The organism is Vibrio sp. 661, assembly GCF_033339315.1.
GTDB classification, from domain to species: domain Bacteria; phylum Pseudomonadota; class Gammaproteobacteria; order Enterobacterales; family Vibrionaceae; genus Vibrio; species Vibrio alginolyticus.
Window position 1 is genome coordinate 57,672 of the sequence record NZ_JAWOUJ010000006.1, and the last position, 57,671, is coordinate 115,342.

General features: G+C 44.2%; 57 protein-coding genes (2 of these 57 cut by a window edge). 27 read left to right on the forward strand and 30 right to left on the reverse strand.

The window, feature by feature from the left end:
• From ccoN to uspE, 10 genes are all read left to right on the forward strand, one after another.
• A protein-coding gene (gene ccoN, locus R7P69_RS13130) for a cytochrome-c oxidase, cbb3-type subunit I (protein WP_005396488.1) crosses the window boundary here: on the forward strand, positions 1–11 show its end. Its footprint begins 1,417 nt before the window's first position; only the last 11 of its 1,428 coding nucleotides appear in the window; its start codon lies beyond the left edge, outside the window; its stop codon occupies positions 9–11.
• A 12-nt stretch (positions 12–23) separates the two neighbouring features.
• On the forward strand, positions 24–644 hold the full coding sequence (gene ccoO / locus R7P69_RS13135) for a cytochrome-c oxidase, cbb3-type subunit II (RefSeq protein WP_005377475.1): 621 nt from the start codon (positions 24–26) through the stop codon (positions 642–644).
• Between the two features lie 9 nt (positions 645–653).
• Positions 654–827 carry a cbb3-type cytochrome oxidase subunit 3 gene (locus R7P69_RS13140; RefSeq protein ID WP_005377485.1) on the forward strand — a complete coding sequence of 58 codons (174 nt, stop codon included), beginning with the start codon at positions 654–656 and terminating at the stop codon, positions 825–827.
• The gene (gene ccoP / locus R7P69_RS13145; protein ID WP_005377487.1) at positions 827–1,801 is read left to right on the forward strand and encodes a cytochrome-c oxidase, cbb3-type subunit III; all 975 of its coding nucleotides are present in this window, start codon (positions 827–829) and stop codon (positions 1,799–1,801) included. Before R7P69_RS13140 ends, ccoP begins: the two co-directional genes overlap by 1 nt.
• Before the next feature lie 105 nt (positions 1,802–1,906).
• A complete protein-coding gene (locus R7P69_RS13150; RefSeq protein WP_005377489.1) occupies positions 1,907–2,383 on the forward strand; it encodes a FixH family protein in 477 nt (158 codons plus the stop codon).
• A gap of 4 nt (positions 2,384–2,387) precedes the next feature.
• Complete coding sequence (locus R7P69_RS13155) at positions 2,388–4,751, forward strand: heavy metal translocating P-type ATPase (RefSeq protein WP_064353934.1); 2,364 nt, start codon at positions 2,388–2,390, stop codon at positions 4,749–4,751.
• Positions 4,752–4,766: 15 nt separating this feature from the next.
• On the forward strand, positions 4,767–4,931 hold the full coding sequence (gene ccoS, locus R7P69_RS13160; RefSeq protein ID WP_005377493.1) for a cbb3-type cytochrome oxidase assembly protein CcoS: 165 nt from the start codon (positions 4,767–4,769) through the stop codon (positions 4,929–4,931).
• An 8-nt stretch (positions 4,932–4,939) separates the two neighbouring features.
• Entirely contained in the window at positions 4,940–5,620 is a 681-nt protein-coding gene (locus tag R7P69_RS13165) for a sulfite exporter TauE/SafE family protein (protein WP_064353933.1), read from the forward strand.
• A 90-nt stretch (positions 5,621–5,710) separates the two neighbouring features.
• The gene (locus R7P69_RS13170; RefSeq protein ID WP_005377497.1) at positions 5,711–6,457 is read left to right on the forward strand and encodes an FNR family transcription factor; all 747 of its coding nucleotides are present in this window, start codon (positions 5,711–5,713) and stop codon (positions 6,455–6,457) included.
• A 180-nt stretch (positions 6,458–6,637) separates the two neighbouring features.
• Positions 6,638–7,585, forward strand: a complete 948-nt coding sequence (uspE, locus tag R7P69_RS13175; protein WP_005377500.1) for a universal stress protein UspE — start codon at positions 6,638–6,640, stop codon at positions 7,583–7,585.
• Positions 7,586–7,726: 141 nt separating this feature from the next.
• On the opposite strand, the gene ttcA is transcribed toward uspE, so the two are convergent.
• From ttcA to R7P69_RS13195, 4 genes are all read right to left on the reverse strand, one after another.
• Positions 7,727–8,620, reverse strand: coding sequence for a tRNA 2-thiocytidine(32) synthetase TtcA (gene ttcA, locus R7P69_RS13180; RefSeq protein ID WP_005377502.1), 894 nt, complete (start codon positions 8,618–8,620; stop codon positions 7,727–7,729).
• A 199-nt stretch (positions 8,621–8,819) separates the two neighbouring features.
• The gene (locus R7P69_RS13185) at positions 8,820–9,482 is read right to left on the reverse strand and encodes a DUF2987 domain-containing protein (protein ID WP_149191782.1); all 663 of its coding nucleotides are present in this window, start codon (positions 9,480–9,482) and stop codon (positions 8,820–8,822) included.
• Between the two features lie 13 nt (positions 9,483–9,495).
• Complete coding sequence (locus R7P69_RS13190; protein ID WP_017634900.1) at positions 9,496–10,332, reverse strand: glucosaminidase domain-containing protein; 837 nt, start codon at positions 10,330–10,332, stop codon at positions 9,496–9,498.
• Positions 10,325–11,122, reverse strand: a complete 798-nt coding sequence (locus R7P69_RS13195; protein WP_238952342.1) for a hypothetical protein — start codon at positions 11,120–11,122, stop codon at positions 10,325–10,327. Before R7P69_RS13195 ends, R7P69_RS13190 begins: the two co-directional genes overlap by 8 nt.
• Positions 11,123–11,522: 400 nt before the next feature.
• Here R7P69_RS13195 and potA point away from each other — a divergent pair, with 400 nt between their 5' ends.
• The 5 genes from potA (at position 11,523) to R7P69_RS13220 (ending at position 16,670) form a co-directional block, all read left to right on the forward strand.
• Complete coding sequence (potA, locus tag R7P69_RS13200) at positions 11,523–12,638, forward strand: spermidine/putrescine ABC transporter ATP-binding protein PotA (RefSeq protein ID WP_017634901.1); 1,116 nt, start codon at positions 11,523–11,525, stop codon at positions 12,636–12,638.
• Positions 12,619–13,479 (forward strand): spermidine/putrescine ABC transporter permease PotB, encoded by an 861-nt coding sequence (gene potB, locus R7P69_RS13205; RefSeq protein ID WP_005377512.1) that lies wholly within the window; start codon positions 12,619–12,621, stop codon positions 13,477–13,479. Before potA ends, potB begins: the two co-directional genes overlap by 20 nt.
• A complete protein-coding gene (gene potC, locus R7P69_RS13210; protein ID WP_005389180.1) occupies positions 13,479–14,249 on the forward strand; it encodes a spermidine/putrescine ABC transporter permease PotC in 771 nt (256 codons plus the stop codon). Before potB ends, potC begins: the two co-directional genes overlap by 1 nt.
• Positions 14,250–14,351: 102 nt before the next feature.
• A complete protein-coding gene (locus tag R7P69_RS13215) occupies positions 14,352–15,383 on the forward strand; it encodes an extracellular solute-binding protein (RefSeq protein ID WP_161444099.1) in 1,032 nt (343 codons plus the stop codon).
• 249 nt (positions 15,384–15,632) lie between these two features.
• A complete protein-coding gene (locus tag R7P69_RS13220; protein WP_005377521.1) occupies positions 15,633–16,670 on the forward strand; it encodes an extracellular solute-binding protein in 1,038 nt (345 codons plus the stop codon).
• An 88-nt stretch (positions 16,671–16,758) separates the two neighbouring features.
• Here the strand turns inward: R7P69_RS13220 and cobB are convergent, their stop codons facing one another.
• The gene (gene cobB, locus R7P69_RS13225) at positions 16,759–17,490 is read right to left on the reverse strand and encodes a Sir2 family NAD+-dependent deacetylase (protein ID WP_005377522.1); all 732 of its coding nucleotides are present in this window, start codon (positions 17,488–17,490) and stop codon (positions 16,759–16,761) included.
• Positions 17,491–17,608: 118 nt separating this feature from the next.
• Here cobB and R7P69_RS13230 point away from each other — a divergent pair, with 118 nt between their 5' ends.
• Entirely contained in the window at positions 17,609–17,782 is a 174-nt protein-coding gene (locus R7P69_RS13230) for a hypothetical protein (RefSeq protein ID WP_165401620.1), read from the forward strand.
• A gap of 32 nt (positions 17,783–17,814) precedes the next feature.
• On the opposite strand, the gene R7P69_RS13235 is transcribed toward R7P69_RS13230, so the two are convergent.
• The 12 genes from R7P69_RS13235 to R7P69_RS13290 form a co-directional block, all read right to left on the reverse strand.
• Positions 17,815–19,035, reverse strand: coding sequence for an ammonium transporter (locus tag R7P69_RS13235; protein WP_213968827.1), 1,221 nt, complete (start codon positions 19,033–19,035; stop codon positions 17,815–17,817).
• A 342-nt stretch (positions 19,036–19,377) separates the two neighbouring features.
• Positions 19,378–20,280, reverse strand: a complete 903-nt coding sequence (locus R7P69_RS13240) for an immunity 49 family protein (RefSeq protein ID WP_213968826.1) — start codon at positions 20,278–20,280, stop codon at positions 19,378–19,380.
• 2 nt (positions 20,281–20,282) lie between these two features.
• Positions 20,283–24,668 (reverse strand): RHS repeat-associated core domain-containing protein, encoded by a 4,386-nt coding sequence (locus R7P69_RS13245; RefSeq protein ID WP_238952340.1) that lies wholly within the window; start codon positions 24,666–24,668, stop codon positions 20,283–20,285.
• A gap of 423 nt (positions 24,669–25,091) precedes the next feature.
• Positions 25,092–25,508, reverse strand: coding sequence for a membrane protein (locus R7P69_RS13250; RefSeq protein WP_012841836.1), 417 nt, complete (start codon positions 25,506–25,508; stop codon positions 25,092–25,094).
• Positions 25,492–26,544, reverse strand: coding sequence for a formate dehydrogenase subunit gamma (locus R7P69_RS13255; RefSeq protein ID WP_064353916.1), 1,053 nt, complete (start codon positions 26,542–26,544; stop codon positions 25,492–25,494). The genes R7P69_RS13250 and R7P69_RS13255 overlap by 17 nt, the downstream gene beginning before the upstream one ends.
• 14 nt (positions 26,545–26,558) lie before the next feature.
• Complete coding sequence (gene fdh3B, locus R7P69_RS13260) at positions 26,559–27,167, reverse strand: formate dehydrogenase FDH3 subunit beta (protein WP_005377536.1); 609 nt, start codon at positions 27,165–27,167, stop codon at positions 26,559–26,561.
• 11 nt (positions 27,168–27,178) lie between these two features.
• A complete protein-coding gene (locus R7P69_RS13265; protein ID WP_238952339.1) occupies positions 27,179–30,034 on the reverse strand; it encodes a formate dehydrogenase subunit alpha in 2,856 nt (951 codons plus the stop codon).
• A gap of 10 nt (positions 30,035–30,044) precedes the next feature.
• On the reverse strand, positions 30,045–30,245 hold the full coding sequence (locus R7P69_RS13270; RefSeq protein ID WP_005396171.1) for a twin-arginine translocation signal domain-containing protein: 201 nt from the start codon (positions 30,243–30,245) through the stop codon (positions 30,045–30,047).
• A 73-nt stretch (positions 30,246–30,318) separates the two neighbouring features.
• Positions 30,319–30,945 (reverse strand): molecular chaperone, encoded by a 627-nt coding sequence (locus tag R7P69_RS13275; RefSeq protein WP_053307094.1) that lies wholly within the window; start codon positions 30,943–30,945, stop codon positions 30,319–30,321.
• A gap of 9 nt (positions 30,946–30,954) precedes the next feature.
• Positions 30,955–32,616, reverse strand: a complete 1,662-nt coding sequence (locus R7P69_RS13280; protein WP_238952338.1) for a 4Fe-4S dicluster domain-containing protein — start codon at positions 32,614–32,616, stop codon at positions 30,955–30,957.
• 308 nt (positions 32,617–32,924) lie between these two features.
• Positions 32,925–33,554 carry a DUF3306 domain-containing protein gene (locus tag R7P69_RS13285; RefSeq protein WP_238952337.1) on the reverse strand — a complete coding sequence of 210 codons (630 nt, stop codon included), beginning with the start codon at positions 33,552–33,554 and terminating at the stop codon, positions 32,925–32,927.
• Positions 33,544–34,008: a DUF3305 domain-containing protein gene (locus R7P69_RS13290; protein WP_005377550.1), complete on the reverse strand. Its 465-nt coding sequence runs from the start codon at positions 34,006–34,008 to the stop codon at positions 33,544–33,546. The genes R7P69_RS13285 and R7P69_RS13290 overlap by 11 nt, the downstream gene beginning before the upstream one ends.
• A gap of 322 nt (positions 34,009–34,330) precedes the next feature.
• Between R7P69_RS13290 and R7P69_RS13295 the strand changes: the two genes are divergently transcribed.
• Positions 34,331–35,155, forward strand: coding sequence for a formate dehydrogenase accessory sulfurtransferase FdhD (locus tag R7P69_RS13295; RefSeq protein WP_005377552.1), 825 nt, complete (start codon positions 34,331–34,333; stop codon positions 35,153–35,155).
• A gap of 240 nt (positions 35,156–35,395) precedes the next feature.
• Here R7P69_RS13295 and R7P69_RS13300 read toward each other — a convergent pair whose 3' ends face one another.
• The 3 genes from R7P69_RS13300 to R7P69_RS13310 form a co-directional block, all read right to left on the reverse strand.
• Positions 35,396–36,988: an ABC-F family ATPase gene (locus tag R7P69_RS13300; RefSeq protein WP_238952336.1), complete on the reverse strand. Its 1,593-nt coding sequence runs from the start codon at positions 36,986–36,988 to the stop codon at positions 35,396–35,398.
• Positions 36,989–37,204: 216 nt separating this feature from the next.
• Positions 37,205–39,244 carry a cache domain-containing protein gene (locus R7P69_RS13305; RefSeq protein WP_005377562.1) on the reverse strand — a complete coding sequence of 680 codons (2,040 nt, stop codon included), beginning with the start codon at positions 39,242–39,244 and terminating at the stop codon, positions 37,205–37,207.
• The gene (locus R7P69_RS13310) at positions 39,234–40,685 is read right to left on the reverse strand and encodes a sigma-54-dependent transcriptional regulator (protein ID WP_025766656.1); all 1,452 of its coding nucleotides are present in this window, start codon (positions 40,683–40,685) and stop codon (positions 39,234–39,236) included. The genes R7P69_RS13305 and R7P69_RS13310 overlap by 11 nt, the downstream gene beginning before the upstream one ends.
• A 334-nt stretch (positions 40,686–41,019) precedes the next feature.
• On the opposite strand from R7P69_RS13310, the gene R7P69_RS13315 reads away from it, so the two are divergent.
• From R7P69_RS13315 to R7P69_RS13340, 6 genes are all read left to right on the forward strand, one after another.
• The gene (locus R7P69_RS13315; protein ID WP_005389522.1) at positions 41,020–41,838 is read left to right on the forward strand and encodes a substrate-binding domain-containing protein; all 819 of its coding nucleotides are present in this window, start codon (positions 41,020–41,022) and stop codon (positions 41,836–41,838) included.
• 6 nt (positions 41,839–41,844) lie between these two features.
• Positions 41,845–42,543 carry an ABC transporter permease gene (locus R7P69_RS13320; protein ID WP_005389524.1) on the forward strand — a complete coding sequence of 233 codons (699 nt, stop codon included), beginning with the start codon at positions 41,845–41,847 and terminating at the stop codon, positions 42,541–42,543.
• 50 nt (positions 42,544–42,593) lie between these two features.
• Entirely contained in the window at positions 42,594–43,313 is a 720-nt protein-coding gene (locus R7P69_RS13325; protein WP_025766658.1) for an energy-coupling factor ABC transporter ATP-binding protein, read from the forward strand.
• On the forward strand, positions 43,291–43,878 hold the full coding sequence (mobA, locus tag R7P69_RS13330; RefSeq protein ID WP_005389527.1) for a molybdenum cofactor guanylyltransferase MobA: 588 nt from the start codon (positions 43,291–43,293) through the stop codon (positions 43,876–43,878). The genes R7P69_RS13325 and mobA overlap by 23 nt, the downstream gene beginning before the upstream one ends.
• Positions 43,875–45,653 (forward strand): bifunctional molybdopterin-guanine dinucleotide biosynthesis adaptor protein MobB/molybdopterin molybdotransferase MoeA, encoded by a 1,779-nt coding sequence (locus tag R7P69_RS13335; protein WP_238952335.1) that lies wholly within the window; start codon positions 43,875–43,877, stop codon positions 45,651–45,653. The genes mobA and R7P69_RS13335 overlap by 4 nt, the downstream gene beginning before the upstream one ends.
• Before the next feature lie 74 nt (positions 45,654–45,727).
• Entirely contained in the window at positions 45,728–45,994 is a 267-nt protein-coding gene (locus R7P69_RS13340; protein WP_005377584.1) for a DUF2960 domain-containing protein, read from the forward strand.
• 215 nt (positions 45,995–46,209) lie between these two features.
• Here the strand turns inward: R7P69_RS13340 and nagK are convergent, their stop codons facing one another.
• Entirely contained in the window at positions 46,210–47,118 is a 909-nt protein-coding gene (gene nagK / locus R7P69_RS13345; RefSeq protein ID WP_005377586.1) for an N-acetylglucosamine kinase, read from the reverse strand.
• A gap of 175 nt (positions 47,119–47,293) precedes the next feature.
• Entirely contained in the window at positions 47,294–48,043 is a 750-nt protein-coding gene (locus R7P69_RS13350; RefSeq protein WP_054574144.1) for a tRNA-uridine aminocarboxypropyltransferase, read from the reverse strand.
• A gap of 140 nt (positions 48,044–48,183) precedes the next feature.
• Here R7P69_RS13350 and R7P69_RS13355 point away from each other — a divergent pair, with 140 nt between their 5' ends.
• Positions 48,184–48,999 (forward strand): sterol desaturase family protein, encoded by an 816-nt coding sequence (locus R7P69_RS13355; protein WP_031777247.1) that lies wholly within the window; start codon positions 48,184–48,186, stop codon positions 48,997–48,999.
• A gap of 103 nt (positions 49,000–49,102) precedes the next feature.
• Here R7P69_RS13355 and R7P69_RS13360 read toward each other — a convergent pair whose 3' ends face one another.
• The 5 genes from R7P69_RS13360 to R7P69_RS13380 form a co-directional block, all read right to left on the reverse strand.
• Complete coding sequence (locus R7P69_RS13360) at positions 49,103–49,321, reverse strand: hypothetical protein (protein ID WP_005389537.1); 219 nt, start codon at positions 49,319–49,321, stop codon at positions 49,103–49,105.
• 48 nt (positions 49,322–49,369) lie between these two features.
• Positions 49,370–49,750, reverse strand: a complete 381-nt coding sequence (locus R7P69_RS13365; RefSeq protein ID WP_053307088.1) for a hypothetical protein — start codon at positions 49,748–49,750, stop codon at positions 49,370–49,372.
• A gap of 198 nt (positions 49,751–49,948) precedes the next feature.
• A complete protein-coding gene (locus R7P69_RS13370; RefSeq protein ID WP_053307087.1) occupies positions 49,949–50,362 on the reverse strand; it encodes an NUDIX hydrolase in 414 nt (137 codons plus the stop codon).
• A complete protein-coding gene (locus R7P69_RS13375) occupies positions 50,352–50,771 on the reverse strand; it encodes an NUDIX domain-containing protein (protein WP_238952334.1) in 420 nt (139 codons plus the stop codon). The genes R7P69_RS13370 and R7P69_RS13375 overlap by 11 nt, the downstream gene beginning before the upstream one ends.
• A gap of 207 nt (positions 50,772–50,978) precedes the next feature.
• A complete protein-coding gene (locus tag R7P69_RS13380; RefSeq protein WP_025766664.1) occupies positions 50,979–52,997 on the reverse strand; it encodes a methyl-accepting chemotaxis protein in 2,019 nt (672 codons plus the stop codon).
• 134 nt (positions 52,998–53,131) lie between these two features.
• Between R7P69_RS13380 and R7P69_RS13385 the strand changes: the two genes are divergently transcribed.
• Positions 53,132–53,626, forward strand: coding sequence for an NlpC/P60 family protein (locus R7P69_RS13385; protein ID WP_025766665.1), 495 nt, complete (start codon positions 53,132–53,134; stop codon positions 53,624–53,626).
• A gap of 45 nt (positions 53,627–53,671) precedes the next feature.
• Here the strand turns inward: R7P69_RS13385 and R7P69_RS13390 are convergent, their stop codons facing one another.
• The 3 genes from R7P69_RS13390 to R7P69_RS13400 form a co-directional block, all read right to left on the reverse strand.
• Positions 53,672–54,016, reverse strand: a complete 345-nt coding sequence (locus R7P69_RS13390) for a DUF3802 family protein (protein WP_005377620.1) — start codon at positions 54,014–54,016, stop codon at positions 53,672–53,674.
• A gap of 190 nt (positions 54,017–54,206) precedes the next feature.
• The gene (locus tag R7P69_RS13395; protein WP_025766666.1) at positions 54,207–55,169 is read right to left on the reverse strand and encodes a GGDEF domain-containing protein; all 963 of its coding nucleotides are present in this window, start codon (positions 55,167–55,169) and stop codon (positions 54,207–54,209) included.
• Complete coding sequence (locus R7P69_RS13400; RefSeq protein ID WP_238952351.1) at positions 55,169–56,143, reverse strand: response regulator; 975 nt, start codon at positions 56,141–56,143, stop codon at positions 55,169–55,171. The genes R7P69_RS13395 and R7P69_RS13400 overlap by 1 nt, the downstream gene beginning before the upstream one ends.
• Positions 56,144–56,367: 224 nt before the next feature.
• Between R7P69_RS13400 and R7P69_RS13405 the strand changes: the two genes are divergently transcribed.
• Positions 56,368–57,234 (forward strand): fructosamine kinase family protein, encoded by an 867-nt coding sequence (locus tag R7P69_RS13405; protein WP_005377623.1) that lies wholly within the window; start codon positions 56,368–56,370, stop codon positions 57,232–57,234.
• Between the two features lie 253 nt (positions 57,235–57,487).
• Positions 57,488–57,671, forward strand: partial view of a CPXCG motif-containing cysteine-rich protein gene (locus R7P69_RS13410; protein ID WP_017634925.1) — the 5' portion only. It continues 11 nt past the right edge of the window; only the first 184 of its 195 coding nucleotides appear in the window; it begins with the start codon at positions 57,488–57,490; the stop codon falls past the right edge of the window.

Genomic DNA, 57,671 nt, shown 5'->3' on the forward strand with positions numbered 1-57,671 from the left:
ATCCGGCATAAGGAGATTTAAGAATGAGTAATAATTCTAATAATCGCCATGAAATCTTAGAACGTAATGTCGGTTTGTTGGCTATTTTTATCGTGTTTGCTATCAGTTGGGGCGCTCTTGTAGAGATCACTCCTCTGATTTTCCAAAAGCAAACGACTGAACCTGTAGAAAATCTGCGCGCTTACACTCCTTTGGAGATGGAAGGCCGTGATATCTACATCCGTGAAGGTTGTAACGTCTGTCACAGCCAGATGGTTCGTCCTTTCCGCTCAGAGACTGAACGTTACGGTCACTACTCTGTTGCTGGTGAGAGTGTTTGGGAACACCCATTCCTTTGGGGCTCTAAGCGTACAGGCCCGGATTTAGCTCGTGTTGGTGGTCGTTATTCTGACGAATGGCACCGTGTTCACCTGTTAGATCCTCGTGAGCTTGTACCTGAGTCAAACATGCCAGGTTTCCCGTGGCTAGCTGAAAACGTTTTAGACGGTAAGCTAACTCAGAAGAAACTTGAGCTATTTCGTGATCAGTTCGGCGTTCCATACACTGATGAAGAGATCGCGAATTCGGCTAAAGAAGTAGAAGGTAAAACAGAGATGGATGCAATCATCGCTTACCTTCAGTCTCTTGGTCATGCAATGAAGTAAGGGGATCATATGGATTTCGGTACAATTCATAGTATTTATACCGTTGTACTCTTCGCTAGTTTTATTGGCATCGTATGGTGGGCATTTAGTAAAAAGCGTAAAGCACGCTTTGAAGAAGATGCCAACTTGGTGTTTGCTGACGAAGAACAAAAGACCCCTAATAACCAAGGAGTGAAGAAGTAATGACTACATTCTGGAGTCTCTGGATTATCGTGATTACTGTCGGTACGCTAGTAGGCTGTGCGATTCTCCTGACTTGGTGCGCTAAAGATAAAATGGGCGTCGAGGAAGGGGAAGACATGGGCCACGAGTACGATGGTATTCGCGAGCTAAACAACCCTCTACCAAAGTGGTGGACTTACCTGTTTGTAAGCACATTTGTGTTCGCAGCAGTTTACCTTGCCCTATTCCCAGGTCTAGGTAGCTTCAAGGGCTTTTTAAACTGGCAGAGTTCGGCTCAAACCGTTCGCTCACTAGAAGAGTCAAAAGAAGCCATCGCTGCAGCACAAGAGAACAAGCAACTAAACCAATATGCAAAAGAACTGGATGATGCCGACGCTTACTTCGGCGAAGCATTCCGTAAACTTGCGCACAATGACAGTGGTCTACGCCCAATTCCTGAAATTGCGCAAGATCCTGAAGCATTAAAAGTTGGTCAGCGTTTGTTTTTGCAAAACTGTTCTCAATGCCATGGCTCTGATGCACGTGGTCAGAAAGGCTTCCCTAACCTGACTGATGATGCATGGCTATATGGTGGCGAGCCAGCAGCGATCGTTACAACCATCATGCACGGCCGTATTGGTCAAATGCCAGCATGGAAAGATGCCCTTGGTGAGCAAGGTGTTCAAGAAGTTGTAAGTTACACACTTAGTCTATCTGGTCGTAAAGTAAATGCTCGTGAAGCCGCGGCAGGTAAAGCACGCTTCGTAGTGTGTGCTGCTTGTCATGGTACCGATGGTAAGGGTAACCCTGCAGTCGGTGCGCCTGACCTTACAGACCAAGACTGGTTATTTGGTGACTCTCGTGCAGCTGTAACAGAAACCGTAATGAACGGACGCTCAGGCGTAATGCCTGCGTGGAAAGACATTTTGGGTGAAGATAAAGTTCAGCTCGTTGCCTCATATGTCTGGAGTTTAAGTAACTCAGAGAGTAAGTAACTGAGATATTACGTAACATAGCAATAACAGCCCCTTTCATAGGGGCTGTCTTTCCTTTAAATTTAACGCCTTACATTTTTTCATTTAGCTGTTGAGAACTTTTTTATGGTAAAGCCTTGGTATAAACAATTTTGGCCGTGGTTCCTAATCATCCTTCCTCTTACTGTCGTAGTTTGGACTGTGATTACTGTGGTCGTTTTCTCGAACAACTCTGTTTCTTTAGTCGCTGAGGATTACTATAAAAAAGGCAAAGGCATTAATATCGATATTAGTAAAATGAATGTCGCTCGTGACCTAGGTCTTAACGCTGAGATTTCCTCTGAAAATAACAATGTTGTGATTGTTTTCGCTAAAGGGAAGCTACCTCATTACCCTGCTCTAACGGCCACTTTCACTCATCGTACTCTTCCTGATCGTGACTTCACAAAGCTTGTAACAGCGGATGCATCTGGTAATTACCGACTAAAAGCTGAGGAATCTATTCAAGGGCCATGGTTTGTTGAACTACAACCACACGACAAGCAATGGATGATCCAAGGTAAAGTTGAGTTTCCTGCCTCTTCAACACCGTTAATGAAGTAAGCATATGTGTAAATCCTGTTATCACTGCGGTGAAGATGTACCAGCCAACACGGATTTCAAAGTAGAAATATTGGGTGAAATTCGCGACATGTGTTGTCCGGGCTGCGAAACTGTGGCGCAGACTATTGTCGATAGTGGTCTTGTCTCATATTACCAATACCGCACTGCGCCTGCAGAAAAGGCAGATCTAGTACCAGAGCAACTCCAAGCTTTAATTCATTATGACAATGCGGATGTACAATCTGAATTCGTACGAAATCGCGAAAATGTTTCTGAAGTAACCCTTTCTTTGGAAGGCGTTTCATGTGCCGCTTGTGCGTGGTTAATCGAAAAGCAAGTTTCTAATACGGCCGGGTTGGTATCTATCCGTGTTAATACAACCACCAATCGAGCGTTACTAGCCTGGGATAAAACTCAGGTACGGTTAAGCGAGCTCCTTTCCGTTATACATAAACTTGGTTACAAAGCTGCACCTTTTGAAGCAGATAAGCAAGAAGCCTCTTACCATCGAATGATGAAGCAATATCTATATCGGCTAGGTATTGCAGGTTTAGCAACCATGCAGGTCATGATGCTCGCCGTTGCACTGTATCTCGAAGTCTTTGGTGATTTAGAGCCGGAGTTTAAAAGTTACTTTCGTTGGGTAAGTTTGATTTTTGCTACTCCTGTTTTGCTTTATTCCGCTCTTCCATTTTACTTAAACGCATGGCGCAGTATCAAAGGCCGAACCCTTGGTATGGATGTCCCGGTTTCTATCGCGTTGATCTTTGCCTATGTTGCAAGTTTAGTTGCAACAGTAACTGAACAAGGCGAAGTCTTCTTTGAATCTATCTCGATGTTTACCTTCTTTTTGTTAGTAGGTCGATTCTTAGAGATGCGCGCTCGTCGCAAAGCTGCTGCAGCGAGTGGTAACCTTCTTAAGTTGATTCCTGCAATTGCTACAACGCTGGACGGTGATCAGATACCCGTGAAGACGCTAAAAGTTGGCGATCGTATTCGCGTTCTACCTGGTGAACATATCCCCGCTGACGGTAAAGTTATTTCAGGCCGTATTCATATTGATGAATCCATGCTAACGGGCGAGTCAGTGCACGTTGTGAAACGAGAAGGCGATATTGTTTATGCAGGAACGCTAAACGGAGACGAATCATTTGAACTTGAGGTAGTAAGCTCAAAGGCCGATTCAATGATTTCTAACATCGTGCGTTTACAAGATGAAGCTCAACACTCCAAACCTAAAATTGCGGAAATTGCAGACATTGTCGCCCGTTACTTTGTTGGTGTGATTCTTATCATCTCTGCTGGTACTTGGTTTTACTGGCATCAAACAAAACCAGATGATGCGTTTTGGATCATGCTGTCTGTGTTAGTCGCTACATGCCCATGTGCGCTATCTCTGGCCACTCCGACCGCTCTCACTTGTGCTACCTCTAGAATGGGTAATTTTGGCATTTTGCTTCGTAAAGGCCATGTGTTTGAGACACTATGTAAGATCAACCACTTAGTTGTAGATAAAACAGGCACTCTAACGAAAGGTGATATTGAGATCTGTGAAACAAAGGTACTTAGTGATCTCCCACAGAAAGATTGTCTATCACTAGCTGCAGCTTTAGAGGCTCATGCAAACCACCCTATCGCTCGTTCTTTTGCAACTTTCACCAATGATGACTTTATCGTGTCTGATGTGCAAAACGTGATTGGGTCAGGGATTGAAGGGATATGGAATGGCAAAATCGTTAAGATAGGCAGTGCGGCTTTTGTTCAAGGCAAAGAAAGTGGTGAAAGCCAGGCGGTCTATCTGTCGGTTGATGGCAAGCATGTCGCTAGCTTTTACTACCGCGACCCTATCCGAAAAGAAAGCAAAGCCTTTATTCAACGTTTTGCTGACGCTGGAATTAAGACAACCCTGCTAACTGGTGATTCTCTCTCAAACGCCCAACCGGTGGCGAATGAAATTGGTATCGATCACATCGTCGCGTCAGCAAAGCCAGAAGATAAGCTTGCATACCTTAAGAGCTTGGACGAAAACAGTATCACTATGATGGTTGGTGATGGAATCAATGACGCGCCGACTCTCGCCGGAGCTCACCTTTCTGTCGCAATGGGCGGTGGTACAGATGTCGCTAAAGCTTCTGCAGATATGACGTTACTTGGGGATAATCTCGAAAAGCTACTAGAGGCACGTTTGCTTGCACTGCGTACAAGAAAGATTATTCGAGAAAACTTGGCTTGGTCTTTGGGTTACAACCTGTTAATTTTGCCTTTGGCGGTCGCAGGTTTAGTGGCTCCCTACATTGCAGTAGTTGGCATGTCTGCAAGCTCAATTATCGTTGTATCTAACTCTTTGCGCCTGCTCAAAGAGAAATAAGTAGAGAAAGCAAACATGGAAAGTCTTTATATATTGATTCCCATCGCTATCGTTCTCGTTTGTGTTGCTGTCGCCGTTTTTCTTTGGGCGGTAAGAAGCGATCAGTTTGAAGATCTTGAACGGCAAGGGCACAACATTCTTCTCGACGAAGAAGACCAATCTAATAGTGATAAAAAGTAGCGACCTTTATGACTCCTGATTTTATCGGTGCGTTGATGATCGGCTTAGTAGGAGCCGGTCATTGTATGGGTATGTGTGGTGGTATCGCGTCTCTACTTACCATGGGCTCTTCTGCTAAAAATAAAACCACCCCTCTTATCCCCCTCTTCTACAACCTCGGACGATTGTTCAGTTATACCTTAATAGGTGCATTAGTGGGTGGTGCTATATCAGGTTTATCTGAGCTTAGTGGGTTAACGCACTCTCTTGCTTGGTTAAGGCTGATTGCTGCGTTATTCATGATCCTGGTCGCGCTGTATATTGCTAAATGGTGGCAAGGCTTACTTTTAATAGAAAAGCTAGGGCAGTATCTCTGGCGCTTTATCTCGCCGGCAGGGAAGAGTTTGTTACCATTAAAGCATCCTCTTCACGCGTTGCCATTTGGCTTTATTTGGGGTTGGTTACCATGTGGCTTAGTTTATTCAGCGCTTACTTGGTCGGCGGTTTCTGGTAGTGCGATGAACGGCGGCCTAATTATGCTTGCGTTTGGGCTCGGAACGCTACCTGCAATGCTTATTATTGGATACGGTGCCAATCATTTTCAGAAATTACAAAAATCATTAATATTTAGAAATATTTCAGCATTAATCCTTATTGGCTATGGTACGTATACCGCTGTAGGAGCCTTAGCGTTACTCGGTTTCATATAACGTTAAACTCTATTGAGGTGACATTTTTGCTACCCTTTAGGATTAAGCGATGCTAAAATATTGATGTATATCAAATAGTGAAAGGTTGTTATGATTTCTGAAAAACCTGCAACAAAGCGTATCCAATCAGGCGGTTGCGCCATTCATTGCCAAGATTGTAGCATTAGTCAACTGTGTATCCCGTTCACTCTAAATGAGGCAGAACTTGACCAGCTTGACCAAATCATCGAACGTAAGAAGCCTATTCAAAAAGGACAAGAGCTTTTTAAGGCCGGTGATGAGCTAAAATCGCTATACGCTATCCGCTCTGGTACCATCAAGAGCTATACGATCACAGAGCAAGGTGATGAGCAAATCACAGCGTTTCACTTAGCTGGAGACTTAGTCGGTTTCGATGCTATCACTGGTGACTCCCACCCTAGCTTTGCTCAAGCACTCGAAACGTCGATGGTATGTGAAATCCCATACGAAATTCTAGACGATCTATCGGGTAAGATGCCTAAGCTTCGCCAGCAAATCATGCGTTTGATGAGTAACGAAATTAAAGGTGATCAGGAAATGATTTTGCTTCTTTCTAAAAAGAATGCAGAAGAGCGACTAGCTGCTTTCCTTTACAACCTATCAACGCGTTTTTCTCAGCGTGGCTTCAGCCCTAGAGAGTTTCGTTTAACTATGACTCGTGGTGATATTGGCAACTACCTTGGTCTTACAGTTGAAACGATCAGTCGTTTGTTAGGTCGTTTCCAGAAATCTGAGATCCTAAGCGTAAAAGGTAAATATATCACTATCTTAGACCACGATGCATTGATGGAACTTGCTGGTGTAACTAAAGAATAATACACCCTAATTATTGATGTAGCTCGAAAATGAGCTACATCATATTTCTCATAAATTCCTTTCGAAAGTCCTCAAAAAGTTCTCCAAACTAAGCTACAGTAAAAATGTACGGTGAGTACTCCAAAATACTGATTTAATTTACATTCAGTATCTGGTTTTGCAATAGAAGTGGGCTTAGTTATGAGTATATACAGTAAGATCCTTGTTGTAGCTGACATCAATAATGATGAGCAGCCCGCACTTGCAAGAGCTGTTCAATTAGCTCAGAAAAGTGTATCTAGAAGCCGAATCACTTTCTTTTTATCCATTTACGATTTCTCGTATGACATGACGTCAATGCTATCAGTGGATGAAAGAGATGCTATGCGTCGAGGTGTCATTCATCAGCGTGAGCAGTGGATGCGTAAAATTGCTCAACCATACCTAAACGATGGCTTCGACTTTGATGTTTGTGTTGTCTGGCACAACCGCCCTTATGAGGCGATTATTGCTGAAGTCTATGCAGGCAATCATGACCTAGTCATCAAAGGCACACGTAAGCATGATGTTTTAGAGTCTGTCATTTTCACACCGACAGATTGGCACTTGTTGCGAAAATGCCCTATTCCAGTGCTTCTTATCAAGAATGCTGCTTGGCCGGAACAAGCAAGTATCCTTGCCTCAGTACATGTGGGCTCAGAAAACCCGACTCATATTGATCTCAACGATACGATGGTCGAGCGATTAAAAGAAATCACCACTCGGCTTGAGGCCAAGCCATATCTTGTTAACGCCTACCCCGTTACACCGGCGAACATTACGATTGAACTTCCTGAATTTGACCCAACGACTTATACCGATGCAGTGCGAGGTCATCATTTAACGGCTATGAAAGCACTACGCCAAAAACATGGTCTTGATGAAGAACAAACGATAGTTGAGCAAGGTTTACCTGAAGATGTCATTCCGGCAGCTGCAGAGCGCTTGAATGCTGCAATGGTTATTTTAGGTACTACAGGGCGAACTGGGCTTTCTGCTGTCTTTATTGGTAATACAGCGGAGCACGTAATTGATAAAATAAATTGCGATGTGTTGGCTCTAAAACCAAAAGGCTACATTAGTCCTCTCGATCCAAATACAGCAACCTAATCTCTCCTTAGTATTGCTATGTATTGAGCGCTTTCAAATAAACGCTAATAAATCCCCCGAATACAGGGGGGATTTTTGTTTGGGAACAGTTAAAGCGTTGGGTACAAAAAAGGAGGTCTAATTGACCTCCTTTTTTACGAGTTAGATGTTCGTAACATCGATGAACATTGATTCATCAATATTCGTCGAAGAAACGACAGCCTCATTAAATTCATACTCTTCGCGGTTACCTTCACGATCTAGCGGTAAGTTAACAAAGTCGAACAATTCGCGGTCTGCTAGTTGGCTTGGGCTTACGTTTTGAATTGATTTAAAAATTGCTTCCACACGCCCTGGCGTCTTCTTATCCCATTCAATCAACATTGCTTTTATAGATTGACGCTGAAGGTTCTCTTGAGAGCCACAAAGGTTACACGGAATTATTGGGAAATCCTTGTGCTCAGCGTATTTGATCAGATCTTTTTCACGACAGTAAGTCAATGGACGAATGACCACGTTACGGCCATCATCAGAGCGTAGCTTTGGTGGCATCGCTTTAAGGCGAGAGCCGTGGAACATGTTCAAGAACATTGTTTCGACGATGTCATCCATGTGATGACCTAGCGCAAGCTTAGTTGCACCAATCTTCTCTGCAAATGAATACAGCGTACCACGTCGCAGGCGTGAACACAGACCACAAGTGGTTTTGCCTTCTGGTACCTTCTCTTTTACGACGGAATACGTGTCCTTATCGACAATATAGTAAGGGATATTCAGTGTTTCGAAATACTCTGGCAGAATGTGCTCAGGGAAGCCCGGTTGTTTTTGGTCTAGGTTTACTGCAACCACTTCAAATTTGATTGGCGCAGCTTTTTGAAGATTCAGCAGGATATCAAGCATCGCGAATGAATCTTTACCACCGCTAATACATGCCATCACAACATCGCCTTCTTCGATCATGTTGTAATCAGTAATGGCATTTCCAACATGTCTTCTTAGGCGTTTCTGAAGCTTGTTGAATTCTAGGGTTTCTTTTCTTGTATCTATTTGGTTCATTGCGGGCTCTCACATCGCCGATAAATCGACTAGGACTTCCTAACATGGGTTTCTTTGGGGCGTGGATTATACGAGCTTTTTACGCAGGATTAAATGCTTGTCTTATTGAGTCTTTAAGAAAAGAGTGTGAAAGATACTTTAGTTACGGTCACAAATGAAAAAAGAGCTGCGATTGCAGCCCTTTCTAAACGTTCAGTGTTCATTTCTTTGCGTTAGGTAGATAAGGTAACACTCGCATCGTCGGTTCTGGTAGTGTCATTGTGCCACCTTGCCCTATTTCACTTAGTGCGACTTGTATCTTGCCATTGACAATTGGCTTTTCGGTTCCGTTTGAGAAAATCACTTTATCATTCAGTTGATTTGCAAACTCCATCGTCACACCTTGAACTTCAGGTGTAAACCAACCCGCAAACATACCGCCTAAATCTTCCAGCATCGTCTGCATTTGAGGTAGAAGAGGCTTAAGTTGGTCGTAAGAAACGTTACCCTGTAATGGTTCTTTGGTCATCACGACAAGTGAGTAATCGCAACGTGTATCTTTTGGGGTATCGACAAAAACCAACGGATTCGCTGACTTTAAGTTTTTATCAACTGGTAAAGGCAACTCTTGTGAAGCAGGGATAACAAACTCTTCATAGTGCTCTTCTTTTTCCATCCAAGCTTTTTCTATCGTACAAATTTGCTTAGTTTTTGCGTCCACAAAAAAGACACCAACTTTCACATCGTCATGCCCTTCTTTGTTGTTGTTTTTTAGTTGAGTGTATAACTTTGAGTACGTGAACATGTACTCTTGAGCTTGGGTTATCGGCGATGCAAGAATTAGCGCCGCACTTCCCAACAGACTTAGGCTTAACTTTTTCATTTTATCCGTTATTTTATTGCGTCCAGTAGGCGTTGTTATGACGAATCATAGCGCGAAGATCGTGTACATAGGCGATGCCACGTTCAGAATAGGCTAGCAACCCATGCGTTAACTCTGACGCGGTTGCGACCGTTAACAAGCCCTTGTTCTTTTCAGCCAGAGATGTTCTGATTTCACGCAGGTCTGCATACGCTGGGTTTCGATTAACATTCATAAAGTAGCCATGAACAGACTGTTGTACAGAATCGAATTTTTCAACTTCATGAACTTTGTTAGCGCCACGTTGCGCTGGAACAATTCCACAGCCCTTTTTATAACACCATTGGCCGAACAAGTTGTTTGCTTGAGTAGCAAAACGAGAAGTGCCCCACGCAGATTCATTTGCCGCTTGAGTTAGAACCAACGCTTCTGGTAAGACGTTCACTCTCACAAGCATCTCGTCTAGCCATGCTTGATCAATCTTATCGTTACTCAAGGGCAACGAATACAGAGATGATAACCGCTGAGCATACTCTTGTTGTTCTTGCGTCACTTGTCCCACCTTTAAAGAGGTAAGAAAGGCCCGCTCATGGCGAATTCGTTGATTCTCAAGAGCAATTTTAGGCCTTAAAAAATCAAAAAAAGCAGCTTTTTTCTCTTTCGTATCTTTTATTGAATTGAAGTCTGGGATATCACCGATGTATGGCAAGTGTGATAAATCGACATGCTTAATCTTGCCAGAGAGTACGTCAGGATTTTCCACATATTTAAACTGTTTCTCGTAGTGTAAATATGGGCCTATAGAAATGAAAGTGGCGGCTATACAGGTTGCCGCCACTCGTAAACTTATTGATTTCAAAGAATTAGGCATCAAACACCTGTGAGTTACCATCGTGATCATTATCGTTTTTTTGTGTTGTAACGATCTTAAGCTTAATTCCAAACATTTCGCGGTAGAGTATGCCTTTCAAATGGAAGAAGAATGGCAGCACAAAAATTAAGCCAATACCGTAGAACATTGCTGCAACAATAAACATTAACATCACGCCTAAGTAAAGCCCCGCGACCACAAAAATCTTCTTGTTGATTGCGCGAAGTGATAACAGCAACGCTTGCATTGGTGGCACCCTTTTCTCACAAATCAACAAAATAGAGTGACTAAATGCCAAGGAAAGATACAGCGACAGTAAAGGAAAAATCATACCAACCACACCTTGTAGCATTAAGCTCATGAGCGTTGCTAGAATAACAGGAATGGTGAACTGCAACCCCTTTCCAACATGGCGCAACTTAGTCTTCAGGCCAGCGACATGGCTCATAGCCATCAAGCTGATCCCCGCATAAATTGGTGCGCTAATCACCTCATAACTGAAATTCGCGACATAAATAGAAGACACAATATCGTTTGTGAACGACTCTGGGTTCTCAAATGCATCAAGAATAACGCTCAAATCGCCCAACTGCAGTTTTAATGCAATATAGAAAATACCTAACTGGACAAAAAGCAATACAATAATGGCAGGAGAAAATGATAAAAAGTGCTGGATGGTTGCTCGCCAAGCTTCGTTAAAAACCGCGCCAGCTTTAAGCTCGTAGTTGCCAGACAAAGCTCGCTCTACACTCCCCCCAAGATTGAAATCTTTCTCAAAATCGTCGTTCATAGTTTATCCAAGACTAACTTGTAAAATTTTGACTGGAATTCCAGTCAATTAATGTAATCGTCATTATAAAGAAATCTTTCCACATCTAACATCACAACTCACCTACAATCCTTGCAATCTCAACTGTATGGTTGATAATTAACCACTTTCAAGGTCATGAAATTGAAACAATTGTTGAACAAAGTTTAGTGCTATCAAACTGTGTCTAGATGCCAATTAATCTCATAAAAACAGTATGGTAAGGAATGATGGCTTTTTCCTGCAAAATTATTTCTGTTTCAAGATAAGAAAATGCTTTAATTTCACACTTTTGGTGATTATGATGCGCGCCTCAAAAGTGAATGGTTAGTGTCACATCAGCTGGGATAATCCCGGCTTGAACGTGGGGGAAATACAGACGTTGAACGCAAAACCGCAAGCAGGAAAGCCAGTTATTCGTTTATCTGGTATTAGTAAAAGTTTCGATGGTAAGGAAATCATCGGTAATTTAAATCTGGATGTTAATCATGGTGAATTTCTGACGATTCTCGGGCCTTCTGGTTGTGGTAAGACAACAGTTTTACGCATGATTGCAGGTTTTGAAACGGCAGATAACGGTCAAATTATTTTGGATGACCAGGATGTAACACAGGTTCCTGCAGAGCAAAGGCACGTCAACACGGTATTTCAAAGTTACGCATTGTTTCCACACATGACCGTATATGAGAATGTCGCTTTTGGTCTTCGTATGCAGAAAACACCTACTGCGGACATTGAACCACGAGTAATGGAAGCGCTACGCATGGTGCGCCTAGAAAAAATGGCACAGCGTAAGCCTCATCAGCTTTCTGGTGGTCAGCAACAACGTATCGCCATTGCGCGTGCGGTTGTTAACAAACCAAAAGTACTGCTGCTAGATGAATCTCTATCTGCACTTGATTACAAACTGCGTAAGCAAATGCAAATCGAGCTTAAACAGCTTCAGCGTCAACTTGGTATTACCTTTATCTTCGTTACGCACGATCAGGAAGAAGCCCTATCGATGTCTGACCGCATTATTGTTATGCGCGACGGTGTTATCGAGCAGGATGGTTCTCCACGTGAGATTTACGAAGAGCCGAAGAACCTATTTGTTGCTCGCTTTATCGGTGAGATCAACGTATTCAACGCAACCATGCTAGAGCGTATCGACGAGAAACGTATCCGTGCAGAAATCGAAGGTGTCGAGTCTGTTGTTTACTACGATCAGGAAGCGCAAGCAGGTGAAAAACTGCAAGTACTACTTCGCCCAGAAGACTTACGTATCGAAGAGATCAAAGAGTCTGAAGAAAAAGGCATCGTAGGTCACGTAACAGAGCGTACCTATAAAGGTATGACGCTTGATTCAGTTATCCAATTGGATTCAGGCATGCGTGTAATGGTTAGCGAATTCTTTAACGAAGATGATCCTGATGTGGACCACTCACTTGGCCAGAAAGTCGCTATCACTTGGGTTGAGAGTTGGGAGGTAGTCCTCAATGATAAGCAAGAAGATTAATCTTCAAAACGCGATCATTACCTTAATCGTCGGTTGGTTAACACTTTTCGTGTTGGTACCAAATGTGATGATTATCGGTACGAGTTTCTTAACGCGTGATGAAGCAAACTTAATCGAAATGACATTTACTTTCGACAACTACTTACGTCTACTCGACCCCTTGTATGCGAAAGTGCTGATGCACTCGTTCTACATGGCGATTGTGGCGACGTTGTTGTGTTTAGTAATTGGTTACCCATTTGCTTACATCATAGCGAAAATGCCAGAGAAATGGCGCCCATTCATGTTGTTCTTAGTTATCGTACCTTTTTGGACAAACTCTCTTATCCGTACTTACGGCCTGAAGATTGTTCTGGGTACACAAGGTATTTTGAACAAATCATTAATGGCGATGGAAATCATCGATAAGCCATTACGTATTATGTACACCGAAACAGCAGTAATGATTGGTCTTGTGTACATCCTGCTTCCATTTATGATTCTGCCGCTTTACTCGGCAATCGAGAAGTTGGACAACACTTATATCGAGGCGGCGAAAGATCTTGGTGCGAACAAGTTCCAAACCATTACGAAAGTGATTCTACCTCTTACAATGCCTGGCATTATCGGTGGTTGTTTGTTGGTTCTGCTACCAGCACTAGGTATGTTCTACATCTCTGACCTTCTTGGTGGTGCGAAGAACCTACTGATTGGTAACGTTATTAAGAGCCAAGTATTGAACGCTCGTGACTGGCCATTTGGTGCTGCGACCAGTATCGCCCTCACCTTCGCAATGGCTGTGATGCTTTACGCTTACTACAGAGCAGGCAAACTATTGAATAAGAAAGTGGAGCTAGACTAATGGGACGCACGGTTAGATTTAGCTTTATGGCGCTGGTGTATGCATTTTTGTATCTGCCAATCATCGTCTTAATTGTTAACTCATTTAATGCCAACAAATTTGGTATGAAATGGGGTGGTTTCACCACGAAATGGTACGAAACCTTAGTAAACAACGATAGCCTAATGCAAGCTGCATGGCATTCATTGAACGTAGCGGTATTCTCAGCGACAGCAGCAACCATCATTGGTAGCTTAACGGCCGTTGCCCTATTCCGTTACTCGTTCAAAGGTAAAGGTGCGGTAAACGGCATGCTGTTTGTCGTGATGATGTCTCCAGATATTGTTATGGCGATTTCATTACTTGCTCTGTTCCTGGTATTAGGCGCACAGCTTGGCTTCTTTACACTATTGATTGCTCACATCACCTTTTGTCTACCATTCGTTGTGGTAACGGTGTACAGCCGCTTAAATGGCTTTGATGTGAAAATGTTGGAAGCTGCAAAAGACCTTGGTGCAAGCGAATGGGTTATCTTGAAACAGATCATCCTTCCTCTTGCTAAACCAGCGGTTGCTGCAGGTTGGCTATTGAGCTTTACGCTGTCTTTGGACGACGTAATTATCAGCTCGTTTGTAACAGGTCCAACTTACGAAATCTTACCATTGAAGATTTACTCCATGGTTAAGGTGGGCATTTCACCGGAAGTGAACGCCCTAGCAACGGTAATGTTGATTGTTTCTTTGGTCTTGGTAGTAATTTCTCAGTTGCTAGCAAGAGAAAAAGTGAAGTAGAATCCGCACCTGTTAACATCACGAAACAGAATGGTTACATGCCATTCTGTTTTTCTATCTATCGTCCAAAATTGGACAACGTTTGGTTTGGAGCTAACGTCAATGAAAAAATGGGCTACTCTATTAGCTGGTAGTGCATGTGCGCTTTCTCTGTTCTCTGGTACAGCGACAGCGGATGATAAAGAACTAGTATTTATGAACTGGGGTCCTTACATCAACAGTAATATCCTAGAGCAATTTACTAAAGAAACTGGCATCAAAGTGATCTACTCGACTTACGAGTCGAACGAAACTTTGTATGCAAAGCTAAAAACTCATAACCAAGGTTATGACCTAGTAGTACCTTCAACGTACTTCGTGGCGAAGATGCGTGACGAGGGCATGCTACAAAAGATCGATAAGACTAAGCTGAAAAACTTCGGCAACCTAGATAAAAACTACCTAGACAAGCCTTACGATCCAAATAACGACTACTCTATTCCACACGTTGTTGCGATTACAGGCCTAGCGGTTAACGCAGACATGTACGACCCAAAAGACTTCCAAAGCTGGGCTGACCTATGGAAGCCTGAGCTTGAAGGTCAAGTAATGTTGATGGACGACACTCGTGAAGTATTCCATATCGCTCTACGTAAACTTGGCTACTCAGGTAACTCAAAAGACCCTAAGCAAATCGATGAAGCGTACGCTGAGCTACAAAAGTTGATGCCTAACGTTTTAGTTTTTAACTCTGACAACCCAGGCGCACCTTACATGTCTGGTGAAGTGGGCGTTGGTATGCTTTGGAACGGTAGCGCCGCAGCCGCACAAAATGAAGGCCTGAACCTTAAACTCGTTTTTCCTAAAGAAGGTGGTATCGGCTGGGTTGATAACTTCGCTATCTCTTCCGGTGCGAAGAACGTAGAAGCCGCTCACAAGATGATCGACTTCCTACTGCGCCCAGAAATCGCAGAGCAAATCTCTCGTGATACTGGCTACCTAACGGCGGTGGAGGAATCGAATGCTAAGTTTAAAGACGTTGCCCCACTATTCCCTTCTCAAGAAGACCTTGACCGCGTTGAATGGCAAGATGCGGTTGGTGATCTAACCGTTAAATACGAAGATTACTTCCTCAAGCTGAAAGCGGGACAATAATCTAGCTTGTGTAACAAGTCATCAACCATAGGAAAATAGGCAGCAATACGCTGCCTATTTTTGTCTTAGGCTGATATAATCGCGCGTTGCTAGGTTTATTTGTCTTGGTATCATAGATTTATCGTCTCATAACAAGGAGACAACGATATTCAAGCTAAATGAACATATTTGTGCTTACTGCGATTTGGCTCAACTTGATAACTCCAGCTAGTATTGACTTGTCCAATCGCGAAACAAAACGGAAAACAAATGAAAAGTAAATTCTACGCAAGCGCTCTATGTGCAGCGACGCTCATCGCTACCCCTGCAATGGCTGCTGATCAAGAACTGTATTTCTACAACTGGTCGGAATACATTCCAAACGAAGTTCTTGAAGACTTTACAAAAGAAACTGGAATCAAAGTTATTTACTCTACATACGAATCTAACGAGAGTATGTACGCAAAACTAAAAACTCAAGGTTCTGGTTACGACTTGGTAGTACCGTCTACCTATTTCGTCTCTAAAATGCGTAAAGAAGGCATGCTACAACAGATCGACAAAGAGAAATTATCTCATTTTGCCGATCTTGATACTAACTTCCTAAACAAACCGTTCGATCCGAACAACAACTACTCTATCCCATACATTTGGGGTGCGACCGGTATTGGTATCAATGCTGACATGCTAGACAAGTCATCGGTTTCTAAATGGGATGATTTCTGGGATAGCAAGTGGGAAGGTCAACTAATGCTGATGGATGATTCTCGCGAAGTATTCCACATTGCATTGACTAAGCTTGGTTACTCACCAAACACGACTAACCCAGAAGAAATCAAAGCCGCTTACGAAGAACTGAAAAAGCTAATGCCAAACGTATTAGTATTTAACTCAGACTTTCCTGCAAACCCTTACCTTGCGGGTGAAGTTTCACTAGGCATGCTTTGGAACGGTTCTGCATACATGGCTCGTCAAGAAGGCGCGAACATCGACATCATCTGGCCAGAAAAAGGCACTATCTTCTGGATGGACAGCCTAGCAATTCCAGCTGGTGCGAAGAACGTTGACGCAGCTCATAAGATGATCGATTTCCTACTACGTCCTGAGAACGCAGCTAAGATTGCACTTGAGATTGGTTATCCTACGCCAGTTAAAACGGCACACGATCTGCTACCGAAAGAATTTGCTAATGATCCAAGCATCTTCCCACCACAAGAAGTGATGGACAGCGGTACTTGGCAAGATGAAGTTGGCGAAGCGAGCGTAATGTACGATGAGTACTTCCAAAAGCTAAAAGTGAACAACTAATTCGTTAGTTTTAAAGATATGAAAAAGCGGCTCATGAGCCGCTTTTTTGTTCTTAATGACAAGACAAAAACTCTTCCTGTTGAAGTTATTACGCTCTTTCTTTTCCTTCTAGAGCCAGTATCTCGTCAACTAATTTTGGAACCTCAACGCTTGCTTTTCCGTAGCGTTTTTCCTCAAATTCACTTTCTACCGCACTAGGTTCTAGGTTAATTTCAATGGTATGTGCGCCGTGCATTTTTGCATCATGAACAAAACCTGCAGCGGGATACACAACGCCAGAAGTCCCAATAGAAATAAACAAATCTGCTTCTTCTAATGACGCGTAGATATCACCCATTCGCAGTGGCATTTCACCAAACCAAACAATATGTGGTCGCATTTGTGAAGGGATCTGACAACAGTGACAAAGTTCGCCTGTCTTAATGTCCTCATTGTGCTCTACTACTTGGTTAGATTCACTACAGCGCGCCTTGAGCAACTCACCATGCATGTGAATCACATTCTGACTGCCGCCTCTTTCGTGAAGGTTGTCTATATTTTGAGTGATGACCGTCACTTTACCTTCTAACTCAGCCTCTAAACGACCCAATGCTTCATGCGCTGCATTAGGCTTTATCGCATTATCTTGAAGTTTCTTGCGGCGTTGGTTGTAAAAGTCTTGAACAAGGTCCGGATCGCGAGCAAACCCTTCAGGCGTTGCTACATCTTCGATACGGTGATTCTCCCATAGGCCATCTTGCGCACGAAATGTTTGAATACCAGATTCGGCCGAGATACCTGCACCAGTAAGTACTACAATATTTCTATAAGGGAAATTCATAACTCATCCTTGCTGTTTTTTCATTAGCTTAACACTGAAAGAATAGCAACAGTAGTAATATGGATTAGACCATAGTCGTAATGGCCACTATTAGAATTACAATTTAAGAGGAACAGCAATGAGACAAGTATCTCTAGCGTTTATATTGCTTATGACTTTGGCAGGCTGTCAACTTACCAATGTTGAAGGCGAAGTCGATGATGTAAAGGTAAGAGTCAGCACCAATGATGATGACCATCGAGGTAATGGTAATTTCTGTCCTCCTGGCCAAGCCAAGAAAGGCAATTGCTAAAAGAGCGGCTTTATGCCGCTCCCATATTGGCCTCAATCCTCGTTGGTCGAAGATATTTTATGAATGGCTAGGTCAGCGCCATTGAATTCGTCTTCTTCTGAAAGCCTCAGTCCCATACTGGTATTAATCGCGCCGTAGACTACAAGTGCACCAAGCACTGCGATGGAAAGACCCAAAAGCGTTCCTAGAAGCTGAACGATAATGCTCACGCCACCTAGCCCACCCAATGCGCTTTGACCAAAAATCCCAGCGGCAATACCACCCCAAGCGCCACATACACCGTGTAAAGGCCAGACACCTAGCACATCATCAATCTTGGTTTTGTTTTGTAGGTGGGTAAAAAGATAAACAAATAGCACGCCAGCAATCGCACCTGTCACTAAAGCACCGATAGGATGCATTAAGTCTGAGCCCGCACATACAGCAACCAAGCCAGCTAGTGGGCCGTTATGAATAAAGCCAGGGTCATTCTTACCAGCCAACAGTGACGCGACAATGCCCCCGACCATTGCCATCAATGAGTTCATAGCCACCAAGCCACTTATGCCTGACACAGTTTGAGCTGACATGACGTTGAAGCCAAACCACCCCACACATAAGACCCAAGCTCCCAAAGCCAAAAACGGAATATTCGAAGGTGCAAAGTTGGTGTGCTTTCCTGCTCGAACTCTGCCTTTTCTCATGCCCAAAAACACGACAGCAACAAGCGCTATCCAGCCGCCAACACCATGCACAACGACTGAACCTGCAAAATCGTGGAAGCCATAACCAAAGGTATTTTCAAACCAAGCTTGAACACCAAAGTTTCCGTTCCAGATCATTCCCTCAAATAACGGGTATACGATGCCGACAGTGAAAAATGTTGCGATAAGAATCGGATAAAAACGAGCTCGCTCTGCGATACCACCAGAAACAATAGCAGGAATCGCTGCAGCGAAGGTCAGCAAGAAAAAGAACTTCACCAACTCGTAACCATTACCTTGAGATAATGTCTCTGCATCAGCAAAGAAGGTGCCGCCATAAGCGACCCAGTATCCAATGAAAAAATACGCAATGGCGGAAATACCGAAATCGGCCAAGATTTTAACTAAAGCATTAACTTGGTTCTTTTGGCGCACGGTTCCTACTTCAAGAAAAGCAAAACCAGCATGCATCAAAAAGACCATGATTGCGCCAAGTAGTAAGAAAAGTGTGTCGGAACTTTGCGTGAGAGTTTGTACAGCGCCGTGTACCTGATTGGCAGTTACACTCATTATGATTGTCTCCGTTGATCTGTAGCGCACTTATCCTGTGCATCAAAGTTAGGCTCATCACCAATTTGGTGAACTTAGTTTATAGAGCGTCTAACAGAGCAATTCTCATTCCATAATTTACATCTCTAACACTTACACTTTAATTTATTGTTTTGTATGAACTTTAATAAAATTATGCATTCTTGAAATGGTGCTTAACACGCTAATAAATGCACCAATGTGGTTTTAGTGCACCAACATAATGCGCACCATATAGCTCAACAAGCAGCAAACTCCCCACCATAAACATAAAAGCCACCTCATGAGAGGTGGCTTTTATACTGAATGGCTAACTAAAGGAGTTTATCGAGTGATCTTCCCTGCTTTTACATCTTCTAGCCAACGTCCTTCAACGAGATATGGGGGAAGCCAACCAGTTTCAATAGATAGACGGTTGCCTTTGTCGTACCACATACAAGCCATACCAAGTAGAGGGAAAGAGATGAAAGTTTCTATAGAAATCAAGTCCTCTGGCTGATCGAGCCTCATTTGGTATTGCTCTTGGAACTGAAGGTTCTTAATGAGTACATCTTCGAAATCATAACCGATGTCGGTTGTCAGGGCGGCAAAAGTTTCCAAAATACCCATGGCAATTTCTAACGCCCAATCATCACCCTGAGCAACTGCCGTGTCCATCGCGGCCACCAATTTATCAGGGTAGTCTGCTGTACGGTTATGGAAAGACTGAATCACATCCACCAGCATATAAGACAGCTCACCCGCTTTGGTAGAACTCTGTCTCATCAAAGAAATCGGAAAGTTTGCCAATACATCCATACTAGCTTTGTCACGGACGATTACAGAGGTAAAATAGGTATCCAGCCACATTGAAGGACAAATGAAGCCCATCTCTAAGATACCTTCACCATCCCATGTTACTTCTGGGTAACCGAGTATCTTAATAGTTAATGACTCATTCGGAAACATAGTAAGCCGATGATAACAAGCGCCCATTAGAGAAGTTTCATAAAGACGCAAGGTACATATTTGTTCATCTTCATGTGAGGTTTGGAACCAGGTATACCAGCGAACCTGGTCGATGGCAAAATCACCAAGACTGATTAGATTTTCCCTCCTGACTTTAAGACCTTCTTTTCTGTTATCTAGGACCCTGTTTATAAATTTTTTTTTACTCGCAATGGCTTGTGCGTCAAGTTCAGGATTTGCTTTGCGCTCTACGATCTTGATCGATTCATTACTTTGCATTTTTACTTTAATCCTTTGGAATTAATTTTAAACTCTGCCACTTCTAGTTTTAAGTCCGAGGCCTTTCCACTTTCAGGGATGCTTGCTTGAGTATGTATATATCGAATAGGTCTGCCGGATAAAGCGGCGTATTGAATTTCGTCGGCAGCTACTTTTTCCGTCGTTCCTTCTATATTTTTCGACATTAACTTAACTATTTCCGCCGCATATTTACTTGTACCTTGCTGATATGCCTCGTTTCCAATCTTACGGCTACCCAGCGGGCTGCTCCCCCCTTTGGCCTCAACAATGATAATTTCACCTGGTGGTGGCTCTTCCACCTCGTAAACCATGTCAAAGTCGCCCGGCTTCGAAATTGAAGTTCCAATATTTTTGGGATGAAGCAACTTAGCATTGGGACATTTATTTCGAACAAAGTCATCCGCGGCCAACTCACCAATTTTTGCAGACTGTTGGTTAATATTGCCGATTTGAGCGTTATATCCCTCTTCGCCAGTTCGAGCGTCCATAGCCTTTTGACGCTCTTTCAAACATTCATCAATTTTTGCTTTGTTTCTTTCTGTTAGCTCATAACCACTCGTATTGAGTTCTGAGTTTTCTTTATACTCAGCTTTATTCAGCACAAGATCTTCAGTAAAGATCGTGCAACCTTCTTCCCCGCCAACTTTCTCTGAGTCAAAAACATGCGCATTGACAAACTCCTCAATCCCAACAACATACTGCACTTCGTGTCGGCTGCCATCTGAATGATTGATATGACGATAAAAAGTAATCTCGTTTCTTTCGCAATCAATATGGTCTAAATCGTATTCATATCGAATATGATTTTTACCTTTGGGTTTTCGGATTTTGACTTGCGAGCGAACGCCATCTTCTCCGACGGATGATTCTTTTGCTGCCTCTAAAATCTGATCGCAAACCTCTTGGGGGACATCGCTTTGCGCCTGATACTCTGCCAACATTTGACCCAAGCGTTTTAGCCCTTCTTCACAAAGGAAACCTGTTGGATCAATCCACTGGATAGGGTTGACTGCATATTGGTAATGATTAATACCACCAGCAATAGATATCGGATCTTGTTGGATAAAGCGTCCTAGCTTAGGATCGTAATACCGAGCGAGGTTGTAGTGTAAGTCGGTTTCTTGATCGAAGTACTGCCCTTGAAAACGCAGTGGATTTGCTACATTTTCAATATGTACATGAGCAAAGCCGTGAGCATCGTAACTGGCACTCCATACAACATTCCCTTCGCAATCGATCAGCCGCTCTGGTTTACCAACTTGATCACACTGGTACCAATAAATAACGTCGTTTTCTAGCAGTGCCACTGGCGTGTAGGTTTCTGGTTGATATAGGTACCATCGGAAAGCACCTGAAGAGCGTTCACCAATTAAACGTTCCCCTTCCCACAAGAACTCCGTAACGCCTTGTTGTGTAATTTTCTTCGTCCTGCGCCCTAATGCATCATATTCATATTGACTGATGCCATCGTCGGTGTGAACTTCAATGAGCTGATTTAACGCATCAAATACGCGAGTCTGAACATGTCCTTGCCCCTCACGTTTTGTCTGGTTTCCTTGCGCGTCATATTTGAACCGGACATCATCGTGTACTTCAATACGATCAGCGAATACCTCTGAAGATGGCAAAGTAGGATTGCCAAAACTATCGTATTCAAATTTAGTCACTTCTCCGGAAGCATTGACTCGTTTCAGTTGCCCTAAGGCATCGTACTGATAGTGTGTTGCTCCTGCCGTATTATCAATGATTGATGAAATACGGTTTTGCGCATTGTAAACGTACTTTTTCTCTCTATCAGGCCAATGTTGTTCGACCAAACGACCAACACCATCATAAATGATGCGCTCATTAAAATGTGCCGTTTCAATTTGGGAAACTCGTCCCATTTCATCGTAATGAAATTTGATTTGAGGTAAATCTAGGTTTCCAAACCGAATCGCTGAAAAACGCCCATATCGATCATAAGAGAAGTTCAGCTCCGTATTATCTGGCAGTACCTGAGATACGCGTTGGCCAACTCTGTTAAACTCCTGCGCTATCTCAAACTGACCTTGAATGCGCTTTGTTAAATGCCCGAATGAAGAGTATTGGTATTGCAGTGTTTGATGGCGATTGGATGCGAAAGTAAGTCGCCCACTAAGCGTATAATTGAAGTGGTGCTCTACAATACTGCTAGCATTTCCTGCTTTGACGTGCTTGAGATAACCCGCAGCGTCATAGCGGTACAGCACGGTCCTATCGGCGACTTGCTTACGATGGATCCGCCCCATATCGTCATAATCAAATTGGCTTTGTAGATTATCAAACCCAATAGTTCCTGATAGCTGGCCTTCATCGTCATACAGGAATTCGAACTCTAAGCCGTCACTCCGAACTAATTTAGTCAGGTTACGTTGTTGATCGTATTCGTAAGAAATATGGCTGCCATCGGGAAAGATGACTGCTTCTTGTTGCGCGAGTGCTCCCCATTGATACGAGGTAATGCCTGCTGGCGTCCGAATCTGAGCAACACGACTGTGCTCATCGTAAGAATATTCTTCGCTATAACCGACTTTGTCTTCGTCGTTAAAATAACGAACTGATGTACGCCTGCCGAATTGATCATAAGCGAGTTGAGCAATACACCCATCGGGATAAGCGACGCCATTCACTAGATCTTCTTCGTTGTAGCTGTAACGAAGTAATGTACCGTCTATTTCATTCGCGATAAGTCTTTGTTGTTCATCCCACCACCACTGACTTTTCTTACCATCTTCAGACTCTTTTTTGACGACTTGACCGTGTTTATCGTAATCATACTCCGTGACACAGCCGAACTGATCGGTATCCCAAACTCTTTGACCGAGACTATTGTAGTAAGCCTTCTCGATATCCCCGTCAGGTGAAACCGTTTTAACTAACTTACCTAAGCCGTCATAGCCATATTGAATTTCTTTGCCAGAGGAATGAAACTTAGAAACTAATTGACCATGCTGATTATATTGATAATTGACCGTTGACTGATCAGGATAGATAGCTTGTGCTTTTCGTCCCAATTCATCATATTGCCATCGCCAAGTTCTACCTGTGGGGCTTATTTTCTCGAGTAAGTTACCCTGCTCGTCATGCAAGAAAGACCATTGATGATCTAACGAGTCAGAATAAGAAGAGTGATTTCCCTGATAATGGAAGCGATAGTCATAAATTCCTGCGTCCCCAACGTTCCTGATGCATTTCGCGTTAGCACCTTCGCCATCCCATTCAAAATAATGAGTAAAGCCAGTTGGTCGTACACGCTTAACAATTAAATGGCCGCGGTATTGATACTGTTCCTTTAAGCCTAAATGATTAGTTGCACTGACCAAATCATCGTGCTCATCATAGGTATAAGTTGTCAGAACTTTTTGGGACTTTGCATTAAGCAGTTCTACAAGGCGTCCTTGCTTATCATATTGACATTCAAGAACCGGACGCTTGTTATATGCGATCTCGATCAATCGATGGTTTCGAGAATACTGCAATTGAAACGTTGAAAACGTGCCATTTCTAACTTGTTTAACAAGCCAGCGATCATCTTTTTGCTCAAACCGATATTGATGCCCATTAGCGAGCGTTACAATCCGAGTTGTTGAGCTCAGGAAATAACAGCTCGCACCAGCGTATATTTGATAACTTGTTGCTCCAATATCTACTGGCTCAAATTCTGTGATATCGGCCTTATCGTCAACAAACTCCCAAGCGATAACATTGTCTTTCTCGTTCGTCTTTTCGCGTAATTCAAACTGAAATGCATGTCGCCAACCAAAGCCCATTCCATGATTTACATCCGACTGCGAAGAGCGGTAAGTACGCTGCCAAGTAGTACTTTGTTGTAGCTCGATATCATAGAGTTCGAGAATTTCTTCACCCGTCACAAGTGATACAGGATCACCGGCTTTCTCATGTTTTTCGCTGCTTTGTTGCTGAGGCTTGGCGGATGCGGCACTTCTGCCACTCTTTTTATTCGACTTCCCCTTTCCCTTCGATGGTTTTGCATTGACGGTATTTTGAGTCGGTGGAGGCGTAACCGCCGACGAGAGTGCGTAGTTTTCGCCGGTAGGTACAATTCGAGCGACATGCAAGTCACCGTTCACCAAAGCATTGGCAAACGTTGAATTATAGTGTTGGGAAGTAAGCTCACCGTCAGGTATGTTTGGCTTGAATTGACCAATCGCATAGAACAAATCCTCGACATAGCGAAGGTCAAGCTCACCAAAGCTCTCAAGAAACTCTATTGCCTCTTGTTTGGTCACGAATGTTTTAGGTTCGCCGCTAGTAAGTAACTGACCAGAGAAGTGATAACTTTCGCCAAAGCGATTCGTGATAGGAATGACGAATTGAGGGATCATAGCCGTAACGTGTTTGTCCTTTTCTTACCTTGCCGCATCATTTAATGCTCGTTTCGCTCTTTTTATTTGTGAGAGCAAGATGCCTTAATCAAACATCCTCCGATAGAGATTCCTCTGTATGCGTAGACTGAATGTATTGATGGCAATTTTCACGTATGCAACTCTTTGAATTTCTGAGCGCAGCGTACTTTAACGGGACGATGAACCCTGAGTAAATGAACAATAGCGTGAGTGAGACTAATGTCTCATCGTGACGCGATTTTTTTACATGTTTCTTACTTAACTATGATTTTCTGCCCAGTTACGTAAATTCACTCAATAAGTTGCATCAAGTATCACCACTGCGACTCAACGCTTCATATTTGAGACAAAACAGCAACAAAAAAACCGCCTATTACGGCGGTTTTGCTTAAAGAATACTGATTAAAGGTTTGGACCTGTCGATGGTCTGTGTGGTTGGTTATTCCGCAGTTGCTGCATCCCTTGAAACATTCGCATAAACCACACCAAGATGGCTAATGCAGCAAACACCATCCCTACCCAAGGAATAAAGTAAGCGATGGTTTCAAGCAAAGTACTATGCAACCAATAATCACTCACGCCAACGAGTACACCGTTAGAAGTCGCGACGGTGACGATCAACACAACAAAAAACGTCAAGTAGAGAAAGAAGGTGCGAATTAAACCGTAGTAATGAGAAATCACTACGTCGCTGTCTTCTCCCTTATCTAATCGGTAACCCGCATAGATAATTGCGATAACGCCTGAGATCAGAAACGTAAACGGGGTCAGACAGCTCAGGATGTACGCAACCCAAATCCCGTTATGAGGTTTGTTCATTCGCTTTCGCTCCTTTTACTTCCGTTTGTGCCGTATCTGTTTCACCCATCGCTTCTTTGGACTTCACTTCCTCATACCAAAGATCGTGATGCTCTTTCGCCCATGTTTCATCAACTTCACCTGTCACCATGCCTTCTAGCGCACCTTCCATACCGAATAGACCAATATAGATGTGGAAGATAAAGCCACAGATTAGAATCAGCGCCGAAATCGCATGAACTAAGTTAGAAAGCTCCATGTCACGGCGAGTTTGGCCAAAGATAGGAAAGTCCAGAACTAAGCCACTCACTGCCGCGATAGCACCAAAGAAGATTAACAACCAATAGATTGCCTTCTCACCACCGTTTGAGAAACCAGCTGACGGATGTGTGCCTTTGTATTTACCAACCATGCCGCCCATTTTCATAAACCAACGAACATCTGTCATGTTTGGAATCGACTTGCGCCACCATTTAAAGAGCACGAGCATCAGTAAAATGAAGAACAATGGTCCCATGTAATTGTGGTACTGCTTCGCCAACATGACGATAAAGCCCCAGAACTCAGTAGGAACGTACGGTTTTAAGAAGTGCTTACCGTAAACCAGCATCAAACCACTGAATGCCAGCGTTAAGAATGTAAACGCCATACTCCAGTGAAGCGCGCGGTCTAAACGAGACCAACGCTTCATTTTTTTACCAGTACGCGGCTTGCTAAGCATCAAAGGACCAACGAATACGTAAGCCATGATTACCATTGCAATACTGCCGAAAATCGCGACAGCACCCGCTGGAGACATCCATTTCTCTTTTAGAATGTACCAAGTCTCACCAGGTTTACTGATCAATACGCCATGTTCTGGCGATTGAGACGTGGTGTAGCCTTCTTGCCCCTCTCTGACTTCGCGCCAATAGTCTGCCCCGGCGAGTTGCGTGATCTCCTGTTGAATAACTTTAGAAGATTGTTCCTCTGCTGAAGCAGGCATTGCGAAAGTCAGCAGCAATGCTGTCATCATTGACAGCATTGCTAAAGATGCACGTTTAAGCGTGTTTAACATGTGCCTCTCCTTACTTAGCTTTTCGTCGCATCGTAAGAAAGATCGTTTCCGTCTGTCCAACCTGCGTTTTTCGCGCCGCGTTCTACCACACGTTGACGGAAAATGTCAGATACTTTCTCTGCGTCACCCGCAAGCAGCGCTTTAGTTGAACAAAGCGATGCACACATCGGTAACTTGCCTTCTGCGATACGGTTCGCACCGTATTTTTGACGTTCTTCCTCAGAGCCAGGCTCTGTTTCTGGGCCGCCCGCGCAGAAAGTACATTTATCCATTTTGCCACGTTCACCAAACGCTTCTTGTTTAGGAAATTGAGGTGCGCCAAACGGACAAGCAAACAAACAGTAACCACAACCGATACACAGATCTTTATTGTGAAGAACGATGCCGTCTTCGGTATGTTCGAAACAGTCTGCTGGACAAACTGCCATACAAGGTGCATCGGTACAGTGCATACAAGCAACAGAGATAGAGTTTTCACCAGCTTCACCGTCGTTTAGTGTTACCACGCGGCGACGTTGAATGCCCCATTCAAGCGCATCGTCGTTTTCGTTCTTACATGCAGTAACACAGCCGTTACACTCGATACAGCGTTTGGTGTCACATAGAAATTTCATTCGTGCCATTGTCAGACTCCTTACGCTTTACGAATGTTACATAGGGTTACTTTGGTTTCCTGCATCAAGGTAACCGGGTCGTAACCGTAAGTGGTTGCCGTGTTAGCCGATTCGCCAACAACGTAAGGTTGTGTACCTTCTGGGTATTTAGGGCGTAGGTCTTCACCTTCGAACTTACCGCCAAAGTGGAACGGAATGAACGCCAAACCAGGTTTCACACGACGTGTTACCATCGCTTTCACCTTGATTCGTCCTTTCTCTGCACCTTCAACCCAAACATCATCACCATCTCTAAAGCCAAGATCGTTCGCGTCTTTCGGGTTCACTTCAACAAACATTTCTTGTTGAAGCTCGGCAAGCCAAGGGTTTGAACGCGTCTCTTCACCACCACCTTCGTATTCAACCAGACGGCCAGAAGTCAGAACGATTGGGTACTCGCCCGATTTGTCTTGCTCTTGAATGGATTTATACAACGTAGGAACACGGAAGATTGCATCTTTGTCTTCCCAAGTTGGGTAATCCGTTACAAGGTCACGACGTGGTGTGTAAAGTGGTTCACGATGCAGTGGCACACGGTCTGGGAACGTCCAAACAATCGCACGCGCTTTCGCGTTACCAAATGGAATACAACCGTGCTTGATCGCGACACGCTGAATACCGCCAGAAAGGTCAGTCTTCCAGTTTTTACCCTCTGCTGCCACTTTCTCTTCAGCAGTTAAGTCGTCCCACCAACCAAGTTGTTTCAACAACTTGTCAGTGAACTCTGGGTAACCGTCTTTGATTTCACAGCCTTTCGAATAACTGTCTTCTGCAAGAAGGCTCTTGCCTTCAAATTCCACACCAAAGCGCGTACGGAAGTTACCGCCACCTTCTGCAACCGTCTTAGACGTATCGTACAGAATGTGTGTACCTGGGTGTTTCATTTCTGGTGTGCCCCAGCATGGCCAAGGTAGACCATATGTTTCACCGTTGACAGGACCACCTTCCGCTTCCAATGTGGTTTTGTGGAACGTATGCCAGTTTTGTTGGTGCGCTTTCAAACGCTCTGGGCTTTGGCCTGTGTAACCAATCGTCCACATGCCTTTGTTGAATTCACGCGTTAGGTCTTCAATCACCGGCTGGTTGTTTTCAACACGGATGTTTTTGAACAGAAGATCGGAATAGCCCAGTTTCTTCGAAAGCAGGTACATGATTTCGTGGTCTGGTTTTGATTCAAACAAAGGTTCAATCACCTGATCACGCCATTGTAGGGAACGGTTAGATGCGGTAACGCTGCCGTGTGTTTCAAACTGTGTTGTTGCAGGAAGCAGGTAAACGCCGTCGGTACGGTCGTTCATTACCGCAGCAACCGTTGGGTAAGGGTCCACAATCACCATCATGTCCAACTTCTGCATCGCTTTTTTCATCTCAACACCACGTGTTTGAGAGTTCACTGCGTGTCCCCAGTAGAACATTGCACGGATGTTTTCGCGCTGACGAATGTTGTCTTTGTTTTCCAGTACACCATCAACCCAACGAGATACAGGAATACCTGCACTGTGCATTGGTTTCTGACCGCTGTAAGCGTTGTCATCGAAACGACCTTTGATCCATTCGTAATCGATTTCCCACACTTTTGACCAATGACGCCAAGCGCCTTCAGAAAGGCCGTAGTAGCCCGGTAGCGTGTCAGAAAGTACGCCAAGGTCGGTTGCGCCTTGTACGTTATCGTGACCACGGAAGATGTTTGCGCCGCCGCCTGATTTACCAATGTTACCAAGCGCTAGCTCAAGCACACAGTAAGCACGTGTGTTGTTGTTACCAGTAGTATGCTGAGTACCACCCATACACCAAACAATACAGCCTGGGCGATTTTCAGAAAGCAGTTTTGCTGTTTGGTAAACGTCTTCTTCTCTTACGCCTGTTACGCGCTCAACTTCTGCTGGCGTCCATTTCGCCACTTCAGCATGGATCTCATCCATACCGAATACACGTTGACGGATGAACTCTTTATCTTCCCATTGGTTTTCGAAGATGTGCCACAACACACCCCAAATGAATGCTACGTCAGAACCAGGACGAAGTGATACATAGTGATCCGATTTTGCTGCCGTACGTGTACGACGAGGATCCGCTACGACGATCTTACAGTTGTTCTTCTCTTTCGCGATCAGAATGTGCTGCATCGCCACTGGGTGTGCTTCAGCTGGGTTTGAACCAATGAACAGCATCGACTTACAGTTGTGCATGTCATTGAAAGAGTTGGTCATCGCACCGTAACCCCAAGTGTTTGCTACACCCGCCACGGTTGTTGAGTGACAAATACGCGCTTGGTGGTCAACGTTGTTAGTGCCCCAAAGTGATGCCATTTTGCGGAACAAGTACGCTTGTTCGTTGCTGTGCTTTGCGCTTCCCAAGAAGTAAACCGAATCAGGGCCAGACTCTTTGCGGATGTCCATCACCTTGTTACCGATTTCTTCGATCGCTTGATCCCAAGAAAGCTTTTTCCACTTACCTTTTTCAAGCTTCATTGGGTATTTAAGACGGCGCTCACCGTGGCCATGTTCACGTAGTGCTGCGCCTTTTGCACAGTGACCACCGGCGTTAAATGGGTGGTCGAATGCAGGCTCTTGACCCGTCCAAACACCATTTTGAACTTCTGCGTAAATACCACAACCCACTGAACAGTGAGAACAGATAGTACGTTTTACTTCTGTTTTCGCTTCTGGATCGACTGATTTTGCTTGCGCTTTTTTCATCATTCCCGGTGCGAATAGACTAGCACCAACCACTGCACCACCAGCGGCAAGCGAAGTGTTTTTCATGAATGCACGACGAGATACGCCAAGCTGGTTCGTTTCTTTGCTCACACTGTCGGAGCGTTTGACAAGTTTCATCCGTTATCTCCTAAAGTGTGTCGTAGTAATCGCGAATGTGTTGTGTTTCACGATACCCTTTCTTCTTCACGTCTTTTTCAGAAGGCTCAACCGTTTCTGAAGCAACGGCCACTTTCGTGGTTCCCGCAACAACAGCACCAGCAACGGCAGCGGTTGTGAAGCCTTTTAGGAGATCCCTACGGCTTGTGTTTATTTCTTTATTATCTTTCATCATTGCTTCCTTACCTTACGGTAGATCTTTGGAGACTCATGCCTCTCTATCGATATGACCAAGTACTGCTCGATTACTCGTAATCAGTGACGTTTTTCACATCAATTTTTAATTTGTTCTTACTGCTTTTGGTGTTCACGCTAAAGCGCACTTGCTCTAACGTTAAAAACGCATCGCAAAGCTGTGCAGCTGGCTTGTAGAAGTTCACGCTTTCGGCGTTCTCTAGTTGGCGCGTAAAAGATTGGAACCAAGGGGCGATGTGTTTGTTAAACACCGCTTGTTGAAGTTCTTCCTCTTCACCTGTCAGCATTGCCATCACTTCGCACAGTGCAGAAATATGGTCTTCAGGCTCTTTCACGTTCTCTTCTCGTTCGATGCCTAAAAGATCCAAATCGCGACGAATTTCCGCTAACGGTTTTTCCATCATCGAGCCAGTGCGATGCCAAGATCCGAATGGCACAACTTCACCACGTCCAATGCCAATAAACAGATCTTGATATTCTTCTTCTAACGCTTCTCGCTGCGTTTCGTTCGCGGCTTGTTGCAGTGCGAGCCAAGCTTTTTGCATCGCGCTCTCAGGCGGTTCAATTTCTAGCGACTTCAGGAACGCCAGCATTTCATCACTAGGCGCACTACGAAAAAGTGCAGATAGTACGAGATAAATGTCTGTTCTCAGTGTTTGTTCTTGTTGTGTGTCCACTGCGAGCTCCTAGTATTTCAGTTGTTTCATTGGGTCTTCTGCCATCGACTCAAACATGTCGATCACACGGCAGTCTTCACACATCGCGATACGATTGATCGCCGCTTCATCAGAGAAATGAGAGTGACCGCGTAACTTGTTTTGTAGCATGTCGATCATCGATTGCGGAGCAAAAGGCTTGTGACAACGAATGCACTCGGCTGCCTTTTCTTCATGAATCACAACCGCTTTCTGGCGTTCTTCTTTCACCCAGTTCATACGAGGAGTAAGCGTCAGCACTTTCTCTGGACACGCTTTCTCGCACAGCCCACATTGAATGCAGTCTTGCTCGACGAATTTAAGCGACGGAGATCGACCGTCCGTATGCAATGCACGTGTTGGACACACCGCCACACAGCTCATACACAACGTACAACCTTTACTTTCACAAGAGACTGTGCCGTAAGGTGCGTTCGCTGGAAGTTCAACAATGTTCTCAACTGGAATACGTGATGCGGACAACGCATCCAACGCCGTAAATAGACGCTGACGTTTCTTACCTTGCAAATCACCTAATGCCAAATCAAAAGACTCGGTACAAAGTGTCGGAGCACCTTCACGTAGTGACTCTAGATACAGAATGTCGATGGTTTCTTTGGCGATACCAAGCTGACCGAGCAGCTCTTGAGCAATACCTACTTCGCTATTAAGCACACGAATAATGGTTTGAGGCATAAAACGTGAAGCCGTAAACAGCACCTGAGTAGCACCATTCACAAGCGCGGCGAACCAAGTATCAATACCAACCGAAGGCAGTTCTTCCACCACAATTGGAATCACATTATCTGGCAGTGCTTTTAGTGCCATCACGTTGTAGCTCTCGTGGCGAGAACTACAAATCAATACGATAGGATCTAAACCACCCGCTTGCTCATAGTTGGCGAGCGTACGTTCAATAAACTTTTGCGTATCTTCAGGGTTTGGCAGTGCGTAATGAATCGCTTCTGTCGGACACGCTGTAGCACAAGTCCCCACGCCTTGACATAGGTATGGGTTGATCTCGATGCGATGGCCCGTTCTGTCGCTGCCTTCACTCGATAGTGCCCCTGCCGGACAAGCATCCACACACCGTTCGCAACCTTTTACGCCACGAGAGCTGTGTGCACATAAATCGGTATCTAAACGGAAGAATTTCGGTTTATCGAACGTCCCCATTAAGGTTGGAATCTCTTCCAACGCTTCAGCCAGTTTCGGATAGCCACGACCTACTGGGTAGTAGCCCGGTACTGGGACTTCTTCCGACATGCAGCTGTTAAGGCAAAGATCGAGTACGATATCGAAACAATCGCTATTGATCGCGACCTTGGCAAGGTTGTTGGTCAAACCATGATTTTCAATCAGAACTTCAAACGTACCTAAGAACCCTGAAACCTGAACCGAATTGGCGTAATAAAGCTCGGGATTTGTGCCCTTTTCGCCATCGGTAGAAAGCAGCGTTAGGCTGTTCATTTGCGACAATTGCGCTGCCGCACTTTCGATGATTGCTGTTGGGCCCACAATCAAAGTATTACCGCCGCTTTCATAGCTTACGGTTGGTGGAATAAGATTGGTCAACTCTACGGTATTTTCGAAAGCGTACAGCCTCGCTTTACCGTTATTGGAAGTTGCTTGTTCTAATAATTGTTTCAGCATTGCTCAATTCCATTTATGAACATGGATAGTCTTTTCCATCTCTTAGTGTAGTTAGCGCCGGAGATTCTGCTGATTAACTTATCAATGAGAATTCTTATTCCGCCGTCTATAGGCGATGAATACTACGCAGTGCGTCCGTACTAACTTCAACCAGATTAGTATTGAGCAACAAATAGCAAGTGTCATGCCAATAAAATATCAACTGAAAATCAATAGGTTATCAATTTTACTGACAAATAGTAGGGATAAAAAAACCGGTTGAGACATTTTGTCTCAGCCGGCTCATTGAGTGTTTAGTCAAAATGTACCTATTCTTTGTGTGGTATATTTTGTCTCACCTCGTTAGGCTGTGATTCTTCAGCAAAAGTATCACTTTCGCCAGGAACTGTATTTATATACAGTTCATTTTCATATTGAGTAATTTGGCCACTTTTGTCGGTGTTTGACTCTGCGTCTTCAACTACCCCAGATGCGATATCGTTAACGTTAAGCTCAGACCCTTGCGCAGTTTCAGCGTCTGGTTCGTCTTCCACTTTGTCTTTAACCCAATCACGCAGCGTCTCAGCGACGTCTTGAGAAAGTGACTTTAAGTTACTGTAATCATCATCGTAATCGTCTAGGCCGTCACGCACGTTAAATTCTTCGGACAAGAACATTTTGCGCAGCGCAGCTTTCTTGACGCTTTCTGAGGCTTCAGAAACCAGCAGTTGCGCCACAGACATTTCTTCGGTTTTTTCAGTCTCTACACTCGCGGTAATGTCTGGAGCCTGACTATCCTCATTGACGTTCAAAGCATCTGAGCTTTCGTCAGCGTTTGAAAGCGCTGTGACACTATCTTCGGATTGCGCCGTCTCTGCTATCGGCGTGATCTCTTCAGCATGTTGGGAAGATTCTTCTAGTTTACGTTTCGACCAACGGCTTAAAAAACTAGTTGCCATTTGCTCTGCCTGCTCCTTTGCGTTTCTTGCGTCTTACTTCTAACAACTCACCGTGACGACCAATAAAGGCTTCCATCCAAGCCTGAACGGCTAACGGCATATCGTTAGATAGTACAAGGTTATCACCATCCATATATTGCGCCGCAACAGATTGTGAAGCCGTCAGTAACTGTATCGCTGGTTTTTCACCAGACTCGACGTTATCCATCACTAAAAAGAGTTTAGGTTGCTGAGAGCTTAAGTTAAAGCGGTAGTCTGTACGTTCATCTTTATGTAATTGCAACGGACAAACATCTGGAGTCTCTTCCGTCGGATTCAGCGCAAATCCTGTCAACTGCCATTGGGTTGTCACCCAAATCCCTGTACTGATCTCATGCTCAACAAGCTCTACGCCGATTGGCCATGTATCCTCAGTCTTTTCGTAATTTTTTTCGAAATCTTTCTTATCCGACATAACTCACCCAGTCTTTCTATTTTTGGTCTGAAAACACACAGGAGATTTTGCCCCGTTTTCGACCATTTTTATTGTCTTCGAAGCAATAAACGCGCCAAGCTGATATAACTTAGTCTATATACTCCCTCAGGCTATAAGTACCAAACTAGACGAAACTCAAATGTATTGATGTGTCATTACTGCGAACTCGCAGTTTTAATGCATTGTTGACATAAAACCTCGCAATTTCTGTGGGAACCGCTATTTTGGAATGAGATTTGCTAGCCACTTAACAAGCTAAAATGCGTAGCAACCTAACGCTCTTAATCACTAGGACACGACTGTGCTGAAACCAAATATTATTAAAACCAGTGAAAATCCCCTGCAAACCATTGAAGTCGATGTGTACGACGAGTACGGCGAAAAGCTCACGAAGCAAATCGCTTGCGAGCGTCCTCTTACGGTCATGCTGAACTGGAAAGAAGTGGTCACGCTCATGACGCTAGGTTCGCGTCCAGAAGCACTAGTACTGGGTTATTTAAAAAACCAAAGCTTCCTGTCCGATCCAGCCGCGATTGAATCCGTTATTATTGACTGGGAAACGCATTCCGCAGCGGTGATTACTAAAGAAAACACTGAACACTTAGAAGGCGCCCTGAAAAAGAAAACCGTCACCTCAGGTTGTGGCCAAGGCACTATGTATGGCAACGTGATGAAGCAGCTTGAAAATTATCAAGTGCCTCAAGTTTCTCTTAAGCAGTCAGAAATTTATTCTGCGCTGGAAGCGTTAACTCATTACAACGACACCTACAAAAAAGCGGGCGCAGTACACGGCTGTGCGGTTTGCAAAGGTAATGAAGTGTTGTCATTTGTGGAAGATGTCGGCCGTCACAACGCAGTGGATACACTTGCAGGTGAGATGTGGCTCAAAGAAGAAACAGGTGAAGATAAAATTTTCTACACAACTGGTCGCCTTACATCAGAGATGGTGATTAAAGTGGCTCAAATGGGCATTCCTGTTCTGCTTTCTCGCTCTGGCGTTACTCAAATGGGGTTAGATCTAGCGAAGCAATTTGGTATTACGACCATTGCGCGTGCGAAAGGTTTGCGCTTCCAAGTGTTTACAGGAGCCGACAAGGTTGAATTTGATGTAAAAGGCAACCAATAACACCTTTTCAGTGTAAACTAAAACCAATAATGCGGATTCACAGAGGATGTGGACTATGAATAATGACCAATTGTGGAATTTTCTGCTTACGCCCAGCGGTATCATGCTTTCTATGATTATTACCTTTGGCGTAGTCGGAATCTATGCGTATATAACAGGTCAGTTTAAGGATTAAGGCCAAATATTAAAAAAGCCTCGCTAAATAGCGAGGCTTTTGCTTTTTAAACGCTTTGCGAGTAATTACGCGTCAACACCACGAGATTTTAGGAACTCAGAGTAAGTGCCTTTAAAGTCTGTGATTTTACCATCGCGGATTTCGATAATACGCGTTGCTAGTGAGTCTACGAATACACGGTCGTGAGAGACGAAGAACAACGTGCCTTTGTATTGCTCAAGCGCCGTGTTCAAAGATTCAATTGATTCCATGTCCATGTGGTTGGTTGGTTCGTCCATTAGCAGCATGTTTGGCTTGTGCATCATTAGCTTACCAAGCAGCATACGACCTTGCTCACCACCAGACAGTACTTTTACTGACTTCTTAATGTCATCTTGACCAAACAGCATACGACCAAGGAAACCACGAACGACTTGCTCGTCATCACTTTCTTGACGCCATTGACCCATCCAATCCGTTAGATTCATATCTTCTGCAAAGTCATGCGCGTGGTCTTGCGCGTAGTAACCGATGTTTGCATTTTCAGACCATTTGAACTCACCAGCACGCGGTTCAAGTACACCAGCAAGCGTGTTTAGAAGTGTTGTTTTACCCACACCATTTTCACCGATGATCGCAACGCGCTCTCCCACTTCAAAAATTGCATTGAAGTCTGAGAACAAGTCCTCTTCAAAACCTTGGCTCAGGTTTTCTACAATCAGAGCGTTACGGAACAGCTCTTTAGACTGTTCAAAACGAATGAATGGGTTTTGACGACTAGACGCCTTCACTTCGTCCAATTTGATCTTGTCGATTTGCTTCGCACGAGATGTCGCTTGTTTTGCTTTCGATGCGTTTGCAGAGAAACGTGCAACGAACGTTTGTAGCTCAGCGATTTGTGCTTTCTTCTTCGCGTTGTCGTTTAGTAGACGTTCGCGAGCTTGAGAAGCCGCCGTCATGTACTCGTCGTAGTTACCAGGGTAAACGCGTAGCTCACCGTAGTCCAAGTCAGCCATGTGTGTACATACTGAGTTTAGGAAGTGACGGTCGTGCGAAATGATGATCATTGTGCAGTTACGCGCGTTTAGCGTGTCTTCCAACCAACGGATTGTGTCCATGTCCAAGTTGTTGGTAGGTTCGTCAAGAAGCATCACATCTGGGTCTGCGAATAGAACCTGCGCTAGAAGCACACGAAGTTTCCAGCCTGGTGCTACTTCACTCATTAGACCGAAGTGTTGCTCCATTGGGATACCTACAGCAAGAAGAAGCTCGCCCGCTTTGGCTTCTGCCATGTAGCCGTCCATTTCAGCAAACTGAACTTCTAAGTCAGCCACTTTCATGCCGTCTTCTTCACTCATTTCAGCAAGTGAGTAGATACGGTCACGCTCTTTCTTCACTTCCCATAGCTCTTTATGACCCATGATAACGGTATCGATTACCGTAAATTCTTCGTAAGCGAACTGGTCCTGGTTCAGTTTTGCAACGCGCTCGTTTGGATCGTAGCTTACGTTACCACTGGTTTGCTCAAGCTCGCCGCTGAGGATCTTCATAAAGGTTGATTTACCACAACCGTTAGCTCCAATTAAGCCATAGCGATTGCCTTCGCCGAACTTAACTGAAATGTTTTCGAATAGCGGCTTAGCGCCGAATTGTTGAGTAATATTCGCTGTGGAGATCAAAACCTTTACCTTAGCAATTGGGGTGTATTTAGAAAAACCGGGCAACGGTACTTGTTCATGCTACATACTGCAAGTGTTGTTTTTATTAATTCACTCCAAGTAAAATCATTGTAAGGTTTCTAAGAAGCAAAAGCGCAAACATAAATGCGTCATTAAATACAAAAAAGAGCCACTATCGTCAGTGGCTCTTTTTCCATTAATACTTCAAAAAAGTGACTAAGCGATGTTCGTCACCTCTAGGATCAGTTCGGCTTTTTTAGGTAAATAAATACTGAATTTACTGCCTTTTCCCCATTCAGACTCTGCTTTTAACTCACCACCCGTTTGGCTGAGAATACTTTGGGAGACCGATAGCCCTAACCCTGTGCCTTCTCGTTTCGTTGTGTAAAATGGCGAGAAGATTCGACTCAAGTTTTCTGGTTTAATACCGCAGCCCTCATCGATAACATGAATCGCGGCTCCTTTCACTTCGCCCTCTTCAATCCAGTCTTCACTGACTACTGTTAAAGTTCCTTTACCGCTCATTGCGTGAATGGCGTTCATTTGCAAATTAACTAAGATTTGTAGCAAGTGGTGACGGTTTATCTCAACGGACGTATGCGCTTGTAGGTCAGTCACAAACTCAACGTCGCGTTTCTTGGTGCCAGTTTTAACCAAGGTGATGCTTTCATCAATGATAGGATTGACATGTTGCCAAGTGATTTCATCTTGAACACCGCCTTGGCGACTGTATTGCAATAAACTGCGTGTGATATTGCGGATACGATCAATTTGCGCGTGAATCGCATCAATTTCTTCTTGTACTCGACTTGCATCGTCACCCAATTCAAAATGGATCAATTCTACGTTGCCAAGAATCACGGCGGTTGGGTTATTAATTTCGTGAGCAATCCCCGCGGTGAGCTCTCCCAGCGCTGCCAGTTTTTCATGAACAACGAGTTTGTCGCGGGTTTGGTTGAGCAATTGAATATGCAGTTCAAGATCTTGGGTTTTTTCTCTCAGGCTTGCCGTACGCTCTTGAACTTTGCATTCAAGTTGAGCTGCGGAGTTTTTCAGTTCAATTTTGCGCTCTTCTAGCGCGTCTAACATATCATCAAACTGTCTGGCTAACTGCGCAAGTTCATGATCGGCATCTAATCCTAACGGGCCAATCCGTTTTTCTTTACCTTGTTGGACCTGCTTCACCACTTTATGAATGCGTTCGATCGGTCGAAACAGATCATAAGAACCGCGATATACCATCACGCCGGAAACCAGCAATAACATAACCGTAATCAAGCTGATTTCGGCAATGTTCGTCATGTAGGCTTTAACGAATGGCCACATGAGGTAACCGGTATAAAGCATACCAATAACATTGTCGTATTGGTCTTTGATTGGTTGATACGCCGTAATATACCAAGCGTCATACACATAAGCGCGATCAACCCACTGTTCACCCTTCGAAAGTACTTGGTTATACACTTCTGCACTCACGCGAGTGCCTATGGCGCGCCCTAGCCTATGATCGCTGTCTAGAGGAACGTTGGTGCTCACACGCAAATCATCGAGAAACACAGTCAACGTACCCACAGGGCGAAGGCGGTCATTATCACTTAAGTAAATGAGATCGCGGATTTGATCCACCAACACTGTACTGTTGTTAAGGAGCAAACCACCATCAAGAAAGCCGATCAAATCGTTCGCTTGGCTGTATACCGGAATCACGGTTCGACTGACTAACCCACGCGCCTCCCTGTCACCATCAGCAAGAATAGGCACTTCTGCTCGTTTGGCGAGTTCAGGATCGAGGCGTTCGAGTTCTTCTTTATTGAGTACATCAAAAAACGATTCGCGCTTGGTGAGATCCATAAAGCGGAATTTGTTTTCCATGGAATTAACGCGTTGGAAAGAGAGAAAATCTAAAGCATATCTTTTCTTCTGCTCTGTGACCCACTTTTGCAGGTCACCTTGTGGCGTTCCTTGATTAATGCGAATACGGAAATCGTACGAATCGGCAAACGCCCGCACGTAATTGGCTTGCTTTTGCTGTAACAACGTTACGCTGTTATTTGCAACACCAAGACGCTCCGAGACATCAAGCAGCGCATTTTGCCACGTGTAATGAATAGACCAATAAATGGTAATGCCGATCAGAGCTAACAACGTGAGGAAAATCGGCGCAGAGGTTAAGAATAACAAACGATAACGCACCATGGTTTTAAAACGGTGCGTCCATTTTGACAATCCTTTGTGCTGTGGGCCGTTAGTCGGCATATTCCTCATCCTCAGAATCCCATTCTTTGTATTTACGTTCTAAGGTCTTGCGAGCTACGCCCAAGTCGCGAGCAGCGGCTGATTTGTTGCCTTCGTGCAAGTTAACGACTTGTTTAATATGTGCTTTCTCGACTTCTTTTAACGTCCAGCTGTTTGGATAGCCCTCGCCAGTAAATTCTTTGCCTTCTTTAAAGGTTGGTAACTCAGCTGAGTGAGAAACAGTAATCGATACATTAGGCAGTGAATGCCCGCCATTCAGCTCTCGCCAATAGTGTGCAGGTGGTTTGCCAAGCAAGATACAACGCTCAATCAAGTTTTTCAGCTCACGAATGTTTCCCGGCCAATCGTACTCACTCATGGCTTCCATGTCCTCGTGCGCCCATTTTGGCGCAGGCATACCGAGCTCGCGCGTCAGCATGTTGCTGAAAAATGGCACCAACTCAAATAAGTCGGTTTTGCGCTCTCGCAGCGGACACACTTCAATTTTCAGAACGTTTAAACGGTAATAGAGGTCACTGCGGAAATTACCTTGATTGACCTCTTCTTGCAGGTTTCGGTTGGTTGCCGCTACGATACGGACATCAATACTGATCTCTCTTTCTGAACCGACAGGGCGAATCGTACGCTGCTCTAACACACGTAATAATGATGCCTGCATTGCAAGTGGCATCTCCCCGATTTCGTCAAGAAATAAGGTGCCACCGTTCGCAACACGGAACAAACCTTCACGCGATTTTTTTGCACCGGTAAACGCGCCCGATGTATGACCAAACAACTCACTCTCTAAAAGCTCTGGTGCAATCGCGCCGCAGTTGATTGGCACAAACGGGCCCGTTCGCCCACTCGCCTGGTGGATACCTCGTGCAACTAGTTCTTTACCCGTACCCGACTCACCTTCCACCAAAACAGAAGCGCGTGATGGTGCAAATTGGTTAATAAGTTGCTTAAGCAGACGCGTTTTTTCTGAGCCGCCGATGATCTCTGAGGTATTGTGACGTTGGTAATCGCGTGTCATGGCGTACTGCATGCGTTCGTTCAAACGGCGATCCATACAGCGACTGACCGCTTTTAACATCTGCTCAAGGTTGAATGGTTTGAGGATAAAGTCGGAAGCACCGAGCTGTAGCGCTCGAATGGCAATTTCTAAATCCGCATAACCCGTCATAAAAATCACATCGGCACGTTTGTCATCATCTTCAAACGCTTCTTCCCACTCAATTCCAGAACGCCCTGGCAGATTAATATCCAGTAAGATCAGATCATAATGTCGAGAATTACGCAGTTGTTCTGCTTCTTCGATGCTACCAGCTGTATCGACATGTGAAAAAAGCTTACCCAATGCCTTTTTCAAGATGGCTTGCATGCCTAATTCATCATCGACGACCAGTACGGAAAAGGCGCTATATTGTTGGTTTGTACTAAGATGGGATTGAGTAGACATATTTACCCCAGATGGATTTCGATGGGACAGAGTGTACCAAGTTTAAACAGAGATACCCTACAAAAAGTGCGACATTTTGTACCAACGCAAACTTTTATGCAAATAACCCCATGATTTAGTGCATAAACCAAGCACTTTAAGCTTGTAAAAGGTTGGCATCTTGTTTGCTATAAGGTGGATACGGAGCGCATTTAAGTGATCTCAGGATGTTGATGTTTGCTTATTCCAACACCCTGAGACAACTTGCGTATTACGCTAATCGCTCTCGTCCAAAAAGGCTTCTCCCTAAAACCTGGAGAGATTCCAAAGAATCATTGGAAAGGAACACATAAAAATGAAAAAAATTGCGCTAACTCTGGCTGCAACGTCAATCACGCTTGTAAGTTACTCTGCGTTTTCTGCTCAAGACGGAGAACACGTTCGCCTTGCAACCACAACCAGTACTTACCATTCAGGTTTACTTGATTACCTGCTTCCACAATTTGAAAAAGACACGGGCTACAAAGTCGATGTTATTGCTGCAGGTACTGGTAAAGCCTTAAAAATGGGCGAAAACGGTGACGTAGATTTGGTGATGACACATGCACCAAAAGCTGAAGGCGCATTTGTTGAGAAAGGCTACGGCGTTTTACCTCGCAAGCTAATGTACAACGACTTTGTGATTGTAGGCCCGAAAGCTGACCCAGCAACAATCAAAAATGACGAAGGCGTGTTAGATGTATTCAAAGAGATCGCAAACAAAAACGCAACGTTCATCTCTCGCGGCGATGATTCTGGTACACACAAAAAAGAAATGGGCTTCTGGGCTCAAACTAAAATCGAACCGAACTTTGGTGGCTACCGTAGCGTAGGTCAAGGTATGGGCCCAACTCTAAACATGGCGTCTGAAATGCAAGGCTACACCATGACGGATCGCGGCACATGGCTGGCTTACCAAAACAAATTGGATCTAGAAATTCTGTTCCAAGGCGATGAAAAACTGTTTAACCCGTACCAAGTTATTCTTGTTAACCCTGAGCGTTACCCAACGATTAACTACCAAGGTGCGAAGGCATTCAGTGATTGGTTGGTAAACCCTCGCGGACAGGAACTTATCAATGGTTTCCGCCTAAACGGTAAACAACTGTTTGTTGCGAATGCTGAGAGCAAATAACGCAATATGAATCTTGCTGATACAACACTGGAAGCGCTTCGCTTACTGGTGAATTTTGATGCAGACCTATGGGAGATCGTTGCGGTCTCCTTTAGTGTTTCTATCACGGCAATATCCCTAGTGGTATTGCCGGCTATTTTGATGTCCTTTGTACTGGCGTATACCGACTTTCGCGGTAAATGGTTTTTGTTGTCGATCGTAAATACGCTGCAAGCGGTCCCTACCGTGGTGATTGGCCTGTTGCTGTACATGTTGCTGTCGCGTGCTGGCCCTTGGGGAGACTGGCAAATGCTGTTCACTCAGAAGGCAATGATCTTCGGCCAAATGGTGATCTGCTTCCCTGTTTTGGTATCGATGATGCATGGTGCATTACAATCTAGCGACCGTCGTGCAGTGGAAACTGCCATCACGCTGGGCGTCTCCATTCCGCGCTTGGCAGCTACGATGATTTGGGAAACCCGCTTTCCTCTACTTGCGGCTATCATTGCAGGGTTTTCACGTATCGTGACCGAGGTGGGCTGCTCAATGATGGTTGGTGGGAACATTATGGGCGTGACGCGAAATATTCCCACGGCTATCGCAATGGAAAGCAGTAAAGGTGCTTTTGCGCAAGGAGTTGCATTAGGAATTGTATTACTATCTTTAGCGTTGGCTCTAAACTTCTTCTTATCAAGCATGAGAGGCAAAGGCTACCTCAGAACATAGAACATGAAGCAAACAAACGACTCACCATTAACCCCATGTCGAGGCGAATTATGACTATAAAAATCACCGCCGAACAGTTATCCATGCGCTTTAAAGAGCGTGTGCTTTTCCACATCCCTGAGTTAGCCATCGGCCCAAATGATGCCATTTATCTCAAGGGTGACAATGGTGTGGGCAAAACTACCCTACTCAAAATCCTTGCTGGCTTGCTCAAACCCTCTACTGGTGATGTTGTTGCGCCAAAAGATACGTGGCTAAAAAGACTGACGCGTCGCAATGGTCGTGTCGATGTGATTTATCTCCACCAATCCCCTTACCTTTTTGACGGCACTGTATATGAAAACGTAGTCTATGGAGTGAAATATCAACAAGACACGCAAAAAGATAAGCGAGCTCAAGTTATTCACGCGCTGCGCATGGTAGGTTTAGAAACCTTAGCGGACGAACATATTTCCGTGTTGTCCGGCGGTGAAAAACAGCGCGTTGCCATGGCAAGGGCTTGGATCTTAAAACCGTCGATTTTGTTGATGGATGAGCCAAGTGCGTCTTTAGACCAAGAATCCATTGAACGATTGGTGGTGATGGCGAAAGATCTTTTGGATCGTGGTTCCAGTATCGTGGTGACAAGCCATCAGGCCAACGCACTGACCGACTTATGTAAAAAACAGTGGTGGATTAAAGACAAGACTTTGATAGAGTCTCCTCTGTTGTATGTCATACCAAAAGAAACATCCCAAGAGAATGCATATGCTTCAACCAACACAAACTAGTTGGGTCATTTTGGCTGGTGGCCAAGCCAGCCGTATGGGTGGAAAAGATAAAGGTCTGATTGAGTTAAATCAGAAGCCACTCATCGAGCACGTTATTGAACGTTTATCTCCACAAACTCCACGCATTTTAATTAATGCCAACCGAAACCAAGATGCGTACAGCAAATTTGGTTTCGTATTTAGTGATCAATTCAAAGATTTCCCTGGGCCTATGGGCGGTATTCACGCGGGTTTGATGCATTCTGAAACCGACTGGGTCGGATTTGTACCTTGCGATAGTCCACAAATTAACACCGACCTTGTCGAGCGTTTCTGCCAGGCCGTCAAAGAAGACAGCGATATTTTGGTCGCGCATGATGGTGACCATCAGCAACCTGTTTTTACGCTCTACCACAAGCGCGTACTGCCAAAACTCACTGCGTTTTTAGAACGTGGCGACCGCAAAATCATTCTGCTCTACAAAGAGTGCAACACCAGTTACGTTGACTTTAGCGACTCACCAAACTGTTTCGTCAACTTGAACACTCCGGAAGAACTGGCGCAATTTGGACAATTAGAATCATGAAACACACGCTAAACATTCCTATTCTTGGTTTTGCAGCTTATTCAGGCACAGGCAAAACCACGCTACTTGAAGCCCTATTGCCAAAGCTGACCGAAGCAGGTTTACGCATTGGCATGCTAAAACATGCGCACCACAACTTCGATGTCGATAAACCGGGTAAAGACAGCTACCGTTTACGCAAAGCTGGCGCATCTCAAATACTGATTGCTTCTCGCAACCGTTTTGCGTTAATGACAGAAACGCCAGAAGCCGAAGCGGAGTTTGAATTCCTATTAACACGTTTTGATGAAGACATGCTTGATGTGGTTTTGGTCGAAGGCTGCAAAAACATCGCGTTCCCTAAAATCGAATTGCACCGTGAAGAAGTCGGCAAGCCTTGGCTTTATCCAAACGATGAAAACATCATCGCTATCGCTTCAGACGGCGGCGAGTTGGACTCTGAACTGCCACAAATGAACATCAATGATCTTGAAGCGATTGCTCAGTTCGTTATTCAGTATGTTCAAGAAGCGAAAGCACCAAAAAACAAAGAGAAAGAAGCCGCATGTTGCGACACACTTTCTCCTGCTTTCCTTTCTGTGGTTCAAGGCCAAGAGAAAATCCTTTCTTTGGTGAACACGGTTACGGAAATAGAAGCATGCAAGATTGAAAACGCCTATGGCCGCGTTCTTGCGGAACATATCGTTTCACCAGTAAATGTGCCGCAATACACCAACTCCGCGATGGACGGTTATGCCATCCGCAGTGATGATGTTGACCGTGATAGCTACCAAGTGGTTGTTGAAGTGATGGCGGGCCATGCTTACGATCAACCTCTGGACGTTGGTCAAGCGGTGAAGATCATGACTGGCGCACCAACACCACGTAACGGCGACACAGTGGTCATGCGTGAGCAAGCCTCTCAAGAAGGTGACAAGGTCACCTTTAACGGTGCGAATATCAAAGCAGGCCAAAACGTTCGTCAAGCAGGTGAAGATCTCGCTATCGGCAGTGACGTCTTTACCGCAGGCACTCGCCTAGCCTCTCCAGAAATGGGCATGATCGCTTCGCTTGGTTTTGGTGAAGCGAATGTGTTCCGCAAAGTGAAAGTTGCCGTGTTCTCCACCGGTGACGAAGTACAAGCGCCGGGAACAGAGCAAAAAGCGAATTCTATCTACGATTCCAACCGTTTTACCATCATGGGCATGCTTGAAAAGCTCGGCTGTGAGATCTTGGACTTCGGTATTCTGGAAGACAACGAAAAGTTAATGATTGAAGCGTTGGAAAACGCATCGGCGCAAGCGGACGTGGTTATGACTTCTGGTGGCGTATCTGTTGGTGATGCGGATTACATCAAACTTGCCTTGGATAAACTTGGTCAAATAGATTTTTGGCGAATCAACATGCGTCCGGGACGTCCATTAGCGTTTGGTCAAATCAACAACAAGCCGTTCTTTGGTCTGCCGGGCAACCCTGTTGCCGTGATGGTTTCATTCATCAACTTTGTCGAGCCTGCACTGCGTAAGATGCAAGGCGAACAAGGCTGGAAGCCTCTGAAAGTGAATGCCATTGCGACTGAAAACCTTCGCTCTCGACAAGGTCGTACCGAGTTTAGCCGTGGCGTCTATGAACTGGATGCAACTGGCCGTTTAACCGTTCGTACAACAGGCAAGCAAGGATCTGGTATTTTGCGTTCAATGAGTGAGGCGAACTGTTTGATCGAAATCTCCCCAGCTATTGATACAGTTAAAGCGGGAGAAAGCGTGACAATTATCCCACTTCAAGGCAGAATCTAGCTCAAACTAGAAATTCAAAGGTCAGCGAGTCTGGCCTTTTTGTTTAATACCGAAACCTTTTCAGAGAGACAGCTATGGCTCGCACCATTCTTTACACTTACAAAGACCAAGACAAAGAACTGACGTTCTCATACCAGCAACACCGCAACATTCAAGAAGCAGTTGCAGAAGCCGAAGGTATCGATATCACTGAGTTCCTAAAGATGGAGCAACAAATCGAAGCAGTGTCTGACACTAAAGCAGTGCGCAACTACCGCGACAACTACTTCAGAAAATTAGGCTTTAGTAAAATCACCCTAGCTCAAAAAGAAAACCTCGGCGTAGGCAAAAAGAATAAATAAGCTTAGCTGCAAACAGAAAACTCACGATTCGCCGTGAGTTTTTATGCATGCTACTTTTGTTCATGATCCATACCCGAGGATACCGAAATTACTTAGGTATATGAGTTACTTGGGTATATGAGTTACTTCAATTATAAGTAAAAAGCCCCGTTTTACCTTGATGGTCTAAACGGGGCTTTAAATTTCTTACTTTGTATCGAGTAAGGTTTCAGTCGCTACTTGATGTTTAAGAACGCAGCGCCGCGTACACCACCTGAATCACCGTGTTTTGCTTTGATGATCTTAGGACACTTAGCCACAGACAATAAGTGTTTAGGGATGCGTTTTGGCATCTCTTCGTAAATCAATTCGAAGTTAGATAAGCCTCCACCAAGTACAACGGTGTGTGGGTCTGTTGCAGTAAACAGGTTTGCAAAGCAGATTGCTAGCAGCTCCATAAAGCGCTCGACGTGCTCTACTGCTTTCTCTTCACCCTCTGCGTGCGCTTTAATAATGTCGATCGCTTTCTTCTCTTCGCCGTAGTAATGCGCGTAAAGAAGCTCGAAACCACGACCCGATAGGTAACTATCTAAACAGCCTTTGTTGCCACAGCCACAGCCAAGTAATGGTGCGTTTTCGCCCAGGTGGAACCATGCGTCGATAGGAAGACGTGTGTGACCCACCTCACCCGCTACGTGGTTGCGGCCAGAGAATACTTTGCCTTCGTAGATAAAGCCGCCACCAAAACCAGTACCAAGGATCAAACCTAGTACAGATGGTTCATCTTGAAGATCTTCGTCCCAGGCTTCAGAAAGCGCGAAACAGTTTGCATCGTTTTCAATTTTTACGCTGCGACCGATTTTAGCTTCCAGATCAGCACGAAGTGGTTTGCCTTTTGCCGCAGGAACGTTAACTGTTAGTACCGTTGCATCATCGGCGTCTTCCATACCTGGTAGGCCAAGACCAATCGTACCTTCGCAGCCAAACTCTGTATCGTATTTGTTCACCAATTCCGCAATGGTATCAACCAGCAGCTCGTAGTTGTCTGTTGGTGTAGGTACACGTTCCGTCGCTACACGCTCAAGCTTCTCGTTAAATGCACCAAATTCAATTTTAGTGCCGCCGACATCAAAGCCGTAATACATGTATTTCTCTCCTAAAAAATGCTTCAAACGACTCTCAAAAATGGCTAGAGTCAAAAGTATAAACTGATGGCATTATCCATATCTGTACGCCTGCAAACCGTGACCGAATGCAGATTTATCCCCTCACCGAAGCCAGTTGAACAACATACCATCAACAAAAGCTCATTCCTTAGAGTCAGCTCTCGGTTTTCATCCACTCTTTGAAACGTTTCAAGTGTGGCTGGTTAGGGTCGCTTTTGACTCGAGTCTTGCTCAGCATGTAAGTTTCTCTGAAGGCTTCAAACCACAATTGAAGGCATTCCGCAGCTTTAGGCTCACCAGCTTGTTTTAAAACTAATGTCGCGACTTCGGCGGTTGAAAGATGCTGATCATTCTCGGAGCGGCGCATGATGTATTCAGACAGAGATTCCGGCTCAATGGAAAGCACAGGCAAAGATTTAAGAAAATCAGAACGACGGAATATCTTTCGTGCCTCACGCCAGCTACCATCAATAAAGATCAGCAACCATTTTTTGTTCTCGACATCTTCTTTTACCAATCGCGCTGGCTCTAGATCTTCAATTAAACGAGAGGGATCATCCACATAGTCTGCAGGAAATACAATCACCGGTTGGTAGCTGTCATCCTGTAGTAGCGCGAGCATCTCTTCAGACGGTTCTGTTCGGTTCCATTGATACACGTAAGTCTCTTGAATCGTATCAGCAATTAGACGACCGGTATTACTTGGCTTAAACACTTCGTTTTCAGAAACAATCAACATACATGCAATATTGGCCTTGATGTTTGGCTGAAGGTCGCACAAACAGTGTTGCTCAGAAACCTGGCAATATTGGCAACGAACCACTTTACATCCACGCGCATTGAAAGGCTTGGTTGAGATAGATTGTCGGTACTGATATAAACGGTGGAAAGCGTGAATTCTCATGGTAAGTAATGCCAAGTAAAAAGTAGAGCGCGATTTTACTGATATTATGGTTTCGCCTCAAGATAAGCCCATCAGCAGTGTGTTGAAATAATTTCACTCTTATCTCGGTCATAGATAAAGAAATAAATAAGGGAATGACAGTGACAGAAACGACATTTCAAGAACCCTCATGGCTCAGATTAGGCTTTTTCCTTGGCGTATTATTGCTTTGTGCCATTTGGGAAAACAAATTGCCTAGAAAAACACTGACCGCTTCGCGCAGGTTTCGCTGGGTCAATAACTTGTCATTGGTCGCTTTTAACAGCCTAGTTATTGCTTTAATCATGCCTATCGCCGCCTTTCAAGCTGCGGTCATAGCTCAGGAGCAACAATGGGGGCTGCTCAATATTCTGTCCCTCCCCGCTTGGTTAAATATTTTTCTAACCGTCATTTTGCTTGATTTCGTCATTTACGCTCAGCATGTTGTCTTTCATCATGTAAAACCGCTGTGGAAGATTCACCGAATGCATCACGCCGATCTCGACATAGACGTCACTACAGGCGCACGCTTTCATCCCTTCGAAATAATCATTTCAATGGGAGTAAAAATTGCAGCCGTGTTTATCTTAGGTGTTTCACCTATCGGAATTGTGGTATTTGAAATTGTGCTTAATGCGAGCGCGATGTTTAATCACAGTAATGCAAAACTGGCTTTATCTATGGACCAAAAACTGCGAAACGTCATCGTTACACCAGACATGCATCGCGTGCACCATTCAGTGATAGTAAAAGAGACCCACTCAAACTTTGGTTTTTTCCTTTCAGTTTGGGACCGCTTTTTTGGGACATACCGAGCTCAGCCTAAGTTGGGTCATGAAGATGTTGTTATTGGTGTGCCGGAAATTAGAGACGAAGAAGAGCAAAGATTAGATAAGCTGTTAACGCAGCCCTTTCGCTACAATAAAGAGAAGAAGTAATGGTTGAAAAAATATTGTTGGATGAAGTATGTCAACAAAACGAATAGACCAAGCCTAAACCCCTGTTAAACACTACTTCACCCTCATGATGTGTAAGAACAGATTAGTTTTCTGCTAGCTGACGCTTTTTGTTTAACTGAGTAATACCAACAAATAAACCAACAACACCAAGCACTGCACATGCCAAAGCATTGGTGTTCATTACTTGCTGTGCCTCTATTGAGCTGTATAGAAAAGCAAGGCTGAAGAAAGTGGTGGCAAAGCTCAAACCTGTCAGTACGCTGAAACCAGCAAAACTGGCCAAGTCTTTAAAATCGTTCATAACGAGTCCCTGTTTACAATCCTTAATCGAGTGTTGTGAAAATAATAATTAACGAAATATTTGGCGCGATTGACTATGTTTTCGCGCATTCCATAACCAGATAGATACCCCAAATGAGAACCCTAAAAACAGTGTCTTCATTTGTAGGGCGACGTTGTTATCTAATATTTCTAATGTATAGTGAGCGTGGGAACTAAAGATAACATTGGTTATAAGAATCAATAACATAACGACTAGGCCAGAGCGGCGATGCTTGACCAATAGGTACGCTGCTAATAAGTCTAACAGCCCCAACGAGCTCCAATACATATTCAACCAGCGTGGCGCAAAATCGTAAGGTAAAAAGCCACCAACAATGTTGTCATAAAGATGAACCACTCCGCCAACTGTCATAAAAAGGCATAAGAGAAACACGACGAATTTATCCATTACCGTTTCCTTATCTGAATGAATGAGCAAAGCATATAGAAGTCACTTAAACATTTGTAATCCCATCGCCATTTTTGAGATCGACAGTGCCATTATCAACACGATGAGAACAGTAACGGCTGCTCTACCTTCTTTATTTAGCATAGTGTTTGCTTTGTCATTGTCCCAAATCCGCCAATGCAACGACAGAATCCTCCTTTAAATCACGCCTTGGTTTATCAACTCTCGTACCTTTTCCAGCCCGCGCTGAAACACAGTATGTGCATTCGCGGGAAGGCCGCTCTCGACATCGTGCCAGAAGAACGCGAAATCATGTCCACCATCGTCTTGCGTATGAAACAGCCATGAATTAGCGAGGTCAGCACACTCACACAAAACAAAATGCCATACTTGATTTTGAAAGCCACTGTCCCATGAGCATAAATATCGTGCGGAACGAACATGTGTGATACCAGACTCCTCAGCGAGCTCCCGCTTGGCCGCTATGATGTAACTTTCATCAAACACTTCAACAGTGCCCTTGACGAGCTGAACACCCGCCAACGGATGTTTAAAAAGTAGGATCTCTTGATTTTGATTACGTAGAACGACGGGGCAAACTTTATCGATCACAAAACCACTCCTTATGGTTCAAGCAAAAGGCTTTAGCTTTCTCTGGATATAAAGAAATCGAGTGAAGTTGCTCTACACGCACCCACTTCAAATGGTACTGATTAACATCTGATTTTCTGATTTGCTCTGGCCCACTCCCAAGTTTCACTTTTAAGTTCCCTACATAAGAAAGAAAATAGGTTTCTAAGCGACCTTGATTTTCGAGTTCCAAAACTTTCTTAACCGAGCCAAGTTCTATTGAGGTTTCTTCCAGCGCTTCTCTTTTAGCAGCTTCAACAGGTTTCTCACCTGCTTCAACACTGCCGCCAGGGAAAACCCAATACTGTCTGTCGTTTCGAACGCGATGGATAAGCAAAAGTTCTTGGTGATGATTAACTAGTATGAGGCTGGCTCTTTGTGATAACTGCATGATTCATTCCTTTGAATTCTGGCGACATTCTAGTCAACGAGTCCCTCGAACAAAGCATTAACATCACGTTGTGATAACTAAACCCTTTAGAAATGAACGAGATGAGATGTAACTCACTTTTGCAATGCAAATAGGAGCCATTAAATGAGTAGCCGTAACAAAAAAGCAGAACCGAGGTTCTGCTTTTAGTCGGTGGAAACATCTCATTTACTTGGTCTGATGAAGCTCATACTTGTGCAGCATTGCTTGCTGGTGCCCAGCAATTTCCGCCACTTGCTCAGAACTCTCAACCATAGACTCAAGCTGCAGCTTTGTGCGTTCGCCAAGATCAGAAATATGTGTGATGGATTGAGATACATCTGCCGTCGCTCGTTCTTGTTCTTCTGTAGCAACTGAGATTTGCTCAACACGTTCTTGAATGTACTTAACCGCGAGGTTGATATCAGAGAATGTCGATTTCACTTCATTGCTGGACTGTAGCGCGTGGGTCATTTCTTCTCTTGAATCATTGACTGCTTGACGCGAACGCTCTGCGGCAGTAATAAGCTCGCTCATCATTTCTCGGATGTTCGTAGTTTGTTGAGAGGTATCACTTGCAAGTTTGCGAACTTCATCAGCGACAACCGCAAATCCACGCCCTTGCTCACCAGCACGGGCAGCCTCTATTGCCGCGTTGAGAGCAAGTAAGTTGGTGTTGTCCGCGATCCCACTGATCATATCCACCATTTCACGAATCTGTTTAACACGCTGGTCTAGCTCTAACATTGACTGTTCATTTACATCCAAAGAGCTTTCTAATGACTCCAAACGTTCGCGGTTTTGTTCCACGACTTGAACCCCTTTTTCAGTGTGTTGGGTTGCAAGGAGCGAGTCCTGTGAAGATGCATTTGTCACCATTGCTATTTCACGAATAGAGGCTTCAAGCTGCGTTATGGTCGTGATCATACTCGACAACGCTTCATTTTGTGTTGCCAACCCATCACTTGTTTGTTCGGCTGCACTGTGACTTACTTCTGCCGTCTGATAAAGCGTTTCACAATTGCGCGTCACCGTTTGAATGGAGTCATGTGTGGAATCGATTACTTGATTCAACTTTCGTGCTACTTCTTTCAGCTCATAGGGGCCAACTTCTTCTGCCTTGTCACGAAAATCATGTTCGGTAAGTGCTGAAAGACGCGTTAGTACATTCCTTAACCCTCGGTTTGTCCATGACTTGAGACTAAACCAAGTAACCAGAATAATAAAAGAAATCACACACGCCGCAAACACGAGCACAACGCTCACCGATTCAATGGTCTCGTTGACCACCCGCTCCTTTTCATCGATCAACTGACCAGCGGTTTGGGAGATTTGATCAAGTAACCGCATGGTTTCATCCGCAAGCATCGAAGCCTGTTTAAACTCTGAACGTTGCAATTCCCCTTGTTCTAGTTTGGCGAGGATCAAACGCAGCACGCCCTTTTCACTAAAGCCTTGTTTCACCATCTCATATGGTGCGGTTAAGCTTGCATATTCACTTACTTCAGGATGGAAAGATTGGAAGTCTTCATAGGCGAGTTTAATACCTGCTATGCGATTTCGCATTTCTCGGTATTCTTTTTCGGCTTTGTTTAATTCTGAGTGCATCATCATGACTAAGAACGTACTTTCCATTGAGCTTGCAGAAGCAATGAAACGGTTAGCGGCATCGCTCGACTCAGGATTATCAGCACTAAGGAACGAACTGATTCGATTCATTTCCGGGCCGATAGAGCTAAGCCCATAGCGAAAACCACCAACAGCGGCATCAATATCCATTTGAATTTGTATCACCGAAGATTGCTTCAACAAAATGGACTGCGTGATGTTATGTAAACGCGCTAGTTTGGTGTCTAACTCCTCCGAGAGTTGCTGAGCTACACCAGACGCTTTCACAACCAAAGTTGTGCTTTGAGTTGCAAGAGAGTCGATTTGCTCTTTTATGAGAGGCAACTCTTTCGGCTCAGTAATCTGCATACCATGGTTGAGTAGCTTAACCATCTCCAATACATTCCTGGTTAACTTTGCGTTTGCCATCGCGATTGGTAATGCTTTTTGCGACAAGTCTTCAAATTGTTCCCCTACCTGTTCCATTCCTTTGAAACTTGAGACAGAAAGGGCTATAACAAGAGCAATGATAGTTAAAAATGTTGCACTGACAGCCTGAATCAGTGAAAGTGATGTGCGTGAGCGTTTTCGCTTTGCCATAATCAATTTTTATTCTTTCTTAAGGTTGAATCGGTTCTGCAGTGATTCCGTCACATTTGTGAGACAAAACCGTGATTTGCAGCCCATACTATGGATTGGTTATGACACTAATATTTCAGTTGTGAGTCATAGAGATGACAGGTGGTGATTTGCGTCGAGTATATTTTCCTTTGATAATCAGTGTGCTACTAAGCGCCTGCTCTTCTGGGCCTGAGCCTAGTGAGCAAGCACAGGTGACAGCACCTACAAATCAGCTATTGTCGGACAACCCTGACTTGTTCGACTTTTACACAGAGTGGCACGGCACGCCTTATCGCTTAGGCGGGACACAGAAATCTGGAATTGATTGCTCAGCATTTGTACAAAAAGCGTTTATTGAGGCTTATCAGCTCTCGTTACCAAGGACAACGAGGCAGCAATCAAAGCAAGGTGTGGAGTTAAGTTGGACGGATGCCAAGCAAGGGGATCTAGTGTTTTTTAAAACAAGACGTACAACTTATCATGTCGGAATTTACTTGGGTAACAAGCAGTTCATGCATGCATCGACGTCTAGAGGTGTGATTATTTCAAGAATCGACAACCCATACTGGGCATCTAAGTTTTGGCAAATAAGAAGAGTTACAATGTAACTCCTCTCACTCTTTAACCGGACATTGCTGTAAGTTAAAACAATATCAGTCGTAAGTCGCAACAGCATTATCGAACAGATTTTTGACCAGAGCGATGTATTCATCAAGGAACGTGATCTGTTCATTGGTCGCTTTTTTATGCCATACCCCAGCCAATATCTCACCAAGATCTTCAACAACTGCATCAGCCTCTTTCAACAATTTGAAGCGTACGCTCGAGTGAAGTTCTGGATTTTGCTCAAAAATCGCCATGATGTTTGAAGCCACCATATCGGTGACAACATCTTCGATGCTTTCGGATCCAGTGTCGCCAATTTCGGTCGTAAAAATATCTAGATTTAGAGACAAGTGCTCGATAAGAGCGAGATATCCATCGGTTTCTAAAACCACTGTTTTTCTCCGTTTATTGCAAGCCTTCGAAGCTGAAAGCAGAATAGTTTCAATAGTAAGACATGCCGAGAAAATTTCATTAACTTATTTCATATTAACAAACATTCACGAACCAACTGGATGATTTTCAAACAATTGAGCTTTGCTTCACTGAATTCGGATACAGGGTTTCTTCAAACCTTTTTATATTTCAGTCATTTTCATGCAAACAGGTTTGGTTACGACCATTTTCTTTTGCACGATACAGCGCAGCATCGGCACTCTTTAACCATTGAGTGTGAGTTTCAAAATAAGGCTTATACTCGCAAACACCAATACTTATCGTGTAATTAATCAAAAAATCTTCCACTTTCACGATCTCTTGCTCAATTCTTTTGCGCAAACGCTCTGCGAAATAGCAAGCTTGCTCCTGGTTTGTGTGAGGAAGTAGTACCGTAAACTCTTCACCACCAAAACGACCGCAGATGTCACTGCTTCTTGCTGTTTTTCTCAACAAGGCAGAGGTTCGACGAATGACTTCGTCCCCTGTCGGGTGACCATAAGTATCATTCACCTTCTTAAAGTGGTCGATATCGAATATTACTAATGAGCATGGTCCGTCGATAACTTTTAAGTGAGCAAACTCATCTTTCAATGATTGCTCCCAATAAGCGCGATTAAATAAACCTGTTAAACCATCTTTGCGACTGATTTCCGACAAATGTTGATTTGTTTCTTTCAAATGAATGCGATTTCTCGCAGTTTCAGAAACATCATTGACTTGAATCGCTATGTGGCTGACCTCTCCTGAAAGCCCAATTAACGGCGTGATCACGATATCTTGATACATAAAATCACTGCTGTTTGAAACCGGAGAAAAATTGTTGAACTTAAAAAGGTACGGTCGGTTTTCCCAGCTAGAAAAAGAACGAGTTTCCAGATCGGCGGCAGCTTTTATCTTGGTTTCTAGCCAAGTTCTTGGCAGCTCTTCAAAATGCTCAAATAAACATTCACCAAGAATTTCTTGTGATAGAACGCCACTGTATGACTGCATAAAACTGTTCCACACACACACTTTATACTCTTGATCCAAAACAATAAGCCCTGAATCCATCGTATCGAGAATTTGTGTGACCCAATGAAAGTCTGCTATGTCCAGCGTGATATCGGACATTAGATTAGCTCCATGATTTCATAGATAATTTCTACGGATGGCTTATCAATTAAAAACAGTACCTCGCACTCGAAATCGAGCGCTTCTGCCATGTAGGTGTATTCGATAGTAAAGAGCTCACCCAACTCGCCTTGCTCTTCACAATAAGGTGTTAAGGTATCCACAATGCCTGGCTGACGAAGTGAGAACTGCTTGTCGAGTTGATCGCCTAACGACGTGAGAAATGACGAAACCAGTAGGTTAGAGATATTCAAGATGATTTCATTATGAGGCGTAAACTCAAGGAGGTAACCTAATTTTTCCCCAATCTGATTGATATCCCTACCACGTAAGCACACCAGTGCCTCCCCGTGAATACCGCCACCGACAAACCTCTGCGCTACCGCAACGGAACTGTCACGCCCAACCACATCAACCAGTGTCATATGAAGCTCGCCGTAGGACAAAGGTCCAACATGAGGAACAGGAAGTTGGATGAACTCATGTAAATGGTCAGCCATAATCGCAGCCCCTTTACCAAGGGCAATGTTCGCAATTTCACGGAATTTGGCTAGTAAGGAAAGCTCTTCGCAACCCTGGTTTTTAGAATCAACCGAATGACTAGGTTTGAACGCATAATGCAGCCCTAATTGTTCGTATAGTGGGAGCACCTGCTCTTCTGTCAGAGGCTTAGCGATAAAAGCTTGAGCACCAAGATCGAGACAGCGCTGTTTTGCCTCTTGTTGAACATCTCCAGAAATAATGACGATTTTGGTCGGGTACTGACTAACAGGTAATGATTCGAGGACCTCAAAACCATCCATTATGGGCATCGTTAAATCGAGAAACAAAATATCGATATTTTGCTCAGCAAGAATATTAAGCGCCTCATAACCATCTTGCGCTTCAATAAGATGCAATGATGTATCTTGTACGATAGAACGCGCAATAAGCTTTCTTGCAACAGCTGAGTCATCACATATCAGTACTTTCATGCCACCAATGGAACTAACGTCAAAAAAATCATAATACCTGTTGTAAACGTTCATCTCCATATGCTAAGCCAACAAATCAGAGGCTTATAAGCGATTTGATTCACATTTATACAAATTGACTGCACTAAGAGGAAGGTTTCTTCACTAAGTATGCTCAACATAGCGCCAACTCCCTGCTATTTATCCTAAACTATTGGTGGTCAAATAGATTCGCGAGGTTTTGTATGTGGCAAGCAATATCGCAACAGCTTTCTGATACTTTATTGTTCGATTACCAGATCACGGAAAAAGTAAGGCTGTCTGGTGGGGATATCAGTGAAAGCTACATGATCAATGATGGCGAGCAACGTTATTTTGTGAAAATTAACGATCGCGAGTTTTTGTCTAAATTTGAGGTAGAAGCTGAAAGCCTGCATCTTTTGCGTGAAACATCCACCCTATTTGTACCTGAGGTGGTATTGGTTGGTAAAACCAAAAATGCCTCATTCCTAATTCTTAACTACCTTCCAACGAAACCATTAGAAGATGGTCCCAACAGCTTTAAATTTGGGCAGCAATTAGCTCACCTACACCAGTGGGGCGAGCAAAAAGAGTTTGGTTTTGATACCGACAACTATCTCGGTTCGACTCTACAGCCCAATAAATGGCACAAGAAATGGTGTGTATTCTTTGCTGAGCAACGCATAGGTTGGCAATTACAGCTCCTTAAAGAAAAAGGCGTCACCTTGGTTGATATCGATGACTTTATCGATGTCGTAAAACAGCGGCTAGCAAACCATGCTCCGGAACCTTCTTTGTTGCATGGCGATTTATGGAATGGAAATGCGGCACTCACTGCATTCGGTCCTATCTGTTACGATCCTGCGTGCTATTGGGGGGACAGGGAGTGTGATATTGCGATGACAGAGCTTTTTGGTGGATTTCAACCAGAATTTTATCAAGGCTACGAATCGGTTATGCCACTTTCTTCAAGCTATGAGGAACGTAAAGATATCTATAACCTTTACCATGTTCTCAACCATTGTAATTTGTTTGGCGGCCATTACTTGGAACAGGCTCAACTGGTTATTAATAAAATCATTTCTTATTAATTTGGAAGCCACTGCATATTTCAAGATGTAAAATCTCGAGGCACATCACTACAGAAAATCACCCTAAGCTCAAGGTTGAGTTTGGGGTTAAGTTTTGTACTTATTTCGACTCAATTAGCAACAACTCTGCCTAATATCAAAGGAGACTTAACTTTGGATTGTGCCTATTTTCCTTGTAGGCAAAGTAAGTAAAGGGCTGTACTTCATTGATGAATAGTGTGTTTAAAAGCCCTGCGAGATTAGGAGTTGTTGTATGAAAAATTATACCGAAAGGTATGTAAAGTGCCCGCATTGCGGACACTCTATCGGCATTACATTAGATGCAAGTAATGGTGACCAAGAGTTTTATGATGATTGCCCAGCTTGTTGCCACGCTATCCACCTAAATATGCGAGTGGATGAGTTACAAGATAAGGTCGAACTATTTATCGATGACA

What these genes read in the sequence shown, in the direction of transcription:
- ccoO (WP_005377475.1), top strand. Translation starts at nt 24, where the DNA reads ATGAGTAATAATTCTAATAATCGCCATGAAATCTTAGAACGTAATGTC.
- R7P69_RS13140 (WP_005377485.1), top strand. Translation starts at nt 654, where the DNA reads ATGGATTTCGGTACAATTCATAGTATTTATACCGTTGTACTCTTCGCT.
- ccoP (WP_005377487.1), top strand. Translation starts at nt 827, where the DNA reads ATGACTACATTCTGGAGTCTCTGGATTATCGTGATTACTGTCGGTACG.
- R7P69_RS13150 (WP_005377489.1), top strand. Translation starts at nt 1,907, where the DNA reads ATGGTAAAGCCTTGGTATAAACAATTTTGGCCGTGGTTCCTAATCATC.
- R7P69_RS13155 (WP_064353934.1), top strand. Translation starts at nt 2,388, where the DNA reads ATGTGTAAATCCTGTTATCACTGCGGTGAAGATGTACCAGCCAACACG.
- ccoS (WP_005377493.1), top strand. Translation starts at nt 4,767, where the DNA reads ATGGAAAGTCTTTATATATTGATTCCCATCGCTATCGTTCTCGTTTGT.
- R7P69_RS13165 (WP_064353933.1), top strand. Translation starts at nt 4,940, where the DNA reads ATGACTCCTGATTTTATCGGTGCGTTGATGATCGGCTTAGTAGGAGCC.
- R7P69_RS13170 (WP_005377497.1), top strand. Translation starts at nt 5,711, where the DNA reads ATGATTTCTGAAAAACCTGCAACAAAGCGTATCCAATCAGGCGGTTGC.
- uspE (WP_005377500.1), top strand. Translation starts at nt 6,638, where the DNA reads ATGAGTATATACAGTAAGATCCTTGTTGTAGCTGACATCAATAATGAT.
- ttcA (WP_005377502.1), bottom strand. Translation starts at nt 8,620, where the DNA reads ATGAACCAAATAGATACAAGAAAAGAAACCCTAGAATTCAACAAGCTT.
- R7P69_RS13185 (WP_149191782.1), bottom strand. Translation starts at nt 9,482, where the DNA reads ATGAAAAAGTTAAGCCTAAGTCTGTTGGGAAGTGCGGCGCTAATTCTT.
- R7P69_RS13190 (WP_017634900.1), bottom strand. Translation starts at nt 10,332, where the DNA reads ATGCCTAATTCTTTGAAATCAATAAGTTTACGAGTGGCGGCAACCTGT.
- R7P69_RS13195 (WP_238952342.1), bottom strand. Translation starts at nt 11,122, where the DNA reads ATGAACGACGATTTTGAGAAAGATTTCAATCTTGGGGGGAGTGTAGAG.
- potB (WP_005377512.1), top strand. Translation starts at nt 12,619, where the DNA reads ATGATAAGCAAGAAGATTAATCTTCAAAACGCGATCATTACCTTAATC.
- potC (WP_005389180.1), top strand. Translation starts at nt 13,479, where the DNA reads ATGGGACGCACGGTTAGATTTAGCTTTATGGCGCTGGTGTATGCATTT.
- R7P69_RS13215 (WP_161444099.1), top strand. Translation starts at nt 14,352, where the DNA reads ATGAAAAAATGGGCTACTCTATTAGCTGGTAGTGCATGTGCGCTTTCT.
- R7P69_RS13220 (WP_005377521.1), top strand. Translation starts at nt 15,633, where the DNA reads ATGAAAAGTAAATTCTACGCAAGCGCTCTATGTGCAGCGACGCTCATC.
- cobB (WP_005377522.1), bottom strand. Translation starts at nt 17,490, where the DNA reads ATGAATTTCCCTTATAGAAATATTGTAGTACTTACTGGTGCAGGTATC.
- R7P69_RS13230 (WP_165401620.1), top strand. Translation starts at nt 17,609, where the DNA reads ATGAGACAAGTATCTCTAGCGTTTATATTGCTTATGACTTTGGCAGGC.
- R7P69_RS13235 (WP_213968827.1), bottom strand. Translation starts at nt 19,035, where the DNA reads ATGAGTGTAACTGCCAATCAGGTACACGGCGCTGTACAAACTCTCACG.
- R7P69_RS13240 (WP_213968826.1), bottom strand. Translation starts at nt 20,280, where the DNA reads ATGCAAAGTAATGAATCGATCAAGATCGTAGAGCGCAAAGCAAATCCT.
- R7P69_RS13245 (WP_238952340.1), bottom strand. Translation starts at nt 24,668, where the DNA reads ATGATCCCTCAATTCGTCATTCCTATCACGAATCGCTTTGGCGAAAGT.
- R7P69_RS13250 (WP_012841836.1), bottom strand. Translation starts at nt 25,508, where the DNA reads ATGAACAAACCTCATAACGGGATTTGGGTTGCGTACATCCTGAGCTGT.
- R7P69_RS13255 (WP_064353916.1), bottom strand. Translation starts at nt 26,544, where the DNA reads ATGTTAAACACGCTTAAACGTGCATCTTTAGCAATGCTGTCAATGATG.
- fdh3B (WP_005377536.1), bottom strand. Translation starts at nt 27,167, where the DNA reads ATGGCACGAATGAAATTTCTATGTGACACCAAACGCTGTATCGAGTGT.
- R7P69_RS13265 (WP_238952339.1), bottom strand. Translation starts at nt 30,034, where the DNA reads ATGAAACTTGTCAAACGCTCCGACAGTGTGAGCAAAGAAACGAACCAG.
- R7P69_RS13270 (WP_005396171.1), bottom strand. Translation starts at nt 30,245, where the DNA reads ATGAAAGATAATAAAGAAATAAACACAAGCCGTAGGGATCTCCTAAAA.
- R7P69_RS13280 (WP_238952338.1), bottom strand. Translation starts at nt 32,616, where the DNA reads ATGCTGAAACAATTATTAGAACAAGCAACTTCCAATAACGGTAAAGCG.
- R7P69_RS13285 (WP_238952337.1), bottom strand. Translation starts at nt 33,554, where the DNA reads ATGGCAACTAGTTTTTTAAGCCGTTGGTCGAAACGTAAACTAGAAGAA.
- R7P69_RS13290 (WP_005377550.1), bottom strand. Translation starts at nt 34,008, where the DNA reads ATGTCGGATAAGAAAGATTTCGAAAAAAATTACGAAAAGACTGAGGAT.
- R7P69_RS13305 (WP_005377562.1), bottom strand. Translation starts at nt 39,244, where the DNA reads ATGCCGACTAACGGCCCACAGCACAAAGGATTGTCAAAATGGACGCAC.
- R7P69_RS13310 (WP_025766656.1), bottom strand. Translation starts at nt 40,685, where the DNA reads ATGTCTACTCAATCCCATCTTAGTACAAACCAACAATATAGCGCCTTT.
- R7P69_RS13315 (WP_005389522.1), top strand. Translation starts at nt 41,020, where the DNA reads ATGAAAAAAATTGCGCTAACTCTGGCTGCAACGTCAATCACGCTTGTA.
- R7P69_RS13320 (WP_005389524.1), top strand. Translation starts at nt 41,845, where the DNA reads ATGAATCTTGCTGATACAACACTGGAAGCGCTTCGCTTACTGGTGAAT.
- R7P69_RS13325 (WP_025766658.1), top strand. Translation starts at nt 42,594, where the DNA reads ATGACTATAAAAATCACCGCCGAACAGTTATCCATGCGCTTTAAAGAG.
- mobA (WP_005389527.1), top strand. Translation starts at nt 43,291, where the DNA reads ATGCTTCAACCAACACAAACTAGTTGGGTCATTTTGGCTGGTGGCCAA.
- R7P69_RS13335 (WP_238952335.1), top strand. Translation starts at nt 43,875, where the DNA reads ATGAAACACACGCTAAACATTCCTATTCTTGGTTTTGCAGCTTATTCA.
- R7P69_RS13340 (WP_005377584.1), top strand. Translation starts at nt 45,728, where the DNA reads ATGGCTCGCACCATTCTTTACACTTACAAAGACCAAGACAAAGAACTG.
- nagK (WP_005377586.1), bottom strand. Translation starts at nt 47,118, where the DNA reads ATGTATTACGGCTTTGATGTCGGCGGCACTAAAATTGAATTTGGTGCA.
- R7P69_RS13350 (WP_054574144.1), bottom strand. Translation starts at nt 48,043, where the DNA reads ATGAGAATTCACGCTTTCCACCGTTTATATCAGTACCGACAATCTATC.
- R7P69_RS13360 (WP_005389537.1), bottom strand. Translation starts at nt 49,321, where the DNA reads ATGAACGATTTTAAAGACTTGGCCAGTTTTGCTGGTTTCAGCGTACTG.
- R7P69_RS13365 (WP_053307088.1), bottom strand. Translation starts at nt 49,750, where the DNA reads ATGGATAAATTCGTCGTGTTTCTCTTATGCCTTTTTATGACAGTTGGC.
- R7P69_RS13375 (WP_238952334.1), bottom strand. Translation starts at nt 50,771, where the DNA reads ATGCAGTTATCACAAAGAGCCAGCCTCATACTAGTTAATCATCACCAA.
- R7P69_RS13380 (WP_025766664.1), bottom strand. Translation starts at nt 52,997, where the DNA reads ATGGCAAAGCGAAAACGCTCACGCACATCACTTTCACTGATTCAGGCT.
- R7P69_RS13385 (WP_025766665.1), top strand. Translation starts at nt 53,132, where the DNA reads ATGACAGGTGGTGATTTGCGTCGAGTATATTTTCCTTTGATAATCAGT.
- R7P69_RS13395 (WP_025766666.1), bottom strand. Translation starts at nt 55,169, where the DNA reads ATGTCCGATATCACGCTGGACATAGCAGACTTTCATTGGGTCACACAA.
- R7P69_RS13400 (WP_238952351.1), bottom strand. Translation starts at nt 56,143, where the DNA reads ATGAAAGTACTGATATGTGATGACTCAGCTGTTGCAAGAAAGCTTATT.
- R7P69_RS13405 (WP_005377623.1), top strand. Translation starts at nt 56,368, where the DNA reads ATGTGGCAAGCAATATCGCAACAGCTTTCTGATACTTTATTGTTCGAT.